The organism is Oceanospirillum beijerinckii DSM 7166, assembly GCF_000422425.1.
Classification (GTDB): Bacteria; Pseudomonadota; Gammaproteobacteria; order Pseudomonadales; family Halomonadaceae; genus Oceanospirillum; species Oceanospirillum beijerinckii.
This window is the reverse complement of record NZ_AULT01000024.1, coordinates 1-57671: the sequence shown is the minus strand read 5'-3', so window position 1 is coordinate 57671 and position 57671 is coordinate 1. Positions and strand designations below refer to the sequence as shown.

At 47.3% G+C, this 57671-nt stretch carries 51 protein-coding genes, 1 tRNA gene and 1 pseudogene (1 of these 53 running past the window's edge); 27 read left to right on the top strand and 26 right to left on the bottom strand.

Annotation, left to right across the window (positions count from 1 at the left end; all coding sequences use genetic code 11):
• Both H579_RS24930 and H579_RS0108565 read left to right on the top strand, forming a co-directional pair.
• Window positions 1-336, top strand: partial view of a cache domain-containing protein gene (locus H579_RS24930; protein ID WP_084624035.1) — the 3' end only. It extends 2616 nt beyond the left edge of the window; only the last 336 of its 2952 coding nucleotides appear in the window; its start codon lies beyond the left edge, outside the window; it ends in the stop codon at window positions 334-336.
• Window positions 337-409: 73 nt separating this feature from the next.
• The gene (locus H579_RS0108565; protein WP_028300325.1) at window positions 410-1141 is read left to right on the top strand and encodes a response regulator transcription factor; all 732 of its coding nucleotides are present in this window, start codon (window positions 410-412) and stop codon (window positions 1139-1141) included.
• Window positions 1142-1281: 140 nt separating this feature from the next.
• Here the strand turns inward: H579_RS0108565 and H579_RS0108560 are convergent, their stop codons facing one another.
• From H579_RS0108560 to H579_RS0108545, 4 genes are all read right to left on the bottom strand, one after another.
• A complete protein-coding gene (locus tag H579_RS0108560; RefSeq protein ID WP_028300324.1) occupies window positions 1282-2097 on the bottom strand; it encodes a class II glutamine amidotransferase in 816 nt (271 codons plus the stop codon).
• Between the two features lie 33 nt (window positions 2098-2130).
• Window positions 2131-4023, bottom strand: a complete 1893-nt coding sequence (locus tag H579_RS24925) for a VWA domain-containing protein (protein ID WP_051227458.1) — start codon at window positions 4021-4023, stop codon at window positions 2131-2133.
• A gap of 67 nt (window positions 4024-4090) precedes the next feature.
• Complete coding sequence (locus tag H579_RS0108550; protein WP_028300323.1) at window positions 4091-4753, bottom strand: YEATS-associated helix-containing protein; 663 nt, start codon at window positions 4751-4753, stop codon at window positions 4091-4093.
• Between the two features lie 176 nt (window positions 4754-4929).
• Entirely contained in the window at window positions 4930-5349 is a 420-nt protein-coding gene (locus H579_RS0108545) for a hypothetical protein (RefSeq protein WP_157834581.1), read from the bottom strand.
• Between the two features lie 52 nt (window positions 5350-5401).
• Between H579_RS0108545 and H579_RS0108540 the strand changes: the two genes are divergently transcribed.
• Window positions 5402-7468 (top strand): prolyl oligopeptidase family serine peptidase, encoded by a 2067-nt coding sequence (locus H579_RS0108540; RefSeq protein WP_028300321.1) that lies wholly within the window; start codon window positions 5402-5404, stop codon window positions 7466-7468.
• 115 nt (window positions 7469-7583) lie between these two features.
• Here the strand turns inward: H579_RS0108540 and H579_RS0108535 are convergent, their stop codons facing one another.
• Window positions 7584-8162 (bottom strand): antibiotic biosynthesis monooxygenase, encoded by a 579-nt coding sequence (locus tag H579_RS0108535; protein WP_051227456.1) that lies wholly within the window; start codon window positions 8160-8162, stop codon window positions 7584-7586.
• Between the two features lie 436 nt (window positions 8163-8598).
• Between H579_RS0108535 and ggt the strand changes: the two genes are divergently transcribed.
• Window positions 8599-10344 carry a gamma-glutamyltransferase gene (gene ggt, locus H579_RS0108530; RefSeq protein WP_028300319.1) on the top strand — a complete coding sequence of 582 codons (1746 nt, stop codon included), beginning with the start codon at window positions 8599-8601 and terminating at the stop codon, window positions 10342-10344.
• A 115-nt stretch (window positions 10345-10459) separates the two neighbouring features.
• The gene (locus tag H579_RS0108525; RefSeq protein WP_028300318.1) at window positions 10460-10879 is read left to right on the top strand and encodes a BLUF domain-containing protein; all 420 of its coding nucleotides are present in this window, start codon (window positions 10460-10462) and stop codon (window positions 10877-10879) included.
• Window positions 10880-11073: 194 nt separating this feature from the next.
• Here the strand turns inward: H579_RS0108525 and H579_RS24920 are convergent, their stop codons facing one another.
• Window positions 11074-12507, bottom strand: coding sequence for an aminotransferase-like domain-containing protein (locus tag H579_RS24920; RefSeq protein WP_051227455.1), 1434 nt, complete (start codon window positions 12505-12507; stop codon window positions 11074-11076).
• Between the two features lie 211 nt (window positions 12508-12718).
• Between H579_RS24920 and H579_RS0108515 the strand changes: the two genes are divergently transcribed.
• Window positions 12719-13918 (top strand): aminotransferase-like domain-containing protein, encoded by a 1200-nt coding sequence (locus tag H579_RS0108515; protein WP_157834580.1) that lies wholly within the window; start codon window positions 12719-12721, stop codon window positions 13916-13918.
• A gap of 158 nt (window positions 13919-14076) precedes the next feature.
• Here H579_RS0108515 and H579_RS0108510 read toward each other — a convergent pair whose 3' ends face one another.
• The 3 genes from H579_RS0108510 to H579_RS0108495 all read right to left on the bottom strand — a co-directional run bounded on the left by H579_RS0108510 (window position 14077) and on the right by H579_RS0108495 (window position 17476).
• Complete coding sequence (locus tag H579_RS0108510; protein ID WP_028300316.1) at window positions 14077-14781, bottom strand: type 1 glutamine amidotransferase; 705 nt, start codon at window positions 14779-14781, stop codon at window positions 14077-14079.
• A 786-nt stretch (window positions 14782-15567) separates the two neighbouring features.
• Window positions 15568-16413, bottom strand: coding sequence for an alpha/beta hydrolase (locus H579_RS24915; RefSeq protein ID WP_036565812.1), 846 nt, complete (start codon window positions 16411-16413; stop codon window positions 15568-15570).
• A 244-nt stretch (window positions 16414-16657) separates the two neighbouring features.
• Window positions 16658-17476: a DODA-type extradiol aromatic ring-opening family dioxygenase gene (locus tag H579_RS0108495; protein WP_028300315.1), complete on the bottom strand. Its 819-nt coding sequence runs from the start codon at window positions 17474-17476 to the stop codon at window positions 16658-16660.
• A 370-nt stretch (window positions 17477-17846) separates the two neighbouring features.
• On the opposite strand from H579_RS0108495, the gene H579_RS0108490 reads away from it, so the two are divergent.
• Window positions 17847-18632 (top strand): alpha/beta fold hydrolase, encoded by a 786-nt coding sequence (locus tag H579_RS0108490; RefSeq protein WP_036565809.1) that lies wholly within the window; start codon window positions 17847-17849, stop codon window positions 18630-18632.
• A 79-nt stretch (window positions 18633-18711) separates the two neighbouring features.
• Here the strand turns inward: H579_RS0108490 and H579_RS0108485 are convergent, their stop codons facing one another.
• From H579_RS0108485 to H579_RS0108475, 3 genes are all read right to left on the bottom strand, one after another.
• A complete protein-coding gene (locus H579_RS0108485) occupies window positions 18712-20172 on the bottom strand; it encodes an exonuclease domain-containing protein (RefSeq protein ID WP_051227454.1) in 1461 nt (486 codons plus the stop codon).
• A 151-nt stretch (window positions 20173-20323) separates the two neighbouring features.
• Window positions 20324-21295 carry a cysteine synthase A gene (cysK, locus tag H579_RS0108480; protein ID WP_028300312.1) on the bottom strand — a complete coding sequence of 324 codons (972 nt, stop codon included), beginning with the start codon at window positions 21293-21295 and terminating at the stop codon, window positions 20324-20326.
• Window positions 21296-21462: 167 nt separating this feature from the next.
• Complete coding sequence (locus tag H579_RS0108475; RefSeq protein ID WP_028300311.1) at window positions 21463-23088, bottom strand: flagellinolysin; 1626 nt, start codon at window positions 23086-23088, stop codon at window positions 21463-21465.
• A 265-nt stretch (window positions 23089-23353) separates the two neighbouring features.
• On the opposite strand from H579_RS0108475, the gene H579_RS0108470 reads away from it, so the two are divergent.
• Both H579_RS0108470 and H579_RS0108465 read left to right on the top strand, forming a co-directional pair.
• Window positions 23354-24199 carry an AAA family ATPase gene (locus tag H579_RS0108470; RefSeq protein WP_028300310.1) on the top strand — a complete coding sequence of 282 codons (846 nt, stop codon included), beginning with the start codon at window positions 23354-23356 and terminating at the stop codon, window positions 24197-24199.
• A gap of 18 nt (window positions 24200-24217) precedes the next feature.
• Window positions 24218-25402 carry a vWA domain-containing protein gene (locus H579_RS0108465; RefSeq protein ID WP_028300309.1) on the top strand — a complete coding sequence of 395 codons (1185 nt, stop codon included), beginning with the start codon at window positions 24218-24220 and terminating at the stop codon, window positions 25400-25402.
• A gap of 273 nt (window positions 25403-25675) precedes the next feature.
• Here H579_RS0108465 and H579_RS0108460 read toward each other — a convergent pair whose 3' ends face one another.
• Both H579_RS0108460 and H579_RS0108455 read right to left on the bottom strand, forming a co-directional pair.
• Window positions 25676-26146, bottom strand: coding sequence for a MaoC/PaaZ C-terminal domain-containing protein (locus H579_RS0108460; RefSeq protein ID WP_028300308.1), 471 nt, complete (start codon window positions 26144-26146; stop codon window positions 25676-25678).
• A 320-nt stretch (window positions 26147-26466) separates the two neighbouring features.
• Window positions 26467-27249, bottom strand: a complete 783-nt coding sequence (locus H579_RS0108455; protein WP_051227453.1) for an alpha/beta fold hydrolase — start codon at window positions 27247-27249, stop codon at window positions 26467-26469.
• 522 nt (window positions 27250-27771) lie between these two features.
• On the opposite strand from H579_RS0108455, the gene H579_RS0108450 reads away from it, so the two are divergent.
• Entirely contained in the window at window positions 27772-29397 is a 1626-nt protein-coding gene (locus H579_RS0108450; protein ID WP_028300306.1) for an acyl-CoA synthetase, read from the top strand.
• A 337-nt stretch (window positions 29398-29734) separates the two neighbouring features.
• Here the strand turns inward: H579_RS0108450 and H579_RS0108445 are convergent, their stop codons facing one another.
• The 9 genes from H579_RS0108445 to H579_RS0108400 all read right to left on the bottom strand — a co-directional run bounded on the left by H579_RS0108445 (window position 29735) and on the right by H579_RS0108400 (window position 35929).
• Complete coding sequence (locus H579_RS0108445) at window positions 29735-30082, bottom strand: Mor transcription activator family protein (RefSeq protein WP_211224692.1); 348 nt, start codon at window positions 30080-30082, stop codon at window positions 29735-29737.
• Window positions 30083-30167: 85 nt separating this feature from the next.
• Window positions 30168-30422 carry a hypothetical protein gene (locus H579_RS0108440; RefSeq protein WP_028300304.1) on the bottom strand — a complete coding sequence of 85 codons (255 nt, stop codon included), beginning with the start codon at window positions 30420-30422 and terminating at the stop codon, window positions 30168-30170.
• Between the two features lie 129 nt (window positions 30423-30551).
• The gene (locus H579_RS0108430) at window positions 30552-30770 is read right to left on the bottom strand and encodes a hypothetical protein (protein ID WP_028300303.1); all 219 of its coding nucleotides are present in this window, start codon (window positions 30768-30770) and stop codon (window positions 30552-30554) included.
• Window positions 30771-30772: 2 nt separating this feature from the next.
• The gene (locus tag H579_RS0108425) at window positions 30773-31924 is read right to left on the bottom strand and encodes an ExeA family protein (RefSeq protein ID WP_028300302.1); all 1152 of its coding nucleotides are present in this window, start codon (window positions 31922-31924) and stop codon (window positions 30773-30775) included.
• A gap of 4 nt (window positions 31925-31928) precedes the next feature.
• Window positions 31929-33704: a DDE-type integrase/transposase/recombinase gene (locus H579_RS0108420; protein WP_028300301.1), complete on the bottom strand. Its 1776-nt coding sequence runs from the start codon at window positions 33702-33704 to the stop codon at window positions 31929-31931.
• Window positions 33685-34674 carry a hypothetical protein gene (locus tag H579_RS24910; protein ID WP_211224691.1) on the bottom strand — a complete coding sequence of 330 codons (990 nt, stop codon included), beginning with the start codon at window positions 34672-34674 and terminating at the stop codon, window positions 33685-33687. The genes H579_RS0108420 and H579_RS24910 overlap by 20 nt, the downstream gene beginning before the upstream one ends.
• Window positions 34675-34686: 12 nt before the next feature.
• Window positions 34687-35172 (bottom strand): helix-turn-helix domain-containing protein, encoded by a 486-nt coding sequence (locus H579_RS27790; RefSeq protein ID WP_051227452.1) that lies wholly within the window; start codon window positions 35170-35172, stop codon window positions 34687-34689.
• Between the two features lie 71 nt (window positions 35173-35243).
• Window positions 35244-35675, bottom strand: a complete 432-nt coding sequence (locus tag H579_RS27785) for a helix-turn-helix transcriptional regulator (protein ID WP_051227451.1) — start codon at window positions 35673-35675, stop codon at window positions 35244-35246.
• Between the two features lie 5 nt (window positions 35676-35680).
• On the bottom strand, window positions 35681-35929 hold the full coding sequence (locus H579_RS0108400) for a helix-turn-helix domain-containing protein (protein ID WP_028300300.1): 249 nt from the start codon (window positions 35927-35929) through the stop codon (window positions 35681-35683).
• 61 nt (window positions 35930-35990) lie between these two features.
• On the opposite strand from H579_RS0108400, the gene H579_RS0108395 reads away from it, so the two are divergent.
• The 11 genes from H579_RS0108395 to H579_RS0108350 all read left to right on the top strand — a co-directional run bounded on the left by H579_RS0108395 (window position 35991) and on the right by H579_RS0108350 (window position 51044).
• On the top strand, window positions 35991-36458 hold the full coding sequence (locus H579_RS0108395) for a helix-turn-helix domain-containing protein (RefSeq protein WP_157834579.1): 468 nt from the start codon (window positions 35991-35993) through the stop codon (window positions 36456-36458).
• Between the two features lie 4 nt (window positions 36459-36462).
• Window positions 36463-37080, top strand: a complete 618-nt coding sequence (locus H579_RS0108390; RefSeq protein WP_028300298.1) for an ORF6C domain-containing protein — start codon at window positions 36463-36465, stop codon at window positions 37078-37080.
• 228 nt (window positions 37081-37308) lie between these two features.
• Window positions 37309-37974: a Mor transcription activator family protein gene (locus H579_RS27780; protein WP_051227450.1), complete on the top strand. Its 666-nt coding sequence runs from the start codon at window positions 37309-37311 to the stop codon at window positions 37972-37974.
• Window positions 37975-38034: 60 nt separating this feature from the next.
• Complete coding sequence (locus H579_RS0108380) at window positions 38035-38601, top strand: hypothetical protein (RefSeq protein WP_028300297.1); 567 nt, start codon at window positions 38035-38037, stop codon at window positions 38599-38601.
• 12 nt (window positions 38602-38613) lie between these two features.
• Window positions 38614-39507: a Mu-like prophage major head subunit gpT family protein gene (locus H579_RS0108375; RefSeq protein ID WP_028300296.1), complete on the top strand. Its 894-nt coding sequence runs from the start codon at window positions 38614-38616 to the stop codon at window positions 39505-39507.
• A gap of 23 nt (window positions 39508-39530) precedes the next feature.
• Window positions 39531-39611 (top strand) — tRNA-OTHER (locus tag H579_RS29100).
• Between the two features lie 590 nt (window positions 39612-40201).
• Window positions 40202-41893 carry an AMP-binding protein gene (locus H579_RS0108370; RefSeq protein ID WP_211224690.1) on the top strand — a complete coding sequence of 564 codons (1692 nt, stop codon included), beginning with the start codon at window positions 40202-40204 and terminating at the stop codon, window positions 41891-41893.
• A gap of 345 nt (window positions 41894-42238) precedes the next feature.
• Window positions 42239-45064 carry a bifunctional diguanylate cyclase/phosphodiesterase gene (locus H579_RS0108365; protein WP_169449698.1) on the top strand — a complete coding sequence of 942 codons (2826 nt, stop codon included), beginning with the start codon at window positions 42239-42241 and terminating at the stop codon, window positions 45062-45064.
• Window positions 45065-45172: 108 nt separating this feature from the next.
• Window positions 45173-49180: an ATP-dependent RNA helicase HrpA gene (gene hrpA / locus H579_RS0108360; protein ID WP_028300293.1), complete on the top strand. Its 4008-nt coding sequence runs from the start codon at window positions 45173-45175 to the stop codon at window positions 49178-49180.
• Window positions 49180-50112 carry a serine aminopeptidase domain-containing protein gene (locus H579_RS0108355; RefSeq protein ID WP_028300292.1) on the top strand — a complete coding sequence of 311 codons (933 nt, stop codon included), beginning with the start codon at window positions 49180-49182 and terminating at the stop codon, window positions 50110-50112. The genes hrpA and H579_RS0108355 overlap by 1 nt, the downstream gene beginning before the upstream one ends.
• A gap of 209 nt (window positions 50113-50321) precedes the next feature.
• Window positions 50322-51044: an MlaA family lipoprotein gene (locus H579_RS0108350; RefSeq protein ID WP_028300291.1), complete on the top strand. Its 723-nt coding sequence runs from the start codon at window positions 50322-50324 to the stop codon at window positions 51042-51044.
• A gap of 212 nt (window positions 51045-51256) precedes the next feature.
• On the opposite strand, the gene H579_RS0108345 is transcribed toward H579_RS0108350, so the two are convergent.
• On the bottom strand, window positions 51257-51553 hold the full coding sequence (locus tag H579_RS0108345; protein ID WP_036565805.1) for a PilZ domain-containing protein: 297 nt from the start codon (window positions 51551-51553) through the stop codon (window positions 51257-51259).
• 141 nt (window positions 51554-51694) lie between these two features.
• On the opposite strand from H579_RS0108345, the gene H579_RS24890 reads away from it, so the two are divergent.
• Window positions 51695-52855: a PP2C family protein-serine/threonine phosphatase gene (locus H579_RS24890; protein ID WP_051227448.1), complete on the top strand. Its 1161-nt coding sequence runs from the start codon at window positions 51695-51697 to the stop codon at window positions 52853-52855.
• Window positions 52856-52887: 32 nt separating this feature from the next.
• Window positions 52888-53403 carry an STAS domain-containing protein gene (locus tag H579_RS24885; RefSeq protein WP_051227447.1) on the top strand — a complete coding sequence of 172 codons (516 nt, stop codon included), beginning with the start codon at window positions 52888-52890 and terminating at the stop codon, window positions 53401-53403.
• Between the two features lie 146 nt (window positions 53404-53549).
• Here H579_RS24885 and tal read toward each other — a convergent pair whose 3' ends face one another.
• On the bottom strand, window positions 53550-54500 hold the full coding sequence (tal, locus tag H579_RS0108330) for a transaldolase (RefSeq protein WP_028300289.1): 951 nt from the start codon (window positions 54498-54500) through the stop codon (window positions 53550-53552).
• A 246-nt stretch (window positions 54501-54746) separates the two neighbouring features.
• Window positions 54747-55811, bottom strand: a complete 1065-nt coding sequence (gene dusA / locus H579_RS24880) for a tRNA dihydrouridine(20/20a) synthase DusA (RefSeq protein ID WP_281167030.1) — start codon at window positions 55809-55811, stop codon at window positions 54747-54749.
• A gap of 110 nt (window positions 55812-55921) precedes the next feature.
• Here dusA and H579_RS0108320 point away from each other — a divergent pair, with 110 nt between their 5' ends.
• The 4 genes and pseudogenes from H579_RS0108320 to H579_RS29860 all read left to right on the top strand — a co-directional run bounded on the left by H579_RS0108320 (window position 55922) and on the right by H579_RS29860 (window position 57267).
• Entirely contained in the window at window positions 55922-56209 is a 288-nt protein-coding gene (locus tag H579_RS0108320) for a hypothetical protein (protein ID WP_028300288.1), read from the top strand.
• A gap of 38 nt (window positions 56210-56247) precedes the next feature.
• Window positions 56248-56586, top strand: coding sequence for a hypothetical protein (locus H579_RS0108315; RefSeq protein ID WP_157834578.1), 339 nt, complete (start codon window positions 56248-56250; stop codon window positions 56584-56586).
• Window positions 56587-56785: 199 nt separating this feature from the next.
• A pseudogene (locus H579_RS30075) lies at window positions 56786-57104 on the top strand (transposase); the annotation flags it as partial.
• Entirely contained in the window at window positions 57091-57267 is a 177-nt protein-coding gene (locus H579_RS29860) for a DUF3360 family protein (protein WP_084624039.1), read from the top strand. The pseudogene H579_RS30075 and the gene H579_RS29860, both read left to right, overlap by 14 nt.
• The last annotated feature ends 404 nt before the right edge of the window (window positions 57268-57671 follow it).

Below are 57671 nucleotides of genomic sequence, written 5' to 3'. Positions count from 1 at the left end.
ATGGTGGTACGGGATCAACTCACCAGCTTAGGCTACACGGTTATCGAAGCCTGTGATGCCGATGAAGCGGAGCAGCTGATCACCACGCTGGACAGTATTGAAGGCCTGGTATCCGATGTCAATATGCCCGGTAGGTTGGATGGTTTTGGCTTGGCAGAGCTGATGTATCAGCATAATCCTGATAGCCAGAGATTGATTATCAGTGGAAATGAGTACGAACAAGACTCACCGGTCAGCTCGAAAAAGTATCAGATATTGCGTAAACCTTTTGATAAAGCTACGTTAGAGCGTGCAATGGCTCAAGCCAAGGAGCTTTCTGGACACCTTAAGTCGTAAAGAAGCTCCTTATATAAGGCTTTATTATTACAATAAAAACAAGAAGTAATTCAGGTTTACAAGCAGATAATCAATGAGAAAGACTAGCCTTATATATATGGTCGATGACGACCAGGATATTTGTGATCTGGCCAGTTCTGAACTGAGTGCATATGGATATCAAGTGCAAGCATTTCATACTGGCAAAAAAGCTCAGGAGGCACTGGAACGCTGCGCCCCAACACTGTGTATTATCGATCTGGGTTTACCGGATATGGATGGTCTGGCATTGGTGCGTCAGCTATATAACCGCCCGGATGTCGGGGTGCTGATTTTGTCCGGTCGCGGCAGCCTGCCCGACCGGGTCTTAGGTCTGGAACTGGGCGCGGATGACTATATCACCAAACCGTTTGAACCCCGTTATCTGGTGGCACGGGTTGAAAGCCTGATCCGCCGTCTGGATCGCACGGAGGTGGTGTCTGCCAATACCATCAAGCAGGCGCTGTTTGCCGGGTGGCAATATAACCCGTCGACGCTGACTCTGAGTCATGAGGATGATCATGATGGCACGGATAACCAGGTGCTGAGCACCGCAGAATCGGATCTGTTGATGACTCTGTTACGGGCACCGAAACAGATTTTATCCCGCGATAGACTGTTAGGTGAACAGGCGATCCCTTATGACCGCAGTATCGACTCCAGAATGTCGCGACTGCGTAAAAAGATCGAAGTGAACCCTAAAGAACCGCAGATTATTAAAACCGTGTACGGTGCCGGTTATATTCTGGCCGCAGATGTAGAGTGGGCGGAGATTAGTATAGACTGATCTCGACGTTATAAGATGATTCGAATTAGGGCGTACGAAGGCTGGGAAGAGCGAGGGTAGGCTATTGGGAAATGGGTACAATGTGTATCTGTTCCCCAATATGGAGTGTGTGATCAGCGCCGCCGATATCAATTATCGTGTCAGCCCTGCGCGCCATTGCTGTTAGCCATAACCCGCTTAGAGAAATGCTGTAATACCACCTCACCCTCTTTAAACACAGTCAGCTCACCTGTCTGCATAGTGTTCCACGCTTCATTATCGGTCAGTGGTTGAGTGGCAATCACTGTCACCACATCATTCGGTGTGGTTTCTTTCTTAAAGTCTACTGTCATCTCGACATCTGACAGGTTTGCCTCACCAAACGGCGCACGGCGGGTGATCCAGTTTAACTTGGTTGAACAGTACGCAAATAGATAATCGCCATTAGACAGCAGCATATTAAATACGCCCTTGTCTCTTAACTGCTCACACCACGTGTGCAACGCCATGCTTAATGGCTCTACTGCACATTGGTCCGTAAAATTTAAGCGAATCTGTGCCAGTAGCCAGCAAAATGCTTGTTCACTATCAGTAGAACCTACGGGTAGATAAAAGCTGGCGGGGAAATGTCCTGGAGCATCTTCCAGTTGCCCGTTATGAGCACAGCTCCAGTAGCGCCCCCACATTTCACGACTGAACGGATGAGTGTTTTCCAAGCAGATTTCACCCACATTAGCCTGGCGAATATGGCTGATAACGACCTTGCTCTTAATAGGGTAGTTCTGAATCAACTGAGCAATTTCAGAATCAACGGATGGTTTAGGATCGCGGAATTCACGATAGCCTTTGCCCTCGTAAAACGCGATTCCCCAGCCATCCTTATGGGGGCCGGTATCTCCCCCCCGCTTGATCAAGCCGCTAAAACTAAAACAGATATCTGTTGGTACATTGGCACTCATGCCTAACAGTTCACACATGTGACGCTTGCTTTCCTCTGTTCAGTCTTTTACTTACAGCGATAGATCATTATCGCGTTTCGCTTCTTCTTTCTGTTGACGGGCTGCAGTACGACGCTGCACAAAGCGACGGTATAACCAGAAGGCACCTGCAAACAGTGCAATATTAGCCAAACCTACGGCGATATAGACCCACAATAGATCAGAACCGCCTGGTGTTGAATTAAGAGGCTTATCGTTTGGATCCAGCAAATTCATGCGCTCTTTTTTCTTTTCTTCCTCAGGTGCAGGCTCGTCAGCACCTTCTGCCCCTGCACTATCACCAGTCTCTTCTGGTGGCAATGCCTGTGGTTGAACAGCCGATTCTTCTTCCATAGTAGAAACCTGGGGCTCAGGATTCAGAGAAGGAATCACAATAGGCTCCAGTTCAACATCCAGAGGTTTACCCTCAACGGTGCCTTTTGCAAATAGGCGAATCACCTGCTCTTTATCGCGATTCAGTTCAGGAAGTTTCATGGTCCAGCTTTCCTGGCTGGCCAGTGCCGCTTGCAGATTTAAACCCTGAACCGAAGCCGTAATTTGTACATCCCTGGAGTTCAGCTCTGGCAGAACCTTGGTAAAAAAGACCCGGGTTGGATCATTGCCTTCGTCATAATCAACACTGGTGCTGACAATATCCTGAACAGACACTGGCTGAGAAACCGATCTCTGGAAAGTTTTACCATCCAGATTCACCTTAATACGGAAGTTACCCGTTTTATTAAACGGTCCCAGCTCGGTTTCAAAGTAACCTGCAGCCCCGGGCTTACCAGTCAATATATCTGATTTAAGCACCTGATCACTATCTGACACCTGCTCCGCATTTAGCGTCATCACCTTCAGGAATTCTGACCGGGTAATCAGCTCGCCTTCTTCTGTAATCGAGGCCTCGATATCCAGGCTCAGGCCACGGAACAGGGTCGCCGGCACATCACTGGTCTGCAGACTCAAATCAGATACCACCGTTACCCGGTTCTCAGGGTGCATCTCTGTTTCGATTAACCACTCACCATCCTCTGGGTCTGTGACTGTGATCAGATCGTAGTGAGTTTCATAATGCCAACGGATATTGTCCGGCTTATCCAATGAAGTATAACGGGTGCCGCTTGGCGATATCAGGAATACACGTTGACTATTTGGTTTGTGGAATACCAGTGCGGTGAACTCATTAATACTGCTGTCTACCAGGAATCGGTTATTTTCCAGCGGTACCTGTTCACTTGGAGCAGTGCGGTCCAGTGCCTGAACAAACAGTTGCATCAGCTCCTCTGCATTATTTGCAACCGCAGCCAGGCCACCGGTGCGCTGTGCCAATTTAAGCATCAAATCCTTATCAGCGTTATCCGATAATGCAACGGTATGAATAGTAAAGCCCGCTTTCTGCAGCTTAGGTAGCAGGTCAAATTGAATATCATCACGGGAACGATTATTTTCAATGCGCTTTTGGCGCTCACTACCCGCTTCTGAAATATCCACTAAACCATCTGTCAGTAAGATGATATGACGATCAAAACCACCATTACCACGCTTAGAGTCGTAAGTGGAGCGCTCCAGCGCATTTTCTATATCGGTGAACAGTGCTGAAGAGGTGATATCACGACTGCGACTACGAGCTTGACTGCGCCAGTCTTCATTCACATTTTCATGGGGCACCAAAGCGTTAACATACTCACCAAAGGTCCACACTCCGGCTTTACTGCCCTCAGGCAACAGGTCAACCAGCAGATTTAATGCAGGCACCCTTAAATTATTCGGATCGTTTTCTTTCATACTGCCGGAAATATCGATCAACACCCGAACATCCGGTTTACTATTTGCAGCCAACCCCAGTGGGGATACAAGTAGCAGACACAGGGTGCAGACAATACTCAGAACTTTTTCGATACGAAGATCATTTGAGAGTGCCATTACTGATCCTTACTTAATTACAAACTTGCCTTAAAGAGCATTTAACTGACGGCTATAAACTAACAAACTAAACAATCGTCTCTGCCAACTTACGTCCATGCTCAGTGACATACCAGCGAGCACCCCAACCACTGTTTACTTTGCCCGCGAAACCTTTGCCTACGAGTACCGCCAGGCTCTTCTGCAGGTCGGATTCATCCAGCTCGGTTTCTGCACTTAAACCCGATAGGGCTCGGTAGATATGACGACCACTGGACAAGCTTTTCAATACCGCTGTTGAAGTCACATCCAGAGTATCCAGCTCAGTTTCAGAAACAACTAACGCTGCTTCCTGCTCGGTTTCGGTTTCAAGCAGAGGTGTCAGAGCATCCTGTAGCTGCTTCAGTTCCTGCTTCAGTTCTTCAACTTGAGTTTTAGCATACTCAGAAGCCACCAGTGAGCGATCCAATGCATTCGTCACAACCATACGGGATCCGATAGCCGCAATCAGGCAGATACCTGTATAGATTAGCATTTTTGCGGAATCCGTCTGGCTGAGTACCACAATATCACTACCCATAAGGTCCAGAACAACCGGAACCAGGAACGAAGCCCCAACACCAACCACCAAACAGCGTGCCAGTGCCACTGTATCTTTATTATTCTGATTAAGCAGATAGAAGTTAATCAGACCACCAAAAACCCCTGCCATCAGCATGACAAAAGTAAGAATAACAACGTGTGATACCATGTTTTATTTTCCCGAACCGTTTCCGTGTTTGAAGCTGCAATGACGATACCTGAGTGACTCATCACCAGACGCCAGTTACCACCCACTAAAATTAAATGGGGATATTGTTATGCATTCCCCTGTTACACACAATGGAAAATGTGCGTAAAAATATATTCTTTAACAGTTAGTTATTACTAAATCACTTTTTCGGCCCCGTCCATTGAAGGCTCCACTTTTTCCCTATCTGCATTGTGTGGCTCACGCTGCTTATCCTCTTTTTCAACACTGAGGCGGCGGCTAATCCACCAGCCGGCAAACCACAGCAGATACCCCAATGACAGAACGGCAATCAGCGGTAACCCAGCACGCTTCCAGCCATCCCCACCTAAAGTGACACCTTCAAAGACGGCAACGGTAATAGCGGGAGCAAGCGGCCCGGTAGCATCCTGCTGCACATACCAAGGCATCGCCATTAATACCAGAACGGTTACCCGTAAAAAACCTTTAACACCGCTATGCCAGTTGCGCGTCATTCTGAGCGTGACAAGCATTACCACCAAAGCGGATAATGCATAGATCGCCCAGATCCAAGTCTGATAATTTTCAAAAGTCATAACTGCGGTTTCCGTTGTCGGCATTAACACCCTGATTTTTAAGCATCCTATTATGTCTCAAGCCAAACAAAATAACGACCACCCAAACTTTTTAAAACGCGAACTACCGGAAGATTCTGAGCTTTGGCTTGAAGAGAAGTCTCAACAAACCCTGGATTATCTGGCAGCCCAAAACCTGGAAGCGGATAAATGGCTCAATTCATCTCTTCAGGAGCAACTGTTTCAGGAAATTCGTCACCGTACACCTTTGAATTACGACAGTTATCCTACAGATCTGGAGTACTTCAGCTACTTTGTCCGACACCACGAAGCTCTGAACTATCCCCAGTATTGGCGCTACCCGATTGGGTTGAAAGATAACGCCAAGTGCTATCTGGACATCAACCCCTGGGCCAAAGACGAAAACTATTTTGATCTGGGTGATTTAGCAATCTCTCCAGATGAGATGCTGTTGGCCATGACTCTGGACACCGAGGGTGATGAGCAGTATCAACTGCAGCTACTGGACCTGAACAGTGGTGAAATCACCTATTTTGATGATCTGCCACCACTGACCTCAGACATTATCTGGAGCGAAGATCAAAGCCTGCTGCTTTGTTTTCCTCTGGATGATACTCAGCGTCCCTGGCAGGTGATGGTGCTCAATATTCAGACCGGTGAACAACACGTTATTTTTACCGAAGAAGATGCCCGCTTTTGGGTTGGATGCAGCAAGAGTCGCGATAAGCAGACTCTCTTTATCGAAAGCTTAAGCAAGCAAAGCTCAGAGTACTACTTTGTTTCTGCCAAAGACCCTTTGGCACCGCTGCAACTGATCAGTCCCAGGGAAGAGGGCCATGAATACCATGCCGATAGCCTGGGTGATACCCTCTATATCCGCAGTAATTGCCAGCATCCATGCTTCAGCCTTCTGTCTGTTAAAAAGCAACACACACCTCTGAATAAGGTGCAGCTGATTGAAAGCGCTGTGATTGAGCCTGGTTGTCAGTACACCACCTTTGAAGGCTTTGAGCTGTTTGATCGCCATCTGATGATCCTGAGTCGTGATCATACTCTGGGCCAACAGCATTTGTTTATCAAAAGCCTGAACGGCCAACTCCAGCATGAATTCAAGGCCCCGTTTCCTCTGGTATCGATCAACCTGTCAGACAACCCGCTTAGTAACAGTCAACTTGTGCGTTTAGAGCTGGAATCCTTTAACCAGCCACCGGCACTGTATCAATATGATATGGCTAACCAGCAGCTGGACTGTCTGAAACGTATGCCACTGAACAACACTGACCTGAGCCAGTTCAGCAGTAAACAGATCACCGTACCGACCTGGGATGGTAATACACTGCCCATTAGCCTGGTAGGGCAAACAAACATCTTAGACAGTGATAAACCAGCCCCTATGCTACTGTATGTCTACGGCGCTTATGGCGATGCTTTGGATCCCTGGTTCTCCGGTAGCCGCTTAAGCCTGATGGAGCGAGGCGTCGTGTTTGCGGTGGCTCACCTGCGAGGCGGGGGTGACTGTGGTGAGCATTGGTATCATCAGGGGCGACTGGGCTACAAAGAAAATAGTATTCGGGATCTGCAAAGCTCAATCCAAGGACTGATTCAACGGAATATTACCAGCCCCCAACAACTGGTAATACAAGGAGGGAGTGCTGCTGGCATTGTACTGGGTGCGATCTATAACCGTATCCCTGAACTGATAACAGGCATACTGGCCGAAGTACCTTTTGTTGATGTATTGCGTACCATGTCCCGTCCGGAGCTTCCATTAACAGTGACGGAGTACGAAGAGTGGGGAGACCCAGGCAATATAGAAGATCATTGGCGCATCCGCCACTATAGCCCGCTCGATAATCTCAGACTGACTGCACAGGATTCTATATCCACAGGCAAGCCTCTACTCTGGATCGAAGCAGGTCTGAATGACCCAAGGGTACAATACTGGGAGCCGGCCAAATGGCACTACCGTCTACAGCAAGCCGGGATCAATAACGTATATCTACGCACCCGTATGGACTCTGGTCACGCGGGAGGTTCTGGGCGGGATCAAAGCTATCAAGAAATCGCCGAAAGCCAGAGTGTTGTACTTAAGATGCTCGGACTGGCTCCTGGGGCTTGATCCAACGAATGCCCTAAACAACGATATGTAAAATACTTATACCTTGAGCAGGTAGCGCCCAGGTTCCATTGTTAAAAGGGACTAGGGCGCTCATAAAGACTCATACTCAACTCGGCTACTTGAATAACCAGGACTTCAGTATCTTGGTCACCCTGGGCATAACAATATAAGTCATCAGCAATACTTGGGTAAGGACAACCAACAAGGTACGTAACCCAATGGGCAACTCAGCTAACCAACTGCCAAAAACTAGATTAATCGCCATCACCAGCGTAAACACCACGACAACCAGTACTAACGCCATTTTATGAGGTGAAGGCGGCTTTTGTGCCGGCAGTTCAGGTAGGTCAAACCAGAACTCCAAACCAGTGCCGCGACGGGTAACTGCTTCACCATCAACCCAGGGTTCAATTTTCTCCAACCACTGAGTCCGAATATCAGAATCTTCCCAGCGCCGACAGTCTTCATAACTGGCAAAACGATAAATAATCACATACTGCTGACGGGTTGCTGCACAGGGGCGTAATACACTTGCGCCTTGATGGCCGGGAAAGTCGCGTGCCGCATCGATTACATCGGAGATCCAAGCCTCATATTCTGCTTCACAACCTGGCTTTACCTTACGGGAAATGCTCACGGTCACAGGTTCAGAGTCTGCGGCAGCCAATAGCATCTTTTTATCTTCTAATGACATCTATCCCTCCATAAAAGCGCTGTGTAATGATCGGCTTATTCTCTAAGCCGCCACTTACTGTAGCAAACTAGAAAATAACCCTCTTATTTTCTTTTACTTTGACAAAAAATAATCTTGAGCAGAGTGCCCACGGCACACAAGAAGGTCAAACTGGCACGAAAGGAGATCGCTCGCCTTTCCTGATCAATTTACTATCCTATGATCAGCAATCAGCTGTAATACAACCTATCAGTGGAACAGAAACTTCTCAGGCAAATAATATTCTATTTCTGGACATCGTGAAGGAATCATAAGCACTCACAAAAGTTTATCTACAACAAAGTGCTTCATTCCCCCCTATCGTTGACCGAAGGATGCCAAACACTTTTGTCTCAGTGTTATCGAATACTTTTGTTTCGCTGTGCAATGATCAATAAAAACAAAAAGGATGGATTCAATGAAGCTCAAACGATCAACCCTATTAATAGCTTCTGCCCTGCTCTCTTTTAATCTACATGCAGCACAAACCACAGATGCCATTGCACCGGAAGTGGCCAGTGGTTTTACCGAAAAAGCCAGTGTCAGTGCCGATGATTTTATGGTCGCTGCCGCCAATCCATTGGCGGTAAAGGCCGGTTATGAGGTGCTAAAAGCAGGTGGCACAGCTATTGATGCCATGGTTGCGGTACAGGCGATGCTGGGCTTGGTAGAGCCTCAATCCTCAGGTCTAGGCGGTGGTGCATTTCTGGTTTATTACGATGCAGAAAGTCAAAAAATGACCACTTTTGATGGCCGTGAAACAGCACCGATGGCTGCAACTCCAGAGCTATTTCAGGACAAAAATGGTGAACCACTGCAGTTCTTTGATGCTGTTGTAGGTGGTCGTTCAGTGGGCACCCCGGGAACGGTCAAGCTCATGGCTGAATTGCACGCCCGCTACGGCAACCAGAACTGGGCTAAATTGCTGGAGCCTGCACAAATCACTGCTGAGCAGGGGTTCATCGTATCGTCGCGCTTAGCGGGCGCTATTGCAAAAGATCAGAAGCGACTCAGCCGCTACCCTGATACCCAGGCTTATTTTTTCACCCCTGATGGTGAACCTCTTGCTGAGGGCAGTCTACTAAAGAACCCAGAGTACGCTAACACCCTGGCCACACTGGCTAAAGAAGGTTCAGCAGCGTTTTATCACGGTCAAATCGGTCAGGATATCGTCAATCGAGTGAACAATATTCCTGATAATCCTGGCTTGTTAACCCGGCAGGATTTGGCCAACTATCAAATAAAGGAGCGTTCGGTAACCTGTGCCCCTTATCGTCAATATGATATCTGTGGCATGGGGCCTCCAAGCTCAGGGGCGCTAACCGTGGGGCAGATTCTGGGGATCAGCAGCCACTTTGACCTGAAAGCCATGGGGGCAGATAGTCCGCAGGCATGGCAGATTATTGGCGATGCTTCCCGCTTAGCTTTTGCTGATCGCGGCCGCTATATGGCTGATACCGATTATGTGCCTATGCCAGAAGGTCTTCTGGATGCCAACTATCTGGCAGCGCGAGCCAAATTAATCACCCCAGGTCAGGCACTAGAAGAAGCCAATGCCGGTGAACCCCGCTGGGAAAAAGCCATGACCCAAGCGGATGATGAGTCTATTGAGTTACCATCGACTACTCACCTGGTGATCGTGGACAAAGCAGGTAATATCGTTTCGATGACCAGCACAATTGAGAACGGTTTTGGCTCCCGTGTGATGAGTAACGGCTTTTTGCTTAATAACGAATTGACGGATTTCTCCTTTGCCAGTCATAAAAACGGTTACCCTATTGCCAATCGACTGGAGCCGGGTAAACGTCCTCGTTCTTCCATGGCACCCACTATTGTGATGAAAGACGGCAAACCTTATATGGCTATCGGCTCGCCGGGTGGATCACGCATTATCGGTTATGTTGCCTCCAGTCTGATCGCTCATATCGATTGGGGCATGCCGATTCAACAAGCTGTGAGCCTGCCTCGCTTGATTAATCGCTTTGGCACCTATGATCTGGAAAAAGGCACAACCGCTGAGCAGTTTAAAACACCGCTGGAACAGATGGGTTTTAAGGTGAATGTACGTGACCTGAACTCAGGCCTGCATGCCATCCACTTTGATAATGGCAAGTTAGTGGGTGCGGCTGATCCGCGACGTGAGGGAATAGCGCTGGGGGATTAATCTGCATCCTTTCAAGCGACACAGAAGTAAAACAGGGGCTTATAAAAAGCCCCTGTTTCTTGCAGCATTGATATCACCGTCTACACTGATGTGGAGTGCCTGAGGAGATGGACATATGTACTTAGTTCGTTTGATTTACTGTAGTGCTGTAACTCATGAGCTTAATATGCAGGAAGTAGAACAAATTATATCTACTGCCAAAGAGAATAACGGGAAGGTTGAAGTGACGGGTCTGCTATGCTTTAACCGCAAATACTTCCTTCAATGCCTGGAAGGTGCCCGCACCAATGTAAACAAGGTCTATCACAATATTCTGAATGATCCCCGTCATCATCAAGTTGTACTTTTGGAGTACGATGAAATCTCTCGACGGGAATTTTCTGACTGGGCAATGGGTTGTGTACCGGAAAGTGATCTAACTAAGCCGCTGTGTATTAAGTACTCCGGGAACTCTGAGTTTAATCCTTATGAGATGCGCGGTGAAAGCTGTTTGGGCATGATGCTGGAGTTACGGAATAGCGTGGCGCTTATTTAAGTGATCGATTTTGAAAAGCTGGAGGCGATGCTTCTAATAATAACCATTGAGTCCTGGGTCGTATAAAGCCATGGAGCTGCATATCCGTGATGTAAACAGTATGCCGTTCAGTACGTTGTTTCAGGTCAACAGGTTGTCAGGTAAGGATGCTTTTAAGAGCCTATAATTCAATCTGTATTCTTTTTCTAAGTGCTCTAAAAACATCTGGCAATTCTCTTTACCCCTTCCAATACTTCTTCCGGTTTACAGGCGCAGCAGTTGATCCTTAGATAGCGGCTATAGAGATCGCTGGTCGGAGAGAACACATCCCCAGGCAGAAACAGCACACCTTTTTCCAGGGCTTTTTGGTGAATCGGCATCGCCTGATAAGGTTCCGGGAGTTCGACCCAAAGCACAAATCCCGCTTGCGGTAGTGATACGCGGGTGCCTTGCGGGAAGCGCTGTAAGATCCACTCCCTGGTTTTCTGTACCCGTTCGGCATGCTGTCCTCTATGTTTATTGACTGCTTTCTGATACCAGCCTTTTTCCAGCATTGTTGCAATGGTGAGCTGGCATGGTGTGCTGACACTGACATTACTGATAAATTTGCTAGTGGTGATTTGTGTTAGCTGATGACTGGGCAGCAGCCAGCCTACCCGTAAAGCCGGTGACAGACTTTTTGAGAAGGAGCCGCATTGGCTGACTAAGCCGTAGTTATCCAATGCTTTTAGCGAGCGGGAGTTATGGTTATGGTAAGTCAGGTCCAGATTGATCACATCTTCAATTAGATGAGTACCATGATTGTGGCACAGTTCTATCAGTGCCTGTTTCTTGTCATCAGGCATAACAAAACCCAGGGGATTATGGCCTACGGGGTTGACCACGCAGGCGTTCACCTTGATTGCAGACATCATGGTAGCCAAATGTTTCAGGTCGATTCCTGTTTCGGGAGAAGTCGGGATCTCCAGCGCTCTTAAACCCAGGCTTTCAAGTTGTAGCAACACAGTAAAGTAGGTGGGAGATTCGATGGCGATGACATCGCCAGGTTGGGTGCTGTTAATTAAAGCCAGTCGTAGTGCTTCGGTGCAGCCGTTGGTGATCAGAAGTTGCTCTGCACTGCATGGTATTTCTTTCTGCTGCAGATATTCTGCCAGCGCGGCCTGCAAGGCCGGTTCACCGCTACTGGGACTATAGCTGCCATAAGCCCAGCGCTGGCGTTGGCTAATACGACGTTGCGCTTTGGCTATGGTATCCAAGGGTAGAAGCTGTGGTTCCGGTACTGCTGTACCAAGATTGATGACAGGTTGTTGGCGGGTGAGAGCCAGCATCTGTACTACCAATTCACCAATTTGTACCCGCTTGGCCCCTGGATCTGGTGCTGGGACTTGTGGTTGCAGCTGAGGGTCGGATTTTGTTGTAAGGAAATAGCCGGAGCGAGGCCGTACCTGAATCAGGCCGTCATCAATCAATACCTGATAAGCGCTCTGAGCGGTGCTTAAGCTAATGGAAAAGCGCTCGCTGATCTGACGTAAGCTGGGAAGCTTCTGTGTTGGGTCTTTATGCTGTGAGATCAGCTGTTTGAGCTTTTGACTGGCGCTTAGATACAGATGGGCATCTTTACTGGTGTTATTTTGCTTATTTTTTACCATCTGTTTGCTCTTTTAGGTTTTAGATCTGATTTTATTGATCTGTTTGCTTGATATTGTATCTGTGTGTTGGTGGTTAGCTTATCTGTCTCTATTCTGTTTGCCTAGTACGTTTCCATAATAGTTGTACGTAAGACTGTTACGGCTGCGGTCGATAACGGGCAGTAACAGGCACTAAATGAACCACAATAAACGGCGAAAAAGGAGAGCTCCTATGGCCCTACAGCTGGATATCCCTGCACAGATATCCCCCCAGATACCTGAAATACAGACATTGTCGTTATCGGATTACGGCAAACGTTTACCCGGTTCGCCGGTCAGAGAGATACTGTCAGTGAGTCAGCAACCGGGAATGATCTCTTTTGCCGGCGGCTTGCCTGATGCTGTTGTTATGCCAGAGCTACCACAACTATCATCACAGGAGTTGGCCAGTGTGGTTCAGTATGGGACTTCAGAGGGAGAGAGGCTGCTAAAACAGCAACTGGTAAGCTGGTTGTCTGGTGAAGGATTAGCTTGTGAAGAAGGTCAAATTCTGATCACTTCTGGTTCTCAGCAAGGGCTGGATCTGGCTGCACGTTTGCTGGTTGATCCTGGCAGTGAAGTGATTGTTGAAGATCCCAGTTATCTGGCAATGTTACAGATTTTGAATGGTTTAGGTGCTGAGCTATTGCCTTTTACATTATCTGGTCATGGGAACGACCTGGATGCGTTGGAGCAGTTGTTACAAACACGTCAACCTCGAATGCTCTATCTTATCCCAACGTTTCAGAACCCAACCGGATACTGCTACAGCGAGCAGGAGCGCATCGATATTGCGCAGCTGGTTGACCGTTACGGTGTTGTTTTGGTTGAGGATGATCCTTATCGGGCGCTGAACTATGATGGAGTCTTTACCCGCCCTATCTGCCATTACGTGAAGCAGTCGCCCTGGATCTATTTGGGTTCTTTTTCCAAAATGTTGTGGCCAGGTCTGCGCACTGGTTTTATGGTGGCTCATCCTGAGCTATATCCTTATCTGTATCGGGCAAAACAGGCAACGGATCTACACACTAATCGTTTAGGGCAGTTGTTGATTGCTCGCTTTCTGCAACAGGGTACCTTGCCTACTCACATTGAACAGCTACAGAAACATTACCGATCTAAGCGTGACAATATGCATCGCTTACTGGTTGATTACTTGCCCAAAGGGGTTAGTTGGCAATCTCCTGCCGGGGGGATGTTTTTTTGGTTGACGCTGGAGGCGGATTGTCAGCGCCTACTTCAGCAGGGGATCGAAGCAGGGGTTGTTGTCTTGCCGGGTAGCTCTTTTACTATTGCGGCAGATGGAAATCGCTGTTTGCGTTTAAGCTTCAGTCAGATCTCTTTACCAGAGATGGAGGAGGGGATTAAGCGTTTAGTGATGCTTTTATCGTAGAGATTCGCTTAGATCTCTTGAGGTCTGTCTAGAGATTAATCCTGGAAGAGGCGCTTGATCTTAAATGGATTGGCTCTATTTTGGGGCGGCTTGTTTGACTATAATGTGAAAAATGCTCCTGAGTACTCAGGAGCATTTTTCGTTACAGCTATCTATCTTTAACCCATATACCAGTCAGTTTCCATCTGGCTGAGCATATAGCTCATAATCTGTTCCATACGCTGGTTGGCTTCACTAAACAACTCCAAATCAACAAGCATCGCCTCTGCTGGTTGACAATGAGGGCCGTCGTCGATTTCATGGGCGCAGGCATCAATCAATTCTTTTGCTGCTTCAGGTGTGGTTTCCAGGTGGAATTGAAGCGCAACAACCCGATCCTGATAGATAAAACCCTGGTTCTCACAACCGTCGCTGGTACCGATAGGAATCGCGCCATCAGGCAGGCCAAACGTATCGCCATGCCAGTGGAATGCCTGGAATTGTTGCGGTAACCCCAGCACCATGGCATTAGGTGTGGCTGTGATCGGATACCAGCCGATCTCGCGGTGCTCATTTTTCTTAATTTTTGCACCCAGTACATTGGCTACCAGCTGTGCACCTAAGCAGATGCCCAGAACCATTTTTCCCTGCTCAATGGCTTCGCTGATAAAGTGCTTTTCTTCTTTAAGCCAAGGCACTTTTTTAGTGTCGTTCACGCCCATAGGGCCACCCAGAATCAACAGCATATCGTAGCTGTCCTGATCAGGCAGAGAATCGCCAGCGTAAAAACGAGTCAAGGTAAGCAGGTATTCATTTTTTTCAGCCCAGCGAGCAATACTGCCCGGGCCTTCGTAAGGAACATGTTGTAAAACATGTATGCGCATTGGTCGTGATGCCTCAATTGCTTTGAATTCTGAATCTGGGAAGCTTGTACATACGGCTACCAGGGTGACTTCTTCCTAGTTTAAACAGCCTATGTGGAAAATTAGTGCTATTGCCTAATAGAAGGAGCAAGCCCTCCTTGATTTTTCGGGATAGCAGCACATAAGCAGGAAAAAGGAGAGTGGCGATCAGCGTATCACCAGATAGGTATGGGTAGACGATATGAATAGCTGTATTGCGAGCATACAGAGGCTTGGATGTACCTATAGCAATAGGAGACACTAACTTTGAATACAGCCCAGGAGGCTCACTTGTCGCTACCATAGCACCAGATCGATTTTGTATATAAGTTCAGGAGAATAACAGGATTAAACTAAGATGCAATAACACCTTAATAGTTCCTTTGCCGAAGAGGTCAGGCTGTGAAGTCTTGTTTCTATTGCCCTGTCTGGACTGAGATAATAACTTGAATTGAGGGATGAAAAAGATGCCCGCAATCGCAACCTTTCGGAAAACACTGCGGGCCAAACATTGGCTTGAGGATAACATCTTGCAGATTGTTAGACCGAACCTACAGGAAGTTAGGGCTGATTAGAGCGTTATCGCAAGGGCTCTACAAAGCTTGAGTACTCTACTAATCAGCTTATTCTACTAACCAGCTTACTCTACTAACCAACTTACTCTAGGCACTAACCAATTTACCTCTACAGCCTCTATCGACAGTTGGTTGTACGCCTTTGGTTTGTATTCTGCCTTATAGCATAGCTTCTTAAGAGGCCTTCTTTATATCAGGCTGGTACTGGTTCCTGCATCAAGCTTTCATCCTGTTCACTCAATAACACTTCGGTCAGCGCTGCCGCAACGACCTGAGCTGCTTCTTGCCAGTTATGCTCCAGCATCACACCGTGACCGGAGTCGATCCAGTGTGGTTTGCAGCTGTATGTAGCAGCGGTCATGGTGACAATCACTTTAGGCACTAAGCGATCATGTAGTGCACCAACCACCGCAATCGGAGTTTTAGCAACTTCAAATGGGTTCGGTAGATTGTGCCAACTCATGTCCCATAACAGACGCTGGGATTCCGGTACCAGATATTCCAACCAAGCATCCAGTTTCTCCTGTTCAACCGGTCCGGCAAACAGATAGCGGCGTAGCTGTTCTGTTGTTGCCAGTTCTGGCATCAGATAAGTCTGAGTCATCTCCATTGTGATCAGCGGATCTTGCCAGAAGCTTTGCCAGGATAGCGGCATCATACCCTGAGGGGGAATACTGCTGATCAGTACAGCACCTCGGTAAATATGTTTACTGAGAAAACGCTGGACAACCATACCTCCCATAGAGTGACCTATCAAAATGGGCGGTTGCTTATGGCTCATCTCAATAGTTTGAATCGTATCTTTCAGATCTTGTACATAATCATTCAGAGAGTATTGACCCATAGGGTCCGGCGCAGATGACCTGCCGTGCCCCCGTAAACTAACGGCATAAGCGTGATATCCATGCTCTGCAAACCAGTCCAGGAAGTGCTCTTCCCATACCCATGCTCCGCAAAAGATACCGTGTACAAAAAGCACAGGGACGGCGTCGTGCTGCTTCGCTTTACGATAGACTAACTCTAGTTTTGAAATGCCCACACTGCACTCCTGTTGCAAACGGGTTTTAAATCTTTGGCCTGCTAGACCTGGTGTATCTTGGCAGAGGTCTATCAGGAACGCTCATTGTGTTAAAACTAAACCAGATCTAACACTGGCTGATGTATTGAGCCTTAGGCTAGTCTGATTTGTTTGCGTTTTTGCGACAGCGAGATGAGTTTAGTCTATTTTCTGAATATCAGCTTGATTTTTCATCGCAGGAAACTCTCTTTAGTTAGTGTTTGGGTTACTCCCAACGATAGCAGGCCATAGAAAGAAAGCCGTATTCAAAGCTATCGTGGATAACTTCACCCCGATTCGGTTTTTGGTTGCCGCTACTGGCCCCTGCTGCGACAAGTAAAGGCACAAAGTGCTCAGGTGTCGGGTGATTTTCCAAGCCATAAGGCACTTTATCGTATGATAATAAAGCATCTTTATCACCAGAAGTTACCGCTTGGTTTAACCAGTCTATAAAGCCTTGAGCTTCAGTCAATACAGTCTGCCCGGGTTGACGACGGCGATTAAAGTAACTCAGGTTATGGGTCGCAGCGCCGCTACCGATTATCAGAATGTTCTCCCTTCTAAAGGCCTGTAATGCTTGACCAATCTGCCAGTATGTACTGCTCGTGACACCCCTGGGTAGAGAGATCTGAATTACAGGAATATCTGCTTCAGGATAGATCAGCTTTAATGGTGACCATGCGCCGTGATCTATACCTCGGGTTTCATGTAGACGAGCGTCAAAATCCCACTTCTGTAACTGTTTTTGTACCCTGTCAGCCAGTTCTGGCGCACCTGGAGCAGGGTAAATCATACGATACAGAGCGTCGGGGAAACCATAAAAGTCATGTATAGTTTCAGGCTCAGGACTGGCGGTGATTCCAATAATAGGGGCCGGTGTTTCCCAATGTGCCGATGCCACAATAATTGCATCAGGTCTGGCTAACTGCGTTGCCAGCTGTTGATAAAAATGTTTGGCAGGGGAGTCACTCAGAATCAAATCAGGTGAACCATGGGAGAGAAACAGACTGGGTTGAACTGTTTTACTGGCTTGATCCGGGTTCATAAAAAACCTCCAGGTACTCAAAGTAATATGTGCTTGATAGTGATATAGAGTTAATAGCGGTGCTGACCGTGTTGTCATTAAGATCCGGCGAATTAGATATAGTGTAGATTTCTCGTCTCATGACAAAAAGTAGGCTAATAGGAACTCAGCATTAACTAAGGGTTGATAGTGATAGATGAGAATTGGGGAGGGGAAAGAGAGCTTGCCATTACTATAAAGGGATTGCCTTTAAATTAGCATTACGCCAAGACTTGGAGCGGGCATCGAAACATATGATAATGCTCCGGTTTAGAACAGCACTGATTTAAAACTGTATATTCACAGCTGTACATTCATAAAAACAGCGACTCCAAACACAACAGGTAAAACAATGTCTGATAATTGGCCTACGGTTGATCTGTATTTCACCGAACAGGGTGAAGGCTTTCCCCTGATCATTATTCATGGGTTATTTGGTTCGGCAGATAACTGGCGGACATTGGCCAAGAAGTTTGCAGAAAACTATAAAGTCTATTGTGTTGATCTGCGCAATCACGGTCGTTCACCTCATGTCGAGAGCATGAACTACCATGCCATGGCGGCGGATCTTGAGCAGTTTATGGTGGCTCAACAAATAGAACAGGCGCATATCATTGGCCACTCTATGGGAGGGAAGGTTGCTATGCAGTTGGCGCTGAATCATCCTGAGAGAATAGCTAAGCTAATAGTAGCAGATATAGCGCCAGTAACTTACGAGCATGGCCATGATGATGTGATTGCGGCTTTTTATGCAGTACGTGCCGCCGGTGGCGTGGCTTCCCGCAAGGAAGGCGATGTGCTGATGAGTGAGTATGTGAAAGAGCTGGGCGTACGTCAGTTCCTGATGACCAATCTGGAGAAAAAAGAGACCGGCAAGCTGGAGTGGCGTGTGGGTCTGGATCAGATTCGTGATGACTATGAATCCGTTGTACAGGCTCCGGCAGGTACACCGTTTAATGGTAAGGCCCTGTTTATCCGAGGCGGTCACTCCCATTATGTATTGGATAGCTACTGGCCGCAGATTGAGGCGCTGTTCCCACAGGCCCAGCTCAGCACGATTGACGGTGCGGGTCACTGGTTACATGCTGAAAAGCCGCTGGATTTCTTCGATACTGTAAGTCAGTTTCTGGCGGATTAAGTGTAATCACATTGCGATGATTGTAGGGTTGAACCCTACCGCGCAGTTACCCGTCTGTAAAATTATTGCTGGAAGCCGATTAGGCTTCCAGTGGAATTAAATGTAAATGTTCGCCCTGCTTCTTCAGCTGGCTGATTAGTATCTTATAAATATCTCGATCAAATGCTGGCAGATTATCGCTGATCTGTTTATCGCCATAGGTCGTTTTCGCTTGTTCCAAGCTATTAAAACGCCCTAGATAACGCCAGTTATCAAATAGCAAAAAATCCGACTGATAATTTTTACCATCGAACCCAATATAAGGTGCTTTGGCAATCTCTTCGATCACAAGTGCTCCCGGGTAAGGCCAGGCGTTGAGACGAATTCGATTGAGTACATCATGCTGACGTTGTAGATAGATCTCTTCATCTTCTTTACCGGCACAAACGCCATCACAGCGGCCAATCTGACTGCCAAAACAGGCCCCTTTACCTTTCTCTAAGCCCGGCTTTTTCAGGCATAGGCGAAACTCTTCACTGAGTTTACGTAGTGTCTGGTCGGCATCTCTTTTATTACGGAACAGACCATAAAACTGCTCGCATTGATGAAGGTTCAGTCTGCAGGCGTCGACAACTTGTGGGGTTTGGGCTATGGAACCATTCCACTGCAAGCTCACCAATTGCTGCTTTTTACGTAGCTGACGGTTAAATACAGGGCAAAGCTGTTTAACTAGGCTGGCCTCCAGTAACAGGGCACCCAGTTCCCCTGCTGTTGAGCGGTATTCAATATGGCGCACTTGCTGTAGCAACTGCATCTCTTTATTGGAATGACGATCATCATAAAAGTGGGATCGGATACGACTACGTAATGTTACACTCTTGCCTACATAGAGCGGCAGCTCATTTTCACCATAAAACAGATAAACCCCTGCAGTATCGGGAATATCCATAATCTGGCCTGGGTCAATATGACTAGGCAAAGCCTGCTGGCGCATCACCTGATCTGCGCCATCATTAATGCTTTCGATACTGACCCGTTCTGGCAGGCTATTAAACCAGCCAACCAGGGCTTGGGTATCACTCATGGCGCGATGTCGGTTTTCGCTAGGGATATTGGCAGCGGCTAGCAGCGCATCAAGATTATGCTTCTGTTGCTTTGGAAATAAACGACGGGAGAGCTTGACTGTACATAGTACCTGGCAGTGCAGCTGTTCGTTTACACGGTTAAATTCATTGCGCAGAAAACCGTAATCAAAACGAGCGTTATGGGCGACTAGAGTAAAGCCTTGTAGTTTACCTCTTACTATATCAATCACCTCTTTAAACTCGGGAGCGTCGTCGACCATAGCCTGATGAATACCTGTCAGGTGCTGAATCTGCTCCGGGATCTTCATTTTGGGATTGATCAGCTGACTCCAGCGATCCAGCTCCTGGCCGTTTTGATAGCGAATAATAGCAATCTCGGTAATACGGTCTTTTGTGGTTCTAAGGCCTGTAGTTTCCAGATCAATAAAGGCCAAGGGCTGCAGGTTAAAGTCGGTACTTGGGCTTGCTGAGGGCATAGTGTCACACTGCGTCGCTGTTTAGGTGAATATATCTGTTATTTTATACAGCTTCTTTAGGCCTCAGCAAAACTTTGTATTCATTATCTCTCAGTCGAGCGACTCAAGGTAAAAAAACGGAGCAATTAATACTCCGTTTTTATGTCCAGCTTTACTGCACCATTTCGTTATCGGTAAACATACCTTCAAATAGTGCGGTAGACAGATAGCGCTCACCAGAATCCGGCATAATCACAACAATCGTTTTATCCTGGTTTTCTGGCAGTTCCGCCTGACGGATAGCGGCAACCATAGCAGCACCACAAGAGATACCGCAAATTACGCCTTCCTGCAGCATCAGCTCACGGGCCATGGCAATCGCCTCATCGTTGCCCACCTGTTCAACCTGATCGATCAGAGACAGGTCTAGGTTCTTTGGTACAAAACCGGCGCCAATGCCCTGAATTTTGTGTGGGGCTGGTTTCACTTCATCACCGTTAATGGTTTGAGTGATCACAGGAGAGTCTACAGGCTCTACAGCAACAGACTTAATCGCTTTGCCCTGAACGTTTTTGATATAGCGGGAGATGCCGGTAATGGTGCCGCCGGTACCTACGCCAGCTACGATCATATCCACTTCACCGTCGGTATCCATCCAGATTTCAGGGCCCGTGGTCTTTTCGTGGATCTCTGGGTTAGCCGGGTTCTCAAACTGCTGTGGCATAAAGTAGTAGTCAGGACGTTCGGCGATCAGCTCTTCTGCTTTGGCAATCGCCCCCTTCATGCCTTTTGCAGGCTCGGTCAGTACGATATTAGCACCCAGGGCTTTCATCATCTTACGACGTTCCAGGCTCATACTGGATGGCATAGTCAGAGTGATCTTGTAGCCACGGGATGCTGCAACAAAACACAGAGCAATACCGGTATTACCACTGGTTGGCTCAACAATTTCCATACCCGGCTTCAGGACGCCACGTTTTTCCGCATCCCAGATCATATTAGCCCCGATACGACATTTTACTGAGAAGGCCGGGTTACGGCTTTCCAGTTTGGCATACAGGTTAGGGTGATTGCTCAGGCGGTTGATTTTAACCAGTGGGGTGTTGCCGATGGTCAGTGAATTATCTTCGAAAACCTTGCTCATAAAAAATCCCTAATATTTCTGATTGTTTTCTTACAGTTAGCTGGAAAGTTCCACTGTAAGTTGACACTAAGATTAGGGATTCGTTGGTGAAAAATCCATCGCAACTTGATTCGATAAGGTTTTAAGCTAAGAACAGACTGCTTGAAAATACAAGGCCGAAGATATTATCAACGGCCTAGTAGTGATAGTGCGATATTAGGACTTTGATTTGCTTGGGCAAGAACTGAAGATGCTGCTTGTTGAATAATCTGGTTGCGGGTTAGTTCTGCAGTGGCTGAAGCAAAGTCAGTATCAGTGATTCTTGATTTAGAATCAGATACATTAACAACCATAGTGCTGTTGTTACGTAGCATTGATTCCATTTCCGCCATGGCGCCACCAATTTCCCTGCGGATTTCATGAATGTTCTTTAAAGCTTTGTCAACAATAGCAATGGAACCTCGGGCATTTGCCGAGACGTTTACTCCTGCCAGGCCAATACGTTCAGCAGATCCTCCGCGAATGGTGAAGTTAGATCGTTCACCTGAATTACTGCCTGTTTGAAAGGTAAAGGTTTTTTTCTCAGCAGGGGTAAAACCAGCGGCAGACCAGTCCAACTTAAAGCCTTCGAGAGGCTGCTCAGCATAACTGAACGCATCTCCTACAGCATCGGCAGCATTTCGTATGCCTAGATTGTCTGCATCAAATGCCCCTATTCCACCAAGATCATTATTCGTTAGATCCATATTGTCGATATAGGAAGCCCCATCATTTTGAACACGGGTTTCAAACTGAGCCTGAGTCATGCCCAGTAGCTTTTGCAGGCTGCTGTCGAGCGTTGTGCCATCTTTTGCCATTTCTTGCATTAGGCTTCTCATGCCGCCGGCATGACCCGCTTCTTTTAAATCATCATGTAGCATGCGAGCTGCAACATAGGCCCTAGAGTAATCGGCACTGTCATCTGCAGCACCATCCCATGCTGCCATTAATGCTGTTGAGCTCCCAGCAGCAGCCAGATCCGCAGATAATCTATCATCAGCGCCATGAATCAACTCGGCTGTACCTTCTGTAAACCACAAGGGCATGGCTGATGTAATCTGATTACGCATGACAGCATGAACCATCTCATGCTCTATAATTCGGTCGATATTAGGAATTGATCCATTAAAGTCATCTCTATCCAGGGTCATACTGCTCACATTTCCGGGAGATGAGCTTACAAATGCGACAACATTTCCTGCGCCATCATAATTGGAGATTAACATTTGGAATGTGTCTTCGCCATCACCGACCAGGCCATAGTGAGCTTTGATATTGGCTTCAGCTTGTTCCATCATGCCCGTTACCCGGGCGAAGATGTCCTGGTCTGAATTGGCTGTGAAGTTCCCTTCAGGCCCATCTAATAGTGGGGTTTCACCGCCCAGGTTAGCTCCTTCAGCGACTCTATTTGCCGCATTTATCAGTTCTTCGATTTCGAGTTGGGCGCCATCCCGATCATCTTGACTTAAGGTATTACTCGACATTTGCACCGAGAGCTGTCTCATCCTATGAGCTATATCTGTTATTTCAGACATAGCTCCGTCCGCAATCTGCAGTGCAGATATACCGTCTTGAATATTGCGGTTTGCTTGCCTAGTGCCAATTAGCTGAGTATCAAGGCGATTGGATATCTGTAATCCAGCGGCATCATCCCGTGCGGAGTTGATGCGGGAGCCTGATGACAGCTGCTCAAAAGAACGATTCATACGTTCTGTAACATTTGACAGATGATTCGTGCCCTTCAACGCGTTCACATTGGTGTTTACAAATACCATAAACGGTTACCATCTTTAATACATGAAATTCACTTTTCATAAACGAGATTTGCATTGCCTATTGGCAAATTTATATTTCTTAAATTGGTTATCGGCAGCTCATTGATAAGGTTTAGTTATTTTTCCCCATGACTTATGAGTCACAATTAACCTTTTGTTGTCAAGCAGGATAGGTACACTTAAGGGCAGTGCTAATCAGCAAAACTGGTTACAAGTTAGTAAAAACAGACTGAACGTTAACACAACCGATTAAAGAGTTTACTGCATGAAATTCCAAGGTACTGATCAATACGTTGCTACTCCAGAACTCCAGATGGCGGTAAACGCTACGATTACGCTAGGGCGTCCGTTATTGATTAAGGGGGAGCCGGGTACAGGTAAGACGATGCTAGCGGAAGAGCTGGCAGAGGCGTTGGGTGTACGTTTGATCCAATGGCATATCAAGTCCACCACTAAGGCGCATCAGGGCTTGTATGAATATGATGCAGTTTCCCGTCTGCGTGATTCCCAGCTGGGTGATGATAAGGTTCATGACATTAAGAACTACATCAATAAGGGCAAACTGTGGGAAGCCTTTGAAGCGGATGAGCAGGTGGTACTGCTGATCGATGAGGTGGATAAAGCGGATATTGAGTTCCCGAACGATCTGCTGTTGGAGCTCGATAAGATGGAGTTTCATGTTTATGAAACTGGCGAGACCATCAAGGCGAAACAGCGTCCTATCGTAATTATCACCAGTAACAACGAAAAAGAGCTGCCGGATGCTTTCCTGCGCCGCTGTTTCTTCCACTATATCGCTTTCCCGGATAAAGACACCATGAAGCAGATTGTGGATGTGCACTATCCGGATATTCAGCAAAAGCTGGTATCGGAAGCGCTGGAGCTGTTCTTTGATCTGCGTGAAGTGCGTGGTCTGAAGAAAAAGCCGTCCACTTCTGAGCTGATCGACTGGCTGAAACTGCTGATGGCCGATGAGATCAGCCTGGAGATGCTGCAGAACCGTGATGCTTCCAAGGCTATCCCGCCACTGCACGGTGCGTTGGTGAAAAATGAGCAGGATGTGTCTCTGCTGGAAAAACTGGCCTTTATGCACCGTCGTGAGTCCCGGTAATCGGCCAGGAGCTGATCTATGTTGATCGATTTTTTTACCGATATCCGCAAAGCCGGTGTGCCAACGACTTTGAGAGAGTTGCTGGATCTGCTGGCGGCGTTGGAGCAGGGGCTGGTGTTTGCCAGTATTGATGACTTTTATCTATTAACCCGCACCTGTCTGGTTAAAGATGAAAAGTATTATGACCGTTTTGATCAGGCCTTTGGTGCCTATTTTAACGGTCTGGAAGGGCAGGATGATCTGTTAGACAGCCTGATTCCAGGGGAGTGGATTCGCAAGGAGTTTGAGAAGCTGCTCACGCCGGAAGAGAAAGAGAAGATTAAATCTTTGGGTAGCCTGAAAGAGTTGCTGGATACCTTTAAAGAGCGTCTGGAAGAGCAGCAGAAACGCCATGCCGGGGGTAATAAGTGGATTGGTACCGGTGGTACCTCCCCCTATGGTGCCTACGGTTATAACCCGGAAGGGATTCGTATCGGCCAGGATGGCAATCGTAATAACCGCGCGGTGAAGGTGTGGGATAAGCGTCAGTTTAAAAACCTGGATGACAGTGTTGAACTGGGCACCCGGAATATCAAGGTGGCGCTGAAACGTCTGCGCCAGTTTGCCCGTTCCGGTGCAGCATCCGAGCTGGATCTGGATGATACCATCCGTTCCACGGCCCATAACGGCGGTATGCTGGATATCAAGATGGTGCCCGAGCGTCATAACAGCGTGAAGGTGCTGCTGTTTCTGGATGTCGGTGGTTCCATGGACGGTTATATCCGCACCTGTGAGGAGTTATTTTCAGCTTGTCGTACCGAGTTTAAGCATCTGGAATATTTCTACTTTCACAACTTTATCTATGAGTCGGTGTGGAAGGATAATATCCGCCGCTATAACGAACGTATCTCCATGCTGGATGTGCTGCATAAATATGGCCCGGACTATAAAGTGATCTTTGTCGGTGATGCCTCTATGGCGCCTTATGAGATCGCGCTGGCCGGGGGCAGTGTCGAGCATTGGAATGAGGAGAGTGGTGCCCAATGGATGAAGCGGGTAACCGATACCTGGTCCAATCTGGTGTGGCTAAACCCGGTGAATGAGAAGTACTGGAATTACACCCATTCCATCGGTATGACCCAGGAGCTGATTGGAGATCGTATGTTCCCGCTGACGATCAGTGGTATTACCGATGCGATTCAGCGTTTGTCTAAGAAGGGATAAGGGGTAAGGGATAAAGCTTATTCTGTGTGGTTTTAGATAAGTGGTTTTGAATTATTAATATAGAGTAAGCAAAGGGCAGAGAAATCTGCCCTTTGTTGTATCTGCTTATAGCATTCCCAATAAGTCTCTTTGTTTCAGGGTAGGCTGGATTAGCGGAGTGCCATCCGACACTGAGCCCGATACCTGATTATTGTTGGAAGGCGCCTGCGGCTTTTCCGACCTACAATAATTCATCTGGATTGCTATTATTTGCAGCAAAAGAAAACTGAGAAATTAGCCGATGGTAATTTCTGGCAGTTCAGGTGCCTGCAGTTCAGATTTCTCAGTCGGGGCCATTACTGTAGCAGTACCCACAACCACTTTCTCTTCGTTCTGGTTGGTCACCAGAGTGTCGATCACAACGCGGTTTTTGCTCAGCTTCTCTTTAACGGTCAGGGTTACGGTCAGGGTATCACCCAGTTTAACCGGACGACGGAAGCTCAGCTCCTGGCCCAGATAGATGGTGCCCGGTCCTGGCAGTACGGTAGCCAGAGCCGCAGAGATCAGGGAGCCAGACCACATGCCGTGAGCGATCTGCTCACCAAACATAGTAGTTTTAGCAAATTCGGCATCCAGGTGAACTGGGTTTACGTCGCCAGATACCGCGGCAAACAGCACCAGTTCCTTTTCAGTCAGGGCGCGTACCAGAGTTGCGCTTTCGCCTTCCTGAATTTCATCGTAAGTTTTGTTGATCAGTACGCTCATGAATATTCTCCACTTCTTTTCGGATAATCCGTTTCATTCATTGGATGCTGTGTAGTGCAAAGTTTTGTGGGTCAGTACGACATTAGTCAGCGTACTGACTCACGGTAATCCATTAATAATCAGACTATTACAGACCATATTACGGCATTATGACGCAATGCAAAATGTCTGATGACATTCCTTGCTTAAAGGATATTCCTCGGCTGCATGGCATTTGCTGTCCGTTTAAGCCGGATCTGCTTCTTGCTCATCTCAGGCAGTCGGGTAGGTAAGCTCAATCTCTTATCTGCCGATTTTGTGCCTAATCTAAGGCAAAAATATTACGCTTTTTTGTGCGATGCAATAAATTGTTGAATAATCGGGTTAACAATCTCAGCGTGTGTGATGGGGCCCATATGGCCACAAGGCAGGTCGTGTCGCTCTGCGTTAGGGAACTGTTGTGCCAGGGCTGAGATTACTGCACGGGTGGTCATTGGACTGTGCTGACCTTCCATCAGCAACACCGGGCATTGCAGGTGTGCCAGATCCTGAAGACCTGATTCTTCATTGAGTAGGGCATGAAAATCGTATGCCACCCTCTCGATACCCCGGATAAACTGGGCGCGGGTTTTATCGCTTAAGCGCTCAAAGGTGCCGGTTTGATTCCAGTAATCGACAAAGTATTGGGCGGCTTGTTGAGTTTGCCCCTCATTCAGAAACGCTTCGATGGTGTGACTGATCTCAGTGATGGCAGCCAATGCCGGATCTTGTTGATCCAGTAAGTGGAAGGCGACAGGCTCAAACAGAGTCAGGCTTAGCACTTGTTTAGGAAAGTGTCGGGCGATCTGCAGGGCATTGGCGGCACCAAAGGAGTGCCCTACCAGATGAAACGGCTGTTGATACAGCTCGGTTGCCAGTGCCTCAAGCTCATCACTCAGGCGAAACTCCTTACGTGCTTTGGCTGGCATAGGGCTGTGGCCATAACCCAAAAGATCCGGTGTGCTGGTGCAGGGAAAACGGGCGCTTAGGGCTGACCATTGCTGGCCACGGCTTAAAGAGCTGTGCAGAAAAACAACAGGATTATCATCTTGGCTTGAGCGGGAAAAAGTAGCGCTGAATGTCATAAAAATCAGTGTCTTATTGTATTTGAATATTTACCGCTAGGCATTCTACAGACTTTTCGCTTCACACAAAAAGTATGACTATTGAGTCGCAAATATTTAGCTGAAACCGCTATTGACTCAACTAAAGTCTGATTCTTTTGCTATGCAGCGTAATGCTTAATGAAAAGCCGAAATAAACAGCGTCTTTCGGTTGCTTTACAAGAAAAAGGTGACTGATTGGACACGCAAGTGATTGCTTTAAGCGTTTGATATAAGTGTTTGATCAAAGTAACGAGACAGAAGAGTTTACTCTTTAGCTCGTTTCCTAAGCACTCACGCAAAAATTTCTTTTTAACAAATGGCTTCAGCCGTTGGTCAAAAAATATCGAAACACTTTTGTGTAAGTGTGTATAACAAAAAATAAAGAGTGGCGGTGTGGTGCCTGCTCTACCTTGGTTTAGGAAGGGGGGGCGCTGCACATGGCGCAAAGTGTCGTGAATCCGAAACTCAATCAGGGCTCAGAAATAAAAGGTATTTTCTAAAATGCATCAGAACATCTACAACATGGGGCTGGAACAGACCCCAGCCAACTACGAAGCGCTGACACCGTTAAGCTACCTGAAACGTGCGGCGTCTGTGTACCCGAACTATACCGCTCAGATTCACCATGGCGATAAAATCACCTGGAAAGAGACTTATCAGCGTGCGGTTCGTCTGGCATCTGCCCTGAATAAAGCGGGTATCCAGAAAGGTGATACGGTGTCCTTTATGTCACCGAATATCCCAGCGCTGTTTGAAGCGCACTTTGGTGTGCCTATGTCCGGTGCAGTTCTGAATGCATTAAATACCCGTCTGGATGCAGAAGCGATCGCCTTTATTCTGCAACATGCAGAGACCAAAGTTATTTTTGTTGACCGTGAGTTTTCTGAAGTAATCTCTCGTGCAGTAAAAATGCTGCATCAGAAGCCACGTATCATCGATATCGACGATCCTTACTACGAAGGTGGTCAGCTGATTGGCGATACCAACTACGAAGACTTTATCGCCGAAGGTGATGTGGATTATGCCTGGGAGATGCCTGGTAACGAGTGGGATGCGATCACTCTGAATTACACCTCTGGCACCACGGGTAATCCAAAAGGTGTGGTGTACCACCACCGTGGTGCTTACCTGAATGCGGCAAGCAATGTGATCTCCTGGGATATGGGGCATCACCCTGTTTATCTGTGGACTCTGCCAATGTTCCACTGTAATGGCTGGTGTTTCCCTTGGAGCATCGCGTCAGCCTGTGGCGTCAGTGTCAGCCTGCGCCATGTGCGTGTTGATGAGATCTACGGGTCGATCAAAGAGTTTGGTGTGAATCATTTCTGTGGTGCACCGATCGTTCTGAACATGCTGAATAACGCAGCTGATGAGCTGAAAGCGGGTATTGAGCATGAAGTGAAAGTGATGACTGCGGGTGCCGCGCCTCCGGCTTCTGTGATTGAGGGCATGGAGTCCATGGGCTTCAAGGTGACCCACGTTTATGGCCTGACCGAAACCTATGGCCCTTGTGTACTGTGTGAATGGCACAGCGAGTGGGATGATCTGCCACTGAGTGAGCGCGCTAAGCTGAAAGCCCGTCAGGGTGTGCGTGCGCCAATGCAGGAAGGTTTGATGGTGGCTGATCCGGATACACTGGAGCCGGTACCTCAGGACGGTGAAACCATGGGTGAGATCTTTATCCGCGGTAATCTGGTGATGAAGGGTTATCTGAAGAACCCGAACACCACGGATGAGTCGTTCGAAGGCGGCTGGTTCCACTCTGGTGACCTGGCGGTGTGGCATGAAGATGGCTATATCGAGATTAAAGACCGTTCCAAAGATGTAATTATCTCCGGTGGTGAAAATATCTCCTCTATCGAAGTAGAAGATGTACTGTATCGTCACCCGAAAATCATGGAAGCTGCAGTTGTGGCCCGTCCTGATGAGAAATGGGGCGAGACGCCATGTGCATTTGTGACTCTGAATGCGGAAGCGAACTTGACCGAACAGGAAGTGATCCAGTTCTGTCGCGATAACATGGCGAACTTTAAAGCGCCGAAGACCGTCGTTTTTGGCGAGCTGCCAAAAACTTCAACCGGCAAGATCCAGAAGTTTATGCTTCGTGATCGTGCCAAAGAGCTGTAATAGGCTCACCCTGTAAGCGGCTTATGGCTGCTTACTTTTCCTGTCTGTAGATACTTTGGGAGCTGATTCTGCCTTGGGCAGTAAGCTCCCTTTTTTGTGCCTGCTGTTTTGTACCATTTTTTCTACTCTTATCGCTAATACCAATCAAGATAAGTTGTTGTAGGTCGGAAAAGCCGCAAGGCGCCTTCCGACAATAACCGAGAGTCAGTGTCAGTGTCGGATGGCGCTTCGCTTTGTTAGGGGGTGATAAAAATAATAATGGTTTTGCGAGATAAATCCGGGATTAGACGAGATTAACCGGGATTTAGTGGGATCAAATCTGAAAGACTCTTTCAAATTACGAAACATCGAATAAGCCTGGCTGATCTGCTGCACTCTGCCTTTCTTTGACCCGCTTAATGATCTTATATATCGCTCTGGTACTAAGTTTATATTTCTTCGCCAGCTGAGCATGGTTGCTACCAGTGAAGTCATTCCAGATCTCTAAATCGCGATTGGCAAGTTTGTACTGGTAATCTTTGGGGATGTTGATAAGTTGACCTCCCCAGTGATTAGCTAAATGATCAGCCACAGCACAGCCTACTTGATCAGCGATGCTTTCATCAATGCCATATAGCTTTAACAGTTCCTCTGTCTGCTGAGCGGTGTCGGCCAGTAGCTCATGTCTCCTTTCTTCCATCGTCATCTTCTTATCTCCAGTGCCTTTTGCTTTTAGCAGTAACTTTGTTGAAGGGGCTGCAATCAGCCCCTAAAGCTCTTGATTGTCTTGTTTAATGCGAGATGGCGTTTTCGCTATGCTCTGCATCATTTGTGGGATGATCTATCTCATTCACGATCATCGGGATTACACCTGGTAAAACAGTTGTACCCAGAGCCATCGTTAGTGCATAGCCAACCTGTTTCAGCTTGAGGTCTTTTTCATCATTGCTGCTGTAGTCCAGGTCAGCATTTACAACACCGTTATCACTTTGGGTTATTTCAATAACGATCCTGATTGGCTGCTGTGGTTCGTTCAGAGTGGACATTAGCTTTCTCCCTTACCCTTCTCTGATGACTCTTCCCGCCGCACATCTACAATCTCAGCCTTGATGATCATGCTTCTGAGCCATGCTTCACCGAGCTTTGCATCATCCTTCATTCTTAGAGGAAAGCCGTCAGGCTCTTTCAGATCGACATATCAGACCATCGTCCTTATCTGCTGTTAGTTCTGAAAAAGCTTGGCTAATGGCAGAATCAACAGCAGCCATCCCCCAATACCTACTACTCACAGACTGCTCAAAGATTGCTGAAAACTGACCTTGCTGTAACGTCAGATGAACCATTTGCTGAGTGTCATCAGAAAGAAGTGCGTTTAAGTCGTAGTCAATCGCCATGTCTACACCTCAAGGATCAAATCTGAGTTCAACTTTGGCAGACCAATTTCAGCCGCCTCATTCAGAGCAGCAGTAACCACATTGTGTATCGCAAGGGGATACAGTACGGAGTGATTGCCGCGACCTGATAGCTTCTGGCGTAAGGCTTGAATAGCCTCATCTCCCATAAGCTCCACCAAAGAACGATTTGCCATTGCAAAACGGTGGTGCAGATAATTTTCTAATTCTGCATCCAGTGGGCGCAGATTAACGACTTCACAGCGTTGCACTACCTCACGAACAGAAGGGTTACGCTCATCCAGTTTCTGTCCCAGTTCTGTTTGGCCGATCAGGATAATGCTTAGTAATCTGGAAAAACCTTCCTCCAGTTCAAAAAAACGCTTCAAATGTTTTAACGTTGGAATGGAAAGGCCTTGAGCCTCTTCAATCACCAGCAAGTGTCGATTACCGGCACGATGAGATTCCCGTAAAGCTTCATGAAGCTGGCGGTAGAAAGCATCCTGACTGCGCTTAGGTTTTTCGTGTGGAACCAACTCCGCCAGAATAGCCTCTGCAATATTGCGCGCCTTGAGCGTCTTGCCCTTAATATCATTGTCTTCCATACCCAATACGTAAGGCTCAATCATGATGATGGGCTTTTGTTCCTCACGAGCCCATTCCGCCAGATCTTTGCGCAAGGTCGACTTGCCAGAACCAGACTCACCAACCACAGCGATAAAGCCACCATGCCTGGCTGCAGCTCTCATGGACTCACGCACATAACGGGCATCAGGCGTCATGAAAACTTCTTCCGATGATCTGGGGTCCATAAACGGATCTCGTGTCAACTTGAAGGTTTGACGTGCCTTTTGTGTTAGATGCTGTTTTCGTAGTAACATAACGTCGTCCTTTTCCAGGGATTGCTTCTTTGAAGTAGGTAGGGTTGCTTGCGACAGCCCTGCCATTTCAAACACAGTTTTCAGTTGTTCCGGTTGAGCGCCTTTATCTTCCAGCCAGCTCATAGTCCTACTTTGCAGATCACTCTTATTGAATGATTTAGGCCATAGATCATGGTTGATAATCTGCGACATAGCCGCCGGTGATAGATCCAGCACTCTAGCTAGTGAGGCCTGCTTCAGCCCTAAGCCTGCCATTACACTTTTCAGTATTAACATCGGTCTAACCTCCGTTAATGACTTTTAATGCCATCGCGTGAGGCTTTCTCAATTGCTCCTCTAAACTACCGAGTTGCGATTCTTGAACACCGTCCGGGTGGCGCTGTTCCAACCAAGCAAAGAACTCAGGTTTCCAATCAGCTCCCATACGGCTGCGTAAGCGCATTGCAATCTGAGTCGTGGTTAGAAGCTGCGCTTCAACGGAAGGCATCTTCAGCCCATGCTCAGTGCCTTTACGTGGCATATAAGTCGGCAGCTTCGCATCATCCAAACCTTTGTATGGATCAAAGCTTCCACCCATAGGGATTGCCTTTTTCTTACGGGCTTGCTCAGCGTCAGTCACTGAATCAGTTTCAGTCATGAGCTGTTCAATTTCTTTCCTCGCCTTCTGGCCTGTAGTTTCAGCAGGTGCTTTAAAGCTCTCACCCAGAATCGGTCCTTCCACAGGGAAGCCCCATTCATTTTTCACAATCAGTGCCAGCTCATGACGAATCTCATGCCCGTTCTCATCCAACATCAAAGCGTATGCGGTTTTGTTACCCAGTGGATTACGAGCAACCTGAATCTTCTGGCCTGTCTCAATGTCCAGATGTGAAACATCGTAATCTTCACCATCCAGGCTAATGTAATGGCCGTAATGACCAGCATTGACCTTACGCTCAACCGGCCCTGAAATTGCTAAACTACGGCACTCTTCCACTGTAGGAGCCTTCACCAGCTCATGTTCCTTGATCTTTAACCAAGCCTCAGAACGCGTCAGGCCGTGTCTACGGTGCTTCTGAGAAGCATTCCAGACCGAGCGCCATTGAACCGCCAGCTTATTCAGTTCTTCCAGATCAGCGACAGGGCGAAACTTCAGCCCAAATTCAAAATGCTCCTCAATCAGTTTCCGGGCATTCTCCACCTGACCAGTTGCACGGGCATTGCCAGGGGCATGTGCTATTGCATCAATCTTTAAAGCCTTACAAAGGTTCTTCGCCATGGCACTGGTATTCGCGCTACCAGGGTCCATATAAAGCACCTTGGGCACACCGTGCATCAGGTCAGCACCGCCGCGCTCCTGCATCGCATTGATTAACACAGAGCACAGATTTTCCCCAGACTCAGCACCCATTACATACTCGACATAAAGCCACCCGGTTGTATGGTCCGTGATCTCATAAGACCAAACCCTATCCGCCATAATCTTTTTCAAGTTTGCAGGCTTGTTTTTATAGAACTTATCTCGTTCCATAACATGCAGCCCGTTACCTGTTCTCTTGTTTGGCTTCAGGTAATAAAGTACGCACAAAGAAGCATCAATTTGCCAAACATGATTAGGATGCAGGGACCCCATAGTGCTATGCCCCGTAGGCTGTAATAATTGATCAGGATGCAAGCCGTAGCTACGTAAAGCGCGGCTGATAGCGCTTTCAGATAAAGGGATCAGCTCACCCGTATTTTTATCCAGCCGCTCAGCACGGATCTTGCCGTCTTTGCGCAAAGCCTTAACCATCTGAACCAGACTACCCATCTGGCGATTGTTTTTACGCAGGGTCTCCATTAATACGCCACTGATCGTCAACGCTTCTTCACGGGTTAACCAGCTTTGACCGGCATCTTTACGTTGTTTGCGTGTCTTGAGTTCCACTGTTAATTCCTTCCGATAACGGTAAAACTGAGCGGGAGAAATACCCAATTGCAGACGAGCTTTTTCATAAATTTCACCTTTGCCACCATGCCCCATCTGTTCTGCTGCCCTAACAGCGGCCATGACTACCTCAGCTATCGCGGGACTCATCAGACGGCTCCTTGTCTTCAAAGCTATCGCTTCCACTGGTTCCCTGACCGACACCTAACCGAGCCTCAGCCTCTGCCAGTGCATCAGGGTTCATCCAGTTAATATCACCCGCACCAAGACTGGGTAGGCTGAAGTCTTCCCTCAGAGCAATAATCTCTTTCTCCAACGTATCCAGCAGGCCCGACATAAAAGCACGCTCATCGGTTTCGCTAACATCAGATTGCTCACTCAGTGCTTCAAACGATTTGCGTAGCCCACTCATTACCGAGACTTCAGCTTCATAGGCTGCACTGCTGACTTCCTGCCGTATCTCCTTAATGGCTTCATCTGGTTTCATTTTCTTAATTCGTTGTTTGGTGCGCTCTAACTCCAGCTTGGTTTCTTCCAGCTTCATAGAGTTAGTGTTGTTTACTGCGTCAAGCGCATCATAATCTGCCCTTGACTCTTCCAGATCTTTTGTCAGCTGCTCTTTCTCTTTCGTATGCTTGCTGATAACTTCCTCTGCCAGTTCGACAAATGACTCCTTATCCCCATCTTTGGCGACCTCTAAAAGTGCCGCTTTTTGATCTTCAGGAAGCCTGCGATATTGGCGCATTTCACGGTAGCCAATCCCCATACGCCCCATCGACTCCAAAGCTTCTTCACCAAAAGATTGTAGGTTGTGAATATCCTCATTCACCTTGGCAGCAGATGTGCCAAGCAGCTTACAAAACTCTTCCCATGTACCACTTAAATCGCGACCGTCGAGCCCTTTCATTCCGTGAAGCCCTTTGTACAGCTTGTTTTCCTTAACAAAAGCCATCTTTGAAATCGCGACTGTCGAGGTAAACTTAGCAATTGAGTCGGCCATTTGGGCTTGGCCTAACAGCTGATTTACGACATCTCTTTCTTTACCGTACTGGCTTTGCATTGCTGAAGCTTGATTCTGAAGTTCGGTCAGTACGTCTTGGTTTGCGTGTTCTTTTGTCATGCTATTTACCCTTTAAAAGCGACCAGCAACGACTTGCTGTGATAGTGTGTTGATACGATTTGAAGCCTTGATCATTTCATTGGAATAGGCCTGTGCTATTTGCAGCGTGCGTACACTCAGCGCGTAATTGCCATCTTCCAACTGGGTGACCATTCCTGCGCCTGTAAGCATGGTTAAATAATGGATGACAGTGCTTGGTGCCATATCCAGCTGACGGGTTAAATCATCCAGTGCTAAGCCAGATAGCACGTGCCCTTTCAGCGCATCCATAATTTGCAGGCTCTCAGGCTGCTTATTTGCAGGCGCTTTAGCATCGAAGATAGCCTGAGTGACTTGTGTAGCATCCTGCTCACTGAAGTTTTTTGGCTTCTTGGGTGCAGGCTGACTTGCAACCCAAGTCACCTTATCCCTGCTAACATCAAAGGCCTGCGCTACTTCTTCTAAGTTGTTGCCATTAAATGCTTGATAAATGGCCCAGTTGCGTAGTTTCTTGTTCATAAGAATGCTTCCTAAGCTGTATGGGTACTCTTAAAAGGGAGCTTTTCCCATCTATTGGAAAAGGCGCTGAGTTACTTATATTTCCGGGCTAGCAATTCTCTCGGTGCCCAAATTAACGACACCGGTTTATCAATAACTTCACTAATGTATTGTTGAATGCGTTCAGAAGTCCCTCGGCCATGAATAACCTGGGAAACGGTTGATCGTGTAACACCCAACTCTTCAGCAATTTTTGCTGGTGTGGTACCTGCTATTCGGATATCTGCTTTAATTTGCTCAGGGTGCATCCCGGTGATAGGTGCTTCCTTCTTTTCGCCTGTTAGGATGTAAGCGACATCAATTTCCAGCAACGCTATTTCTTTCAGGTACTGCGCGTCAGGCTGCTGTTTCCCTCTTTCATAATTTCTTTGGGAACGCATTGTCACACCACATTTATTACCTAGTTCCTCTTGAGTCATACCCAAAGCCTCACGCACTTCTTTTAGACGTTCACCGATAGTCATGATTGCTACCCTTTAGCTTTGGCCTTTTGAGCCTGAATCTGTGCCTGACTACGGCGAATAATGACTTGGTACGGCCAAATATCTTTCACTGACTTCCCAAGGATCTCGCTGATACGAGACTGAATGCGTTGGCTGCGGATACTCCCACAGATAGCCTGGTGTACTGATGACTGAGCGACTTGTAATTCATCGGCTAACATTGCCTGGGTAAACCCATGAATACGTAAAGATGCTTTGATTTCTTCTGGGTGCATGCTTTGTTATCCTTTTACTTAATTATTTAGGTTGATAACCGCCTGTGTATAAGGCGTTGTCTTGAGTTATATATTGGTGCATATTTCTGCACCTGTCAATTATTTTGGTGAGAATATCTGCATGTTAGGACAACGTTTTAAGGAAGAAAGGCTGCGTCTGGGTTTAACACAGCCTGCTATGGGTGAAATCGTAGGCACTAAGAAGCGCACTATTATTGAATGGGAGAAGGGGGCGTCATCTCCTACAGCAGCCCAACTAGAACTTTTTGCTGAGTTTGGAATGGACATAACCTATGTAGTTACAGGCAAAAAGAATCAGGCCGATCTACCTCCATCTCTAGCAGCAGATGAACAAATGTTGGTTGATGCGTACCGGACATTACCAATGGCTCAGAGAAAAAAAATGCTGGCATCCCTATTAACTGGTGAACTGGAATCAGATGAAAGTGAGCAAGGAAATAGCGTGACGGTTAACGCTTCTAATGGACATGCCGCAGGGCGTGATATGTTTATCAAAAAGAAAGGATAAAGGAATGACTAAGAAAATCGAAGCACCGGAAGGGAGTGCGGCTGGTAGGGATATCAATACAACAGAAGCACCTTCAAACAATGTTCATAGTATATTTGGTGGCACCAACATCATTGGCAATCAGGGTGATATTCATATTCAAACCACACCACCGGAAAATAAGAAGGTAAAAGAGGTTGTTGTACTAAATCCTGGGCCTAACGAAATCTCAGAACAACAGAAGGCAGAAATTAAATCTTTATGCGATGAGTGGGTTGCATTACATAACAGCATAAAGAAACGACCACTAACTTATGGTGCAGCCTGGTCCAGAATTAATAAAACCGGTGGAGTAACAAAATATGCGATGATCCCACAAGCAAAATTTAAAAAGGTTGTCGCGTTTATTAAGAAAGAAATGGGCCAACTGCGTAATATGAAATCAGCCCCAGCAAAAGATGACCAGTGGAGAGCAAAGCGTATAGGAGCAATCAAAGCCCGAAGCAAGAACCAACTTGGCGATCCGAATGCATACAAGCCATACATTAAGAAGAATTTTAAAGCTGACTCGCTTACTGAGTTATCGACTGATGAGATACAGCGCACTTATACATATATTTTTGCTAAGAAAAAGACAATCTGATAGTAACTTGCTTCCAATTTAGAGGAAGGTATATAGTTTACAAATGCTTTACTCACAAATCAGGGTTGGCTATGGAATAATAGCCAACTCTGCACTTCTGCTCTCTTATTAGCCCATTCAGCAAATATTTTCCGCAATTGCCTCCTGTTTTTTGACCTTGTTCAAAAGATCTGTGACCTACCTATGAATAAGATTGTGTTACACAAAGCCCGTTCACAGGAAGTAGATATGAGTTCAAGTGAGGAAAATACAACAAATAGTTTAGATGATTTAGATCCAGAGCTGAGCGCTATTCTAAACAATATTGAAGCTATAGATCGAACTCCAAATGTATGGCCGAAAGCACTGGCTGATCTTTTATCCGTTATACAGTATCAATTAGCTCGAAGTCTCAATATCACCCTAGATACGGCATACCCATATGCGCGGAATTCTTGTGTTGCAATTGCCCACTGTTTAGGGGGAAAGCAAATCTACTTGCCTCGTAGTAGTCTGTTAGAGCGAGCTTTTCGTGATATTGAGGCTAATCAGGAGACTACTTGCGCCAACTTAGAAGAGAGTGGGTTGCCTCCTCAGCAAACTCTTATGGCTGTTTTATCTATTATTCAGGGCGAGTTAGCTCGCAGCCTTGACATCACTCTGGAGGCTGCATATCCACATGCAAAAGATGCTTGTAAGGCCCTGTCCAACTATCTATCCGGTCGAGCATTTTACTTGCCTCGTAGCGATCGTTTGCAGCGGGCATTACGCAATATAAAGATTTACCAGGCGTTTGATGGCTTCAATCAAAGAAGCTTGGCTCAAGAATATGGGCTAACACCTCAGCGGGTATATAGCATCATTGAGCAACAACGAGAATTACACCATGCACCTCCTAATGGTGCTGCTGTCTAGATCAATCTATTAAAGACTATATCACCCTTATTATTTTTAAATTTATTAGGAGCATAAATCATGACAAAGGACACTTCTCAGCTACTTTCTGAAAGCATCAGTAAGTACAAAGATCTACTATCATCTTTCGAAAAAGAGAAATCTGATATTGATTTAATTACCGATAAGCAGCTACCGGAAGCACAAGAGCATCTAAGGAAAGCACAGCATGGTGTATCTATTGAGCAGTCCAAGCTAAGAGAGGCTGTATCTATAGAGGATATTGAAGGTATACGAAAGGCTCTTAAGGTAGCAGAGGCTACCTTCGAAGATGCAGAGCTTCTGGTTATCAATTTGGAGAAAAGAATAGAGGTATTCAATTCTTCTGCTCACAACAAACAACAAGCTATTAATCAAGCTCTGAAGGATTTGTGGAAAGAAAAACACAATCAGCTTTGTAAAAAGTTACAGCTTGACGGTGATCTGCTGGACTTGCTGAGAGAAATAATCGCCGCTGGCGATGGTATGAACCCTGGCTGGTCTATTCGATTTTTATCAGAACCAATCAAGAGTAAGTATGGTGAGCTAGATAGAAAAGCCATTACGGCCACTCAAGACCAGTTACTAGAACAAATGGGAATTAAATAAGGTAAATATCAAATGGATATTTCAAAAGAAGCACTTCAATCTTTATATGCCGCTGTTAATACGTCATTTAATAAAGGGCGCGACAGCTATCAACCATTGTGGCATAAAGTTGCTACTCAGGTGCCGTCTTCAGGGTCGGAAGAGAACTACAGCTGGCTAGGCGAGTTTAGCCGATTACGTGAATGGATCGGTGATCGCCAGATTAATAGAATGAAAGTTTCGAACTATGTTGTTCGTAACCGCAAGTTTGAAGCTACTGAGTCTATTCCAGCCGAAAGAATCGAAGATGATACTTATGGCATTATGGCCCCTAAGTTTGAAGATATGGGGTATGCGGCAGCAACTCACCCTGATGAGCTTGTATTTTCATTGCTGAAGGACGGTTTCTCCACACCTTGCTATGATGGGCTAAATTTCTTTGATGACTCCCATATGGTAGGTTCAGATGGAGAGCAGAAAGCTGTTTCAAACCTGATCCAGGGCAGCAGTGCACCATGGTTTTTGTTGGACACTAAACGTCCTCTGAAACCTTTAATTTTACAAACCAGACGTGACTACAGATTACAAGCTAAAACAGATGCAGGAACCTCTGATCATGTGTTTCTGAGCGATGAGTATCTATATGGCGTCGATGCTAGACTGAACGCTGGTTTCGGGTTTTGGCAGCAGGCCATTGGTGCAACATCAGATCTGACAGAAGATAACTTTAATCAGGCGTACAGCATGATTACGGAAATGAAGTCCGACAAAGGCCGACCTTTAGGTCTTGTTCCTAGTTTACTTGTAGTCGGTCCTAGTAATCGTATTCAGGCTAAGCAGCTTGTTGAAGCTGAAAGAAAAGCCTACGGTGAAAGTAATGCGAACTACGGTGCGGTAGAAGTTCTTGTCGTGCCTTGGCTGGATTAAGTTGTAAAATCCCCATCGAAGTAAGCAAGTGTACGTTGATCGGTAAAACGGGGTGGTCGGTGAGAGCTGACCCCTTTATGTGGGTTCGACTCCCACCCTTGCTTACTTTCCATACAAACCTACTAGTCAGTTCCTTTTCCGTATTGTTTGAAAGTATCTTTCACTATGCGGAAGAATTCTGAACGCCAATTATCTCGCTGATAATTCTGAAATATCTCGCGGCCCTACATCGCTTATCCAACCTACTCGGATATCAAGGCATTTATTAGAAATGATATAAGCATTCACGCAAAAGTTTCTTTTTGACCGATAGCTTCATTTTTCAGCCAAGAGCCGTTTTGCGATGTCCTTAACAATCATTTTTCGCCGAAGTGTTATCATTAAAGACACATTTGCACAAAACTGGCGCATTAAGGGAAATCCTGAGTTGTAAACCCAGCCAAAATCCCTCTAGACTGCTAATAAAGCCCAACTTTTTTGCCCCCAGGGTGTCCTATCTAAGAGAAGGGGCAAAAGCCAGTGTCAGGCTAACTAATTGATCTTGCTGACCTGATTAATAAAACAAACGTGCGTTTAAATCGTGTGTTTTACTTTTTCTTGGGACTGGTTTATGTTGTGTCATCAGAACGACTAATATAGCCCCTGAGCGGTTTAAGCCAGGCAGCCAATAACAATAAATGCCGGGAGATTAATGATGATCAGTCAGTTTTTTAAAGATAAATACCCCGAGGGGATTGAGACGGAAATTGATCTGTCCAAGTATGACTCTATTCTGGATGTGCTGGATGAAGCCTGTAACCGTTTTGCAGGTCGTCCTGCATTCAGCAATCTGGGCAAAACCATCACGTTCAAAGAGCTGGATTTTTATGCCCGGGACTTTGCCGCTTATCTGCAAAATCAGCTGGGCCTAAAACCCGGTGAACGTATTGCGATTCAGCTGCCGAACACTCTGCAATATCCTATTGCGTTGTTTGGGGCGATGCGTGCCGGTCTGGTGGTGGTGAATACTAATCCGCTCTATACCGAGCGTGAGATGCGTCATCAGTTTCAGGATTCCGGCGTAAAAGCTTTGGTGGTACTGGCTAATATGGCTCATCTGGCAGAGAAGGTATTGCCGGATACTAAGATTGAACATGTCATTATCACCGAGCTGGGCGATATGCACAGCTTTGCCAAACGTACCCTAATCAATTCAGTCGTACGCTATGTGAAGAAGATGGTGCCGGATTGCTCCATTCCACAGGCGATCAGCTTTAGGGAGGTGTTATCTGCGGGTAAAAAGTTACCCATGGAAGAGCATCACGCTAATGCTGGTGACCTGGCGGTATTGCAGTATACCGGTGGTACGACAGGGGTTGCCAAAGGTGCGATGCTCAGCCACCGGAACCTGGTGGCGAATATGTTGCAGGCCCGTATTATTCTGAACACTATTCTGGAAGAGGGGCAAGAGTCCATTATCTCTCCTCTGCCTATGTACCACATCTATACTTTTACTGTCAGCCTGGTGCTGATGGAGTCCGGTAACCACTCCATTCTGATTACTAATCCACGGGATCTGCCAGCCTTTGTCAAAGAGCTGGCTAAACATAAGTTCTCCGGTTTTGTCGGTCTGAACACGCTGTTTGTGGCGCTGTGTAACCGTGAGGACTTTAAACAGCTGGACTTCTCCAATCTGAAGCTGACCATTTCCGGTGGTATGGCGCTGACTCATGCCGCAGAAGAGGAGTGGTTTGAGGTAACCGGCTGTCATATCAACGAAGGTTACGGTATGACGGAGACGTCACCCATTGTCAGTTTTAATCTGCCATGCCAGTCTCAGATGGGTACTATTGGTCTACCGGTACCTTCTACCGATCTGAAAATTATTGATGAAGAGGGTAATACCGTACCTTGGGGCGGCACTGGTGAGCTTTGTGTGCGTGGTCCTCAGGTGATGGAAGGTTATTGGCAACGCCCGGAAGAAACCGCAAAAACCATTACCGAAGATGGCTGGTTGATGACTGGTGATATTGCTGTGATACAGGAAGATGGCTATACCCGTATCGTGGATCGCAAGAAAGATATGATCTTAGTGTCTGGTTTTAACGTCTATCCAAACGAAATTGAAGATGTGATTGTATCCCATCACGATATTATAGAAGCGGCGGCTATCGGTGTGCCCGATGATGTGGCTGGTGAAGCGATTAAGGTGTTTATTGTCAGCCGTAATAGCAAGCTGACGATTGAAGAGGTTAAGGAATATTGCCGAAGTCACTTGACCGGTTATAAGGTGCCTAAGCAGATTGAGTTTCGCGAAGAGCTACCCAAAACCAACGTCGGTAAAGTACTACGCCGTACACTGAGAGATGAGGAGCTGAGCAAGCTAAATAGTGCTCAGGCCGCGTAATCCAACGTACTGAAACTGGCAGCTTTTTGTTTTAAGTGATTTTCGTTTTACAGCTTCTTGTTTTCGCTTCTAGCTGTTTTAACGGATCGTTGTTTTAACAGGCCTTCTGCTCAGAAAGAACCCCGCTTACAGCCGTAAGCGGGGTTCTTTTGTTTATGCGAAGAAAATTTTATTAGATTGGGAGCTTTAATTTGCAAATGAGAATATATACCATTATCTTGTTTGCATCATTAAGTACCGCTGTCTGCATCTGACAGGGCTCTAGGTAGAGCGAAAACAGGACTTATGGGGCAACAGCAAGGAATAAAAGGTTATCCCCCCATATTTGCGATAGTCGGTGGTCTTGTGACGGAACAAAAAATCAGAGTTTGGTTATTTATTACGGTTTGTGCCCTGGTCTTGCCGATGTATCTGCTGTATCAGGCGTTGGAGAATAATGAGCAAAGGCTGAGGGATGAACAGCTGCATCAATATGCCAGTCTGAGTATGAGTGCCGCCGAGCGCAATCTGGCAGCATTGGAAGAGCACTTAGTCGCTCTGCGTAATTTGATGACTTTTCAGCCGGATCTGACCCGGCAACAGTTTGATCAATTTAATGCTCAATCAAAGCTGAGTGGTTATGGCATTGTGGTATATGGATGGCTACCTAAAACCTTGCCTGGGCAATCTGAGGCGATGATAGAGCAAGCCAGAAAGGACGGCATCTTTGATTTCCGTTTAAGCCGGGTCAGTCAATATGAAGAGCTCTTTCCCATCTATTATTCCGCTTCTGGTCAGATGAATGGCTTGTCTTTAGGCGTTAATCTGGCGGCTATTCCCAGTATTCGTAAAGGCATGGTGACGGCGGTTAACAGCAACCGTGTCGAGATTGTGATCAGCGAGAATATGGGGTTTGATGATAGTGAAACCCCAGAGATGCGCCTGCTGTTACCTGTATTTTCCCTGCGAGAAAATAGTGAAGGCGAGCACCGCGAGGTAGGCCCCGAACTCAGAGGTTATGTCAGTGCTATGGTGCATTTTGATGAAGCGATGCAGATCCTGTTGGGGCCTGTGCTGAATCAAAGACAGAATCTGGGGCTGGAGATCTATCGCCAGGGCAGTGTTGAACCCGAGCTGCTGTTTAGCTCTCTGCATCGCCACACGAGTGATAGCCGTTATCGGGCTGAGTTTATGCAGCAGTATGGTAGCTGGACACTGAAATACCGCTTTATCGATTTGAGCCCTGAACCGCCCTGGTGGCTGCTGTCCCGACCCAGCTTGATTGTCGGCAGCATTGCCTTGGTGATCTGGTTGTTCTTATCGTTGCTGCGCCATGCGGTGGATCGGCGTATCAGGGCCGAGGAGCTGGCGAAAGAGCAGGGCCGTTCTCTGGCTGTGGCGCAAAGTGAATACCACAATCTATTTGAAAAGGTGGTTGAGGGTGTTTATAGCGCCACATTGGAAGGGCGTTTTCTTAAGGTGAACCCTTCTTTGGCCAAGGCCTTTGGTTATGATGATCCGGCACAGATGCAGCAAGCGGTAGAGCATATAGGTCGGCAGTTACATCGGGAGCAGCAGAGCTACCAAAGCTTTATGCAGACCTTGCTGGAGAAAAAAGAGGTCTACAACTACGAGTGGGAAGGCATCGATCGTTACGGTAACAGTATCTGGTTATCGGAGAATGCCTATCTGAATGCCGAAGCAGAAGATCGTTTGGTTTATCAGGGTACGCTGGATGTGATTACCGAGCGTAAGTTTAATGAACAGCGACTGAACTATCAGGCCAATCATGATCCGTTAACGGGGCTGTTAAATCGTAGCGCCTGTCAGAAATTGCTGGAAAACCACCTGCAACAGCAGCGATGGGGGCAGGTACTGTTTATCGATCTGGATGGCTTTAAAAAGATCAACGACACCTATGGCCATGGTAACGGCGATCTTTTTCTGCAGGAGATCGCTCAACGTTTGCAACAGGTACTGCGTCAGCAGGATAGTATTGCTCGCATTGGTGGTGATGAGTTTGTCATCTATCTGGCCGGCGAGATGTCTAACCTCGCACTGCAACAGCTGACCGATCGTTTACAACTGGAGGTTGCCCGGCCAGTGATGTTAGATGGCTGCTTAATTTCCTTACAGGTCTCCGCTAGTATCGGTGTCACTTTCCTGGGACCTCACTACCAAAATGCCGATGATATCTTACGGGATGCGGATTTGGCGATGTATGAGGTGAAGAAAAACGGTAAGGCGGCCCATCAGGTCTATAGTCTGGAGTTGCATAAGCAGATTCAGCAGCAGACCGAGTTTGAGAATCATCTGCATAGTGCTTTGGGTAAACAAGAGTTTAGCCTGAATTATCAGCCCGTCGTCTCTATAGAGGATAGTTCTATATGTCACTCCAGTGGCCCCGAGCGTAATAGCGTATGCGGCTTTGAGGTGTTGCTGCGCTGGTATAACCCACAGCTGGGCCAGGTGTCACCGGAGCGTTTTATACCTTTGGCGGAGCAGCAGCATCTGATGCCGGGTATCGGTCTATGGATTGTAGAGCAAGCCCTAAAAGGTTTTAATCAGCTGCAAGCCTGTGTGCCTGATAAACCCATTACCATTAATATCAATCTGTCCCCTCGTCAGCTACATGATGATAGTTTGATTGATGCGCTACCGGATCTGTTGCAGCAAGCGGGAGTGAACGCCCATAGTATCCGCTTTGAACTGACCGAGAGTGCGTTGGATATGGATGAGCAGGCGGTGGTTGGGCGTCTGACGGCACTTAGGGATATGGGTTTTAAGATCTATATCGATGATTTTGGCACCGGTTATAGCTCCCTTAAACGCCTGGTGGAGTTTCCCATTGATGGTATCAAGGTGGATCGCTCCTTTGTGCATCAACTGGAAGAAGACAGCAGTAAGCAGGCGATGATTGAGGTCATCGTACATATGGCTCGTTTGTTGAATCTGAAAGTAGTGGCCGAAGGGGTGGAAACTCAGGAACAGAAGGCGTTGTTACAAGCAGCCGGTTGTCGGTTCGCACAGGGCTATCTGTTTTCAAAACCTTTACCGGAAGAGGCAGCCGGTCATTTTTTGCGACAAGAGAAAGAGTTGCGAAAGGATCAGGCTTTGTTACAGGAGGTGGTTTTGTTACAGGAACAGGCTCAATCTGAAGAGCAAATAATAGGCGGTTGTTCCCTGGCCTAGAGAGACTGAAACGGCTTCTTTAGATTCAGTCGGAATCTTTCTTGGGGAAAGTCTGCCTTTTGGCGCTAAACAAGGTAGAATGCCGCTTTTTGTTTGTCTGGTGCGGTAATGTCTACGGTAATTCCCTCTGAAATTGAGCAGTTATTAGCAGCCTCGATGCTGAAAGATCGTTTTCGCTTACAGCAGAAGTGGAAGCAGTTAAAGCCTGTGCTGTCTGGGCAGCCGCCATTGGTATCTAATGGACCAAACAGGGGTCAGAGCCCGGGCCAAAAGGGACGGGGAAAAGGACGTCGTGGCGGTAAAGTCGAGGAGATCAAAGATCCTCAAGCCGAGCTGGAAAAACTGGTTGCTCAGATTCAACGTTCTGCGGAACGAGTACAAGAGCGTTTGCAGCTGATTCCCAAGGTGGAATACCCGGAAAACCTGCCGGTTAGCCAGAAAAAAGAGCAGATCGCCGAAGCGATTCGTGATAATCAGGTGGTGGTGATTGCCGGTGAAACCGGTTCCGGTAAAACCACTCAGATTCCTAAGATCTGTTTGGAGCTGGGCCTGGGTGCCCGTGGCCTGATCGGCCATACTCAACCCCGTCGTTTAGCCGCCAGAACCGTCGCCAGCCGTGTTGCTGAAGAGCTGAAAGTGCCCTTTGGTGAGCAGGCGGGTTATCAGGTGCGTTTTACCGATCAGGTAACGGAAAATACCCTGGTTAAGCTGATGACCGACGGTATTCTGTTGGCTGAAACCCAGAATGATCGTTTCCTGAACCGTTATGAAGTACTGATTATCGATGAGGCTCACGAACGTAGCCTGAATATCGATTTCCTGTTGGGCTATCTGAAACAGCTGCTGCCTAAGCGTCCCGATCTGAAGGTGGTTATCACCTCGGCAACCATTGATGTGGAGCGCTTCTCCAAGCACTTCAATAATGCCCCTGTGATAGAGGTGTCGGGTCGCACTTTCCCGGTAGATCTGCTGTATCGTCCGCTGATGGAGTTGGATGACGACGAAGAGCGCGATTACGACCAGTATCTGCACCAGGGTATTGTCGAGGCGGTGGAAGAGATCACCGTTATTGAGAAAGAGCGTAAATGGGGCTCGGGTCCACGGGATATTCTGATCTTCCTGCCCGGTGAACGTGAGATCCGTGAAACCGCTGAGGTGCTGCGCAAGGCGAAATTCCTGCATACGGAGATTCTGCCTTTGTATGCACGCTTAAGCGCCAAAGAGCAGAACCGGGTGTTCCAGTCCCACAATGGCCGCCGTATCGTGTTGTCCACCAACGTGGCCGAGACCTCATTAACGGTGCCGGGTATCCGCTATGTGATCGATCCGGGTACCGCCCGTATCAGCCGCTATAGCTACCGCTCCAAGGTCCAGCGTTTGCCGATTGAAGCGGTATCTCAGGCCAGCGCTAATCAGCGTAAAGGGCGTTGTGGCCGTATTGCAGAAGGTCTGTGTATTCGCCTCTACAGCGAAGAAGATTTTGTTGGGCGTCCTGAGTTTACCGATCCCGAGATCCGTCGTACCAATCTGGCATCGGTGATCCTGCAGATGTTGAATCTGCGTCTGGGTAATATCGCCCACTTCCCGTTTGTCGATGCGCCGGATAATCGTTATATCCGTGACGGCTTCCGTTTGCTGCATGAATTGGGTGCTGTGGATGATAAGGAAAACCTGACTCAGATTGGTCGTCAGCTATCCAAGTTACCTATCGATCCTCGTATCGCCCGTATGGTACTGGCCGGTGCCGAACATAAGGCGCTGAATGAAGTGCTGATTATCGCCAGTGCCTTGAGCGCCCAGGACCCCCGTGAGCGTCCCCACGACAAACAGCAGCAAGCGGATGAGAAACACCGTCAGTGGAAAGATGATAACTCCGACTTCCTGGCGTTTGTGAACTTGTGGAACGGCTATGAAGAGCAGCGTCAGGAGCTGAGCAGCAGCCAGTTCCGTAAATGGTGTCATAAGCAGTTTCTGTCCTATCTGAAGATGCGCGAATGGCGCGACGTGCACCATCAGCTCAAGTTGATGAGTAAAGAGCTGAAACTGGAGTTTAATGAGAATCCAGCGGGTTATGACAATGTGCATAAATCCCTATTGCCGGGGCTGTTAAGCCATCTGGGCATGAAACTGGAAGACCGTGAGTACTTGGGGGCCCGCAACCGCAAGTTCCATGTTTTCCCAGGCTCTGCGCTGTTTAAAAAGCAGCCGCGCTGGATTATGGCGGCAGAGCTGGTGGAAACCAGCAAACTCTACGCCCGTCAGGTCGCCAAGATCGAACCTGAGTGGGTGGAGCGTTACGCCAAGCACCTGACCAAGCACAGTTACAGTGAGCCCCACTGGGAGAAAAAACGCGCTCAGGTGGTTGCTGCTGAAAAAGTGACCCTGTACGGCTTGCCCATTGTACCCAATCGTCGTGTGCACTATGGCCCGATCGATCCGGTGATCTCCCGTGAGATCTTTATCCGTACTGGCCTGGTGGAAGGTGGCTATTTCAGCAAAGCGCCGTTTTATCAACACAATCAGCAGGCGATTGCCGAAGTAGAGCAGCTGGAATCCAAGGTGCGTCGTCGTGATCTTTTAGTGGATGATGAAACCCTGTTCCGTTTCTATGATGAGCGCATTACGGAAAAAATCTACAACGGTGCCGGTTTTGAAAAGTGGCGTAAAACCGTTGAGAAGGACGACAAACACTACCTGTTCTTTAATAAAGATGAATTGTTACAGCGGGAAGCCGACGAGCAGGCGATCGATTACCAGTTCCCGGATCAACTGGGGCTGGAAGGCATGCGCCTGGCGCTGGATTACCAGTTTGAGCCGGGCAAGCAACACGATGGTCTGAATATCAAGGTGCCGGTCGCGGGTTTGCAGCAGATCAATGAGAACCGTCTGGATTGGCTGGTACCGGGTATGCTGCGGGATAAATGTATTGCGCTGGTAAAAAATCTGCCTAAGCAGGTGCGCAAGAACTTTGTGCCGATCCCTGATCATATTGATGATGTACTCCCGATGCTGGAGCCAGGGGATTTACCGTTGACGGTCTGTCTGGCGGAGCAGCTGCGCCGTAAAACCGGGGTGCGCATTGACCCTGAGCTATGGAAGCCCCATGAACTGGATGCTCATCATCGAATGCTGATTCAGGTGGTGGACGCCAAAGGCAAGATTCTGGGTGAATCCCGTGATCTGTCTGAGTTGCTGGAACAGTTCTCCGGTCAATCCGCTGAGCAGGTGCGTATCAGCGGTGATGATAAGTTTAAGCAGCAGGGCCTGACCAGTTGGCCTGCTAACCTGACAATACCGGAGCAGATTGAGCAGGAACAGCAGGGTATTGTATTAAGAGCCTATCCGGCACTGGTGGATAAAAAAGACAGTGTGGACTCTACGTTGTTTGATCTACCGGGGCAGGCAAAAGAAGCCCACTGGCAAGGGGTACGCCGTCTATTGATGCTGGCACTGCCTCAGCAGGTGAAATGGGTGGAAAAATCATTGCCGAATCTAAATCAGGTGGCTTTACTGTTCAATAGCCTGGGTAAAAAAGACCAGCTGGTACAGGACTTAGTGCTGGCCAGTTTTGACTGGGCCTTCAGGGAAGAGTCGATGCCAAGAGATGCACAGGCCTTTCAGCAACATCTTGCAGCCAATAAAGATCGAGTCGCCAAGGAAGCGGTTGAGGTGCTCAAGCTGTGCCATGAAGTACTTAAGCTGAATCACGAAATTCAGAAGAAGCTGAAGGGTAAGATTCCGTTGGCACTGGCCTTTATCTATAGTGATATTCGCTTTCAGCTGGAAAATCTGGTTTATGTAGGCTTCTTGCACCAAACTGGCCGTGAATGGTTACAGGAGCTGCCCCGTTATCTGAAAGCGATTCTATTGCGTCTGGAAAAAGCAGGCTTAAACCGAGGGCGTGAGCAGCTTTGGAGTGATGAGCTGAATCAGTTGTGGCAGAAATATCAGACCAAGGCAGAGCAGTTGGAGCAGCGTGAGGGTAGTGCGGTGGCTCTGGCTCCTTACCGTTGGATGTTGGAAGAGTATCGGGTATCGCTGTTTGCGCAACAATTGGGTACTAAAGTGCCCGTATCAGCGAAGCGCTTAGACAAAATATGGAGTGAACTAGCCTGATGACGATGGATCGACAGGTGCTGGAGGAGTTTATTACTCTACCGCTAACGCCTTCTATGGCTGCAGGTCTGCATCGTTTAACACCGCGCCAGGGAGAGCTAAAAGGGTGTGTACTTATGCTGCACGGATTTGGGCAGGATAGTCGTATCTTCCTGAATTCAGATAAGGGAGTAGGCTTAGCTTACTCTCTTGTCGATCAGGGGTATGAGGTGTTTGTCTGTAGTTATCGTGGAAGAGATGCCTCTCGCACTCTACTCCGACAGCAGCCTTATAGTTGGTTGCAATTAGTGATCGAAGACCTGCCCTTGATCTGGAAAGCGGTAGATAAGCGACATAGGCACCCACAGCGCTTTTTAATGGGGTATCAATTGGGGAGTGTACTTTGGAGTGCATTTTTAGCCCGCAACCCCGAAATCATTAACCAAGTGGCAGGGATTGTTCACTTTAATCCGCAGCGAGTTCAGTCTTCCGTTGGCTGGCTAAAACAGCTGAATTATGGTTTTTTTGAATGCAAGCTGATCCCTTCTTTCGCTGCTTTGCTGGGGTATGTGCCCGCTATGTTCATGGGTGATGGCTTGGTGAATGAATCCCGTGCTTTATTAACGGATATACAGGGCTGGCAACAGGATAGTTGGCAAGACAGAGAAGACGGCTTTGATTACCATCAGGCGATGAAAACGCTCTCTTTTCCTCCTAGCCTGTACTTTGTCTCTGCTCATCAGAAGTGGATGCAAAGGGAAGTGGATAGTCGCAACTTTATGTTCGAGCTGGCAAAGCACGATGCCCGTATGATCAAGTTGTCTGCTAAAACAGGTAATAAAAGGAACTATTCGGTATCGGAGCTCTGCACTAATACAGATGCCGAAGAGGATTACTATCCTTTGTTACTGGCTTGGTTACAGGAGATTGCTGAAAAATCTTGTGTTAGTTAGCTAATAGGCTAGAAGGACTGAGTTAATTACAGCAGATGCTTTGTATGAATCCACTCAATTTACTTTGACTGGATGTTGTTTAGGTTGAATGTGTCCTGCGATTCTTAAACGTACTTCAACGCTACAAGTGCCCTTTGAAGTGCAATGTCTTATGTTGGAAGAACTAATGCCCTGTCCAGGGTGATATGAAGGAAGCAAGAGTGTTACTGATGAACAAGATAATCCCGGCATTGATGCTGGTTCTGCTATTAGGGGCAAATTCTGCCTGGGCAGTGGAAGACGTTGATCCCTGGGAAAATTGGAACCGCAAAGTTTTTTACTTTAATGAAGCGGTAGACAGTTACGTCGCCAAACCGGTAGCAAAGGGCTATAAGGCTGTTGTGCCGACGTTTATTCGCCGTGGTGTAGGTAATTTCTTCAGTAATTTAGGAGAGGTGCCGACGGCGGCCAACGATTTGCTACAAGCCAAGCCAGGAGCAGCAGCAACATCGGCAGGACGTTTTCTGATCAACAGCACTGTTGGGTTACTGGGGTTGATTGATGTGGCTTCTATGCTGGATATTGAAGAGCATAGCGAAGACTTTGGTCAAACCCTGGCCGTATGGGGTGTTGAGAGCGGCCCTTATCTGGTTTTGCCGATATTGGGGCCAAGTAATGTTCGTGATGGTCTCAGTTTATATCCAGATTACCTGTTGGACCCGTTGAATCATGCGGATTTGAAAGAAGATGAGCGTTACGGTATTACTGCGTTAAAACTGATTCATATCAGGCATCAGTTGCTGGATAGTGAAGGCATCATTCAAGGTGATAAGTACAGTTTTATTCGGGATGTGTATTTGCAAAGCCGTACTTATCAGATCAATGATGGTCAGGTTGAAGATAAATTTGATGCGGGCTTTGATGATCTGGATCTTGATGATGAAGCACTTTAACTCTCTGTAAAGGAGGCTGGTTTTCTTGGGCTGGTACCCCGTCAGAGGTTTATTTTTTTGTACTCTCTTGCTTATTCAGTAGTGTACAACTCCTTTAAAACCGCTAAATCAGCCTTTTACTATATTGTGTGTGGGTTTTCTTTCACCGCTTATAATAGTGGTGGTATTAACTTATGGGAAGAGCTGGCTCTCGCATCATTTGGTGTGAGGGCTCAATCCAATATCTCGGTAATTTCCAGCCCAATTTCATGGCCTGATTCAAGACTATTATAAACAACCCTGGCTAGTGCGCAGAAAGGATCTAAACCCAGCGGGCTGGAGAGTTTGATGCGTAGCAGGGTGTTTACAGTCAGTGGTTCGTCAAGAATAACACGGCTACCAGTAGCGCTAAGATCCAGGCAGTGAGCTTCGTAGGTCTTACCCGACTCCTGTTCTTCCAGGGTTATCGGGCTGTTTACCTTAATTCGAGGGAACTTACGCTTTTCATTGAAGGGTAAGAAAAAATCCATATCAATCACTCTTAGTCATAAGCTTACAAATTGTTACACTTACTATGGCATAAATTGGGGTTGTATGTCTCCCCGATATTTCCCTAAGTGAGTCTAGGGATTACACTAGGTTTAGGTACTGAATAAGGATGATAAGCGACCATGCTTTCAACTATAGCAGATGCAGTGTTTATTCCCTGCCCGGGTAAGATAGAGCATCTTGCTGAATTACTGGATGTAGATTTGGCAGTAGAGTCTTTAGCTACTGACGCTGTACCAGAGGATCTGTCAAAAGCTTGTGAGTTGGTGATCTTTTATCTGAATGATCATCAAGACCTGTTCCGTCTTGAGCGCTGGTTGGATTCTCAGCGAGAGTATGCGGTGTTGTTATTGGCTGACGATTCGCAGGCCGGTTTAGTGGTACGGGGCCTGGAGGCTGGTGCAGATGATTATGTGCTGGACCCCAATCGACACCTGAATCTGGTTTCTCTGGTTGCCCATAGGGTTGTCAGTCGACGACGGGATGCCCGACAGGCACGGCAAACTTATGAAGAGCTGGAGCAGATTAATCTGGAACTGATGACCAGCCTGGATGTCTTAAGGCAGGACCAGCAGGCAGGACGTTATGTGCAGCAGAAGATGTTGCCGCAAACTCCGTGGGATTTTCAGGCGCTGACTTTTGAACATAAAGTATGTCCCTCTTTATATTTGAGTGGCGACTTCGTAGATTATTTCCCGATGGATCGTGAGCGAGTGCTCTTTTATTTAGCAGATGTGTCTGGTCATGGCGCTTCTTCTGCTTTCCTGACTATCCTCTTGAGGGTATTTATCCGGCGTTTTGTTACCCGTATGTTAATCAGAGGTGCCAAAATTTCCCCGGGAGCGATTTTGGCCGAGTTGAATAAGGAGATTTTGGGTACCGAGTTGGGTAAACATGTCACTATCTTCCTGGCCATCTTGGATGGTGGGAATCATAAAATGTGTTATTGCAACGGTGCTCAATATCCAGCGCCTGTATTAGTTCGGGATGGTAAGGCCGCTTTTATCGAAGGTAAGGGTATGCCCGTAGGACTTTTTGACGATGCGGTCTACGAGGAATTTGAGTTATTGTTGCAGCCAAGCTACTATCTCTCGCTTTTCTCTGATGGTGTTTTTGAGTTAATGCAAAGCGGCAGTCTGGCCGATAAAGAAACTACACTGTTGGAAATTGCTCAACAGTATGCAGGAGATCACGCTGGGATGGTGGAGTGGTTTGCTCAGATGGGGATGGAAGATTCTCCTGATGATGTCACTTTAATGACGATATCCGGTAAAAAAGGGTAGTCAGTTGTTTGTCTATTTCCGGTTGTTAAATTATGCAAAATGGTAAAATCATGGTCGCCGAAAATCAGGATGTTTACGTTCTGAAGTTTATGGGCGATGTTAGATTGACACTATGTTCCACAATCGATTCTCTATTGAAGCGAATTTTTGGTGGGGAATTAAAATCCGTTGTCGTGGATCTGACGGAAACAGACGGCATCGACAGTACGGCATTAGGGTTATTGGCAAAAATAGCCGTTAATGCGAAAGGTGTGTTAAATCATAAGCCTACGATTATCAGTACCCGTACGGATATTACTCATATTCTGGAAACCATGGGCTTTGAGCATTATTTTGAAATCTGTAGGGAGCCGGTTGAGTTAGGGTGTTGTATGCAGGAAGCGCCGATTCTGGATGAATGTGCAGAGAGTGTGCGCCAAAAAGTGATTGATGCTCATCGAATCCTGATGGGATTAAATCCTAAAAATAAAGCTGAATTTGAACCTGTGGTCTTTGCGCTGGAAAATTGCCCTGCTGTGGGTGTAGAGGATAGTGTGACACGACACTGAGGTCGTTTTGGTGGTTTTTATGCTTTTTGCATATGAAAAGCTGGTGGTTAGAAAGAATAGAGCCCTTAGGGAAGTTTAGTTTCCCTAAGGGTTTTTTTATTGTACTGGTTATTTGGATTTCAGGGGGGATAAGAGAGACTGGAAAGTTAAAGCTGTGCCAGTAACGCTTCCAGCTTATCCTGATCCGCTGCAAACTGGCTGATACCCTGGGCCAGCTTTTCAGTGGCCATCGCATCTTGATTCATCTGCCAGCGGAATGTGGCTTCATCTAGCGGCTGAGGTTGTTGACTGCTGGCTGCTTCAGGCTTCAGTACTTGCTTTAGCTCGCCTTGATCCGCTGCCAGTTGCTCCAGCAGCGCAGGACTGATAGTCAGGCGATCACAGCCTGCCAGGTGTTCAATCTCATCGGTGTTACGAAAGCTGGCACCCATCACGATGGTTTGGTAGCCATGCTCTTTGTAGTACTGATAGATCTTCTGTACTGAGCATACGCCTGGATCGTTTGCGCCGCTCCAGTCTTCATTGGGTTGAGCTGTTTTGTACCAGTCCAGAATACGGCCCACAAACGGTGAGATCAGTGTAGTGCCTGCCTCTGCACATGCAACTGCTTGAGGCATTGCAAACAGCAGCGTCAGGTTGCAGTGGATGCCCTCTTTTTCCAGAATCTCAGCCGCTTTAATGCCTTCCCAGGTAGAAGCGATCTTGATCAGTACTCGATCACGGCCAATACCTTTTTCCTGATAGAGGTGAATCAGACGGCGCGCTTTTTCAACAGTAGCACGAATATCAAAAGACAATTTGGCGCTGACTTCAGTAGATATGTAGCCGGGGATGACCTGATTGATCTCAGCGCCAATGGCTACAGATGCGCGGTCTACGGCATAAGCCAGTTGTTGAGCCAGGTCCAGGCTCTCCTGGCGCGCCTTCTCTATTGCCTCTTTTAGCAAGGGCTGATACTGAGGTTTATCAGCAACCTTGAGTACTAGGGAGGGGTTGGTTGTCGCATCCTGTGGCTGTAGATCTCGAATGGCATCAATGTCGCCTGTATCGGCAACCACTACAGTCATTTGGCGAAGTTGTTCCAGTTTGCTTGGCATAACATTTGTGTCCTGCAATCGATGAATCTCTTGTTTTTAAAGAGAAAATCAGTACCCTGCAATAACACTAAGATAGACAGACCTTGCTTGTAAACCTGTCTCTAAAATTTTATATCGTTGGCTCTGGTCGAGAGAGGAGTTTATGAGGGTAAAGTGACGTGATAGAGTCCTGACCTCAGTGGATATTTGAGGTCAGGAGGATAACGGGTGGGTTTTATGCTTGTATGCTGAGTACAGGTATCGCGGCTACTCCGCGAGAGCAGGCTGTGATTTGAATGCCTGATCCAGAATGGCCTGTTCGGAAACTAAAGCCAGAGCTTCTTTCACTACTTCAGGTCCGGCACCAGGCTTGTATGCGTTTTCACTTATGTGTCGACGGAACTTACGACCACCGGGGCAGCCCTGGAAAATACCCAGTATATGGCGACTAATGTGACCTAAATACACACCCTGGCTTATCTGCTGTTCGATATAATCCAGCATCTGCTCGATAGCTTGGTGGCGTGAGATCACAGGACGGTCAGAGCTAAACAGCTTCTGATCGACTTCTGCCAGCAGATAAGGGTTCTGATAGGCCTCGCGGCCTACCATTACACCGTCAACATGTTGCAGGTGTTGCTCCATCTCGGCAAAAGTTTTGATTCCGCCATTGATCGAGATCTCCAGCTCTGGATAGGTCTGCTTCATACGGTAGACCAGATCATAGTCCAGCGGAGGTATCTCTCGGTTTTCTTTAGGGCTTAAGCCCTGTAGCCATGCCTTACGGGCATGCAGTGTAAAACTGGTACACCCTGTAGCGGCAACAGTTTCGATAAACTTAGGTAATATCTCTTCCGGCTCCTGGTCATCGATACCGATACGGCATTTTACGGTGACCGCTTTATCCGTTACCGAGCGCATTGCACTGATACATTCTGCCACCAGGTCGGCGTGACCCATCAGACAAGCACCGATCATATTGTTCTGTACACGGTCACTGGGACAACCTACGTTCAGGTTGATCTCGTCATAGCCAAATTCATCGGCGATTTTGGTGCACTTTGCCAGATCTTCCGGGTTGCTGCCGCCCAGCTGTAATGCCAGAGGGTGTTCCTCGTCGTTATAAGCCAGGAAGCGCTCAGGGTTTTGACCAAACAGAATGGCTCCAGTGGTCACCATTTCACTAAACAGTAGGGCCTCTTTGCTCATAATACGGGCAAAGTAGCGATAGTGTTTATCTGTCCAATCCAGCATAGGGGCCACCGAAAACCGTCTATTAGGGTAAGCGCTTGATTTTAAAGGGGTGCTGGCGGTTTTTTCGGTCTCGGTCACTGTATATTTACCTATCTTTTATTGCACGTTTTTAACCTTTTTTCGTATATTGGTGCGCCTAGAGTGCGCCTTTTTTCGCAAGGCGCACCGGGATCAAATAGGGCGCACCCATGGCGATGATTACGAAAAGAGAAACCGCAGCCGGTAAGACTAAGTATAAGGCGGATATACGAATAAAAAAGGCAGGCCGGATTATACACAGGGAGTCACGCACATTCGATAGAAAGAAGTTGGCAGAAGAGTGGGCAAACAAGCGTGAGCTTGAACTGCAGGACCAAAGCGGTCTGGAAAAAGTGCGCCATGCCGGTACTTTGATCGGCGATGTGGTAGAGCAGAGGGGCTATTTGAGCCTGTTGAGGGCTGGGGACGCAGCAAAGGTTATGACCTGGCTCGATTGAGAATGTATGCGCTGGCAGAGATTCCGGCGGTTGTTGTTATGTCTCAGAGTCTGATTGAGCATGTCCGTTGGCGGGTTTCTGGCGGAGCCTCTCCGACCACGGTGAATAACGATTTGATCTGGTTGGGAGTGATTTTTAAGGCGGTAAGAGCGGCTAAAGGCATTCCGCTGGACCTGGGTGTGATTGAGGATACGCGGGTGATCTGTCGTCAGCATAAACTGATCGCCCGGCCAAAGCAGAGGGAGCGGCGGCCAACGCCTACCGAGCTGTGGAAGTTGAGCCGGTATTTCTGGCGTAAGCATTACCGGGATCGGCGTAACAAGATTCCGATGTTAGATATTATGTGGTTTCAGATTTACTATACCGGCACAGAGTAACGCACAGTTTGTCTGTCAGATGGAGTCGGTTCTGGAGGTTTACAAACGGCCATCAGATAAGGACTACCCTGTGATTTGCATGGATGAAACCAGCGTGCAATGTACGAAAGAGGTTCGGGAGCCAATAAAGGCCTGCCCCGGGCAGGCTGAGCGCTATGATGCAGAGTATGAATGTAAATGGTGTTGCACATCTGATGATACGCTGGTGATGGACAATCTCAATACACATACGCGCATCACTTTACAAAGCATTCAAACCCGAAGTGGCAAGGGCTTTGTTGGATAAACTGGAGTTTGTTTATACACCAAAGCATGGTAGCTGGCTGAATATGGCAGAGTGTGAGTTCAGTGTATTAGCACGGCAATGTCTGGACAGACGATTGCCAGATATTGAAACAGTCGAGCGTGAGGTAAGTAGCTGGGTTGGAGAGAGAAACCGGGGAAAACAAAGAGTGGACTGGCGTTTTACAACGGAAGATGCCCGAATTAAGTTAAAACGCCTTTATCCTAATTTATAAGACTGATGGGTTACTAGGTCTTATCGGTGATAAAGAGCGTGGTAAAGAGTTACGCCACACCGATCGCTGGATTATCCCGACAATTACCTTGGTGGTGATGTGTAGTGTAATGGCTGCGGTGGGTATGCTGCCGGGTATTCCTCCGTTGCTGGACTCTTTCTAGCCATAGTTGAATCGGTCATAGCTAAATAGGTCGTTGAATAGATAGACACGGATTTCTCTGAAATAACTTGCTGAGCAACATTGGTCTTATAGGAAGGATCAAGAGAGGGAGCTGACTGGCTCCCTTTTCTTACTTCCTCCCCTCTTACCTGATTCCATTCTCTGATCTTTTCTCTATAAGCCGTATTTAGGCTATTTTCAGCTTCTCTGTAACTTTTTTACAAAAAAGTGAAAATAGGGGTTGTGCTTTGGTCTTCCATACGTATAATACGCCCTCGCTGTCACGGGGTAAGGCCTCAAGCAGCACCGTAACAGTCTGATTTTTCAAAAGTTTTTAACCGTTTTGAAAAAGACGATTTGAAAATAAATTTCAAATCACTGTTGACAAGAGGTTTGAATGCTGTA

Excerpts from the sequence above, each read along its gene's own strand:
- H579_RS0108445 (WP_211224692.1), bottom strand. The coding sequence starts at position 30,082 with ATGACGATGGAAGAAAGGAGACATGAGCTACTGGCCGACACCGCTCAG.
- H579_RS0108450 (WP_028300306.1), top strand. The coding sequence starts at position 27,772 with ATGCATCAGAACATCTACAACATGGGGCTGGAACAGACCCCAGCCAAC.
- H579_RS27785 (WP_051227451.1), bottom strand. The coding sequence starts at position 35,675 with ATGACTATCGGTGAACGTCTAAAAGAAGTGCGTGAGGCTTTGGGTATG.
- H579_RS0108400 (WP_028300300.1), bottom strand. The coding sequence starts at position 35,929 with ATGCACCCAGAAGAAATCAAAGCATCTTTACGTATTCATGGGTTTACC.
- H579_RS0108420 (WP_028300301.1), bottom strand. The coding sequence starts at position 33,704 with ATGAGTCCCGCGATAGCTGAGGTAGTCATGGCCGCTGTTAGGGCAGCA.
- H579_RS27790 (WP_051227452.1), bottom strand. The coding sequence starts at position 35,172 with ATGAACAAGAAACTACGCAACTGGGCCATTTATCAAGCATTTAATGGC.
- H579_RS0108470 (WP_028300310.1), top strand. The coding sequence starts at position 23,354 with ATGAAATTCCAAGGTACTGATCAATACGTTGCTACTCCAGAACTCCAG.
- H579_RS0108430 (WP_028300303.1), bottom strand. The coding sequence starts at position 30,770 with ATGGCGATTGACTACGACTTAAACGCACTTCTTTCTGATGACACTCAG.
- H579_RS0108370 (WP_211224690.1), top strand. The coding sequence starts at position 40,202 with ATGATCAGTCAGTTTTTTAAAGATAAATACCCCGAGGGGATTGAGACG.
- H579_RS0108550 (WP_028300323.1), bottom strand. The coding sequence starts at position 4,753 with ATGGTATCACACGTTGTTATTCTTACTTTTGTCATGCTGATGGCAGGG.
- H579_RS0108475 (WP_028300311.1), bottom strand. The coding sequence starts at position 23,088 with ATGGTATTTGTAAACACCAATGTGAACGCGTTGAAGGGCACGAATCAT.
- H579_RS0108510 (WP_028300316.1), bottom strand. The coding sequence starts at position 14,781 with ATGCGCATACATGTTTTACAACATGTTCCTTACGAAGGCCCGGGCAGT.
- H579_RS24910 (WP_211224691.1), bottom strand. The coding sequence starts at position 34,674 with ATGACAAAAGAACACGCAAACCAAGACGTACTGACCGAACTTCAGAAT.
- H579_RS0108560 (WP_028300324.1), bottom strand. The coding sequence starts at position 2,097 with ATGTGTGAACTGTTAGGCATGAGTGCCAATGTACCAACAGATATCTGT.
- H579_RS0108495 (WP_028300315.1), bottom strand. The coding sequence starts at position 17,476 with ATGAACCCGGATCAAGCCAGTAAAACAGTTCAACCCAGTCTGTTTCTC.
- tal (WP_028300289.1), bottom strand. The coding sequence starts at position 54,500 with ATGCCAAGCAAACTGGAACAACTTCGCCAAATGACTGTAGTGGTTGCC.
- H579_RS0108425 (WP_028300302.1), bottom strand. The coding sequence starts at position 31,924 with ATGTTAATACTGAAAAGTGTAATGGCAGGCTTAGGGCTGAAGCAGGCC.
- H579_RS0108490 (WP_036565809.1), top strand. The coding sequence starts at position 17,847 with ATGTCTGATAATTGGCCTACGGTTGATCTGTATTTCACCGAACAGGGT.
- H579_RS24920 (WP_051227455.1), bottom strand. The coding sequence starts at position 12,507 with ATGGTAAAAAATAAGCAAAATAACACCAGTAAAGATGCCCATCTGTAT.
- H579_RS0108315 (WP_157834578.1), top strand. The coding sequence starts at position 56,248 with ATGTCTCAGAGTCTGATTGAGCATGTCCGTTGGCGGGTTTCTGGCGGA.
- H579_RS0108515 (WP_157834580.1), top strand. The coding sequence starts at position 12,719 with ATGGCCCTACAGCTGGATATCCCTGCACAGATATCCCCCCAGATACCT.
- H579_RS0108460 (WP_028300308.1), bottom strand. The coding sequence starts at position 26,146 with ATGAGCGTACTGATCAACAAAACTTACGATGAAATTCAGGAAGGCGAA.
- H579_RS0108455 (WP_051227453.1), bottom strand. The coding sequence starts at position 27,249 with ATGACATTCAGCGCTACTTTTTCCCGCTCAAGCCAAGATGATAATCCT.
- H579_RS24885 (WP_051227447.1), top strand. The coding sequence starts at position 52,888 with ATGCAAAATGGTAAAATCATGGTCGCCGAAAATCAGGATGTTTACGTT.
- H579_RS24925 (WP_051227458.1), bottom strand. The coding sequence starts at position 4,023 with ATGGCACTCTCAAATGATCTTCGTATCGAAAAAGTTCTGAGTATTGTC.
- H579_RS0108535 (WP_051227456.1), bottom strand. The coding sequence starts at position 8,162 with ATGTCATTAGAAGATAAAAAGATGCTATTGGCTGCCGCAGACTCTGAA.
- H579_RS0108440 (WP_028300304.1), bottom strand. The coding sequence starts at position 30,422 with ATGTCCACTCTGAACGAACCACAGCAGCCAATCAGGATCGTTATTGAA.
- ggt (WP_028300319.1), top strand. The coding sequence starts at position 8,599 with ATGAAGCTCAAACGATCAACCCTATTAATAGCTTCTGCCCTGCTCTCT.
- H579_RS27780 (WP_051227450.1), top strand. The coding sequence starts at position 37,309 with ATGAGTTCAAGTGAGGAAAATACAACAAATAGTTTAGATGATTTAGAT.
- H579_RS0108345 (WP_036565805.1), bottom strand. The coding sequence starts at position 51,553 with ATGGATTTTTTCTTACCCTTCAATGAAAAGCGTAAGTTCCCTCGAATT.
- H579_RS0108380 (WP_028300297.1), top strand. The coding sequence starts at position 38,035 with ATGACAAAGGACACTTCTCAGCTACTTTCTGAAAGCATCAGTAAGTAC.
- H579_RS0108540 (WP_028300321.1), top strand. The coding sequence starts at position 5,402 with ATGTCTCAAGCCAAACAAAATAACGACCACCCAAACTTTTTAAAACGC.
- H579_RS0108375 (WP_028300296.1), top strand. The coding sequence starts at position 38,614 with ATGGATATTTCAAAAGAAGCACTTCAATCTTTATATGCCGCTGTTAAT.
- H579_RS0108565 (WP_028300325.1), top strand. The coding sequence starts at position 410 with ATGAGAAAGACTAGCCTTATATATATGGTCGATGACGACCAGGATATT.
- H579_RS24890 (WP_051227448.1), top strand. The coding sequence starts at position 51,695 with ATGCTTTCAACTATAGCAGATGCAGTGTTTATTCCCTGCCCGGGTAAG.
- H579_RS0108320 (WP_028300288.1), top strand. The coding sequence starts at position 55,922 with ATGGCGATGATTACGAAAAGAGAAACCGCAGCCGGTAAGACTAAGTAT.
- hrpA (WP_028300293.1), top strand. The coding sequence starts at position 45,173 with ATGTCTACGGTAATTCCCTCTGAAATTGAGCAGTTATTAGCAGCCTCG.
- H579_RS0108485 (WP_051227454.1), bottom strand. The coding sequence starts at position 20,172 with ATGCCCTCAGCAAGCCCAAGTACCGACTTTAACCTGCAGCCCTTGGCC.
- H579_RS0108465 (WP_028300309.1), top strand. The coding sequence starts at position 24,218 with ATGTTGATCGATTTTTTTACCGATATCCGCAAAGCCGGTGTGCCAACG.
- H579_RS0108350 (WP_028300291.1), top strand. The coding sequence starts at position 50,322 with ATGAACAAGATAATCCCGGCATTGATGCTGGTTCTGCTATTAGGGGCA.
- H579_RS0108390 (WP_028300298.1), top strand. The coding sequence starts at position 36,463 with ATGACTAAGAAAATCGAAGCACCGGAAGGGAGTGCGGCTGGTAGGGAT.
- H579_RS0108525 (WP_028300318.1), top strand. The coding sequence starts at position 10,460 with ATGTACTTAGTTCGTTTGATTTACTGTAGTGCTGTAACTCATGAGCTT.
- cysK (WP_028300312.1), bottom strand. The coding sequence starts at position 21,295 with ATGAGCAAGGTTTTCGAAGATAATTCACTGACCATCGGCAACACCCCA.
- H579_RS0108545 (WP_157834581.1), bottom strand. The coding sequence starts at position 5,349 with ATGACTTTTGAAAATTATCAGACTTGGATCTGGGCGATCTATGCATTA.
- H579_RS0108355 (WP_028300292.1), top strand. The coding sequence starts at position 49,180 with ATGACGATGGATCGACAGGTGCTGGAGGAGTTTATTACTCTACCGCTA.